This window comes from Streptomyces sp. NPDC058663 (genome assembly GCF_042716745.1).
Taxonomy (GTDB): domain Bacteria; phylum Actinomycetota; class Actinomycetes; order Streptomycetales; family Streptomycetaceae; genus Streptomyces.
In genome coordinates this window covers 1-53824 of sequence record NZ_JBHXRV010000021.1, presented here as the reverse complement: position 1 = coordinate 53824, position 53824 = coordinate 1, and the positions used below count along the sequence as shown (strand labels likewise).

Below are 53824 nucleotides of genomic sequence, written 5' to 3'. Positions count from 1 at the left end.
ACCCAGGCGGCAGGGATGTCCCAGGCGCCGACGGTCACCTCGATCGCGTCGTACGGAGCGTGCTTGGGATACCCGTCTTCGGCGTCAGCGACGACGACGTTCACGTTCGGGTATCCGGCCTCGGTCAGGAACTGCTCGGCGCGAGCCGCCGCCTTGGGGTCAATGTCGAGCGTTGTGACCTGACCCGTGGGGCCGACCAGTTCGGCGAGGTAGGCCGCGTTCGGCCCGTTGGTGCCGATCTCCAGCACGTTGTCGCCCGGCCGGATGCCGGCTTGCTCCATCTGCATCGCCTGGATCTGCGGGGCCGATACCGAGCTGGTGTCGTTGCCGTGCTCGTCCTTCTGAGTGACCACCGCGTTGAACGTGTTGTACGCGTCATCGAGCGACGCTTCCGGCACGGCCAGGTGCCGGGGCACCTTACGCATGGCGGCCTCGACTCCGGCCGACACGATTGTGCCGCGCTCCTTCAACGTGTCGACGACCTTGTTGCGCAGCTCGGCCGCGCGGTTCTCGTCGGGCAGTTTGGTCATGTGCTGGTCTCCTAGTGGTGCGTGTACGCGAAGCCGTGAAGATGGCGGCTCAGGGGATTCTGGGGGCACTGCGCTAGGTCTGTGCGTTCCCCCGCCCAACGGCATTCCCGAGCCGTCCGGTGCGGGGCGGGGGCGCGCGGGAGGGGGCCGCTTGCCTGGGGTGGAGGCAGGTCATGTGGCGGATTTGGCCTTCTCGTCGGCGGCGCCGTACTCGTCGTTGAAGATCGCGTTGAAGGAGCGGTCCTTGGTGTTCACCGCCTCCTCCTCACGGAGGGTGATTCCGTACCTCGCCCAGTAAGCGCGGACGCACGGGCGCCGCATCACCCAGTTCGCCTGGACCCGCAACGCCTTCTTGTCGAGCAGGCCGGCTTGATACTTCGCGGAGAGGAAAGCGAGGAGGCGGTTGGTGTGGATCGACTGCCTGAACTCCTCGCTGCCCAACTCCTCGCCGTCGGCAGCCCACTGGGCAAGCGTCTGCGAATCGGAAGCGGTGTCGGAGATCCACTGCTGGTGGATTCCCGCGGCATCGAGTGCGAGGCGCTGCCGGTGCTGCCTCTCACTGAGTAGGAGTTGAGCGGCTCCGAGCGCGGCGAGGACGAAAAGAGCGTGAGCGGGTTTCATTTCGAAGCGCCCTTCGTGGTGACGTGACGGTGCGCGTGCTGTGTGACGCGCGCGTGTTCGTCGTTGACCTGGTCGATGGAGCGGAGCAGAGCTTGGGTGAGGCGGGCGAGGTTCTGCGCACGGTGTGCGGCTGCCAGCGGGCCGGGGGGTGGAGGCGAGAGGTGGAGTCGCCGGCTGGCCTCGTTGAGGGTGGCCTGTGCGCCATTCCCGGCCTGAGAGCTGGCGCGGATGTTGAGACACAGGGTGCCCAGGTCGTCGGCCAGGACCTTGCCGTACGTGGTGAACTGTTCGACCAGAACCAAGGACGACGCAGGTTCCGGGAGCTCGGGGCCTTGCAGGTCCCATGCGAGTACTTCTTCAACGAGGGCCAGGACCTCAACCTTGTCCGGGACAACAGGAGTCAGCGCAGCCATGCCAGCACCTGCTCCGTGGTCAGGACCTGGTACGCCCACGCGCGGGTGATGACATGTGCACGGTTTCGGGCGCGCAGGTTCCGCAGGAGGTCGCGACCGTCGCGGCGGACGATCTCGACCGGCCGCTTCAGCGTGGTCGCCATCTGAGCCGCAGCCATCCCCTGTCCGATCAACGGCACGAGGTCGCGCTGTTCGCGTGGCAGGAAGAGACCTTCGGGGTCGAGCGGTTCCGGCCGCTCAATGGCTTCGCTGGCATAGGCCGCGGCGAGTGCTTCCGCGGTCTCGCTCGCGCCGTACAGCTTGCGCCGGGCGAGCTGCAGGTACCCCGAGGCGGTGCTCTCTCGCAGTTTCAGGTTGAGGGCAACCGCGGCGATCGTGCTGCCGTCGGCCAAGCCCTGGAGGACGTCCCGTTCTCTGGAGGTCAGCTCAATTCTCGCTACGGTCGTCGTCATCTTTTCTCCTTGACGGTGGGATTTGCTCGGGGTGAGCAGGACGAGGTCTAGGTCAGGTAGAGCGTGATTACGACGGCGACGGCCAACCACATCGCGCCGAGGTAGAGGCAGAGGTTGCGCACCAGCGCCGGGTTGTCTTGCCGGCGCATCGCCTGCAGTGCAGCGAATCCCGTCCGGCCTTCCGCCTGCGCCCGGAACCCCAGGAAGGAGACGGTCAGGATCGACAGACGGGCAGGTTGCTGCGATTCCCCGGCGAAGGTGAAGGTCCCCAAGGGGTGCTGCTCGGCGTCAGGGCGGGGGCCCGGGTATTCGAAGTCAGGCAAGGTCATCAACCTTCGGAGCGTCGTGGGGCGGCGTGCGGGGATTTGTCCGTCCGGCGGGCCAGGCTCGGGGCAACCGGCCGGCCGGACGGGGTCTAGGTCGCGGAGCGGGCAGCGAGGTCATGGAGACCAACGGGGGTGCATCCGTGGAGGGTGGATATATCGCGCGTTGCGAGAGTCCAGTGGATCGACGGGTTCTCGTAGGCCACCGAGGTGAGTCCGTCCTTGGCCTTGGAGTAGAGGGGGCGCAGAGACTTCGGATCATGGACGAACCCCGACACTCCCCAGGGCTGCACCCGCTTCACCAGCGCGGCGAGGTGGCCCGTGCGCAGATGCGGGCAGTCCCGGACGGACTCAAGAGCGCACGCCGCGTGGACGGGGGGAGTGGCGGTCAGCTCGCCTTCGCCGAGTTGGCGCCCCTGCCCGGCCCGGACGAGGAACAGAAACCGCTCGCCCCACCGCTCGAAGTCGACGTCGAAGGTCGACTCTCCGCAGACCTGGCACAGCAGATGCGACATCGCCTGCCGTTGGCGGAGCGGGTGCACAGCCGCCATGTCAGGCGTACCCGCGCCGCGCACTGCCGAGTGCCTGACCCACAAGGTGCCGTGGCGCCGGTCGACTGAGGACTCGTCGGCGTACCCGATACGCAGGCCGTGCCGCCACGACCTCTTGACGACCCGGCCCGGGTATACCTTCTCGGTGCTCCAGGGGGCGATGAAGGGGACGCGCAGGTTGTGCCAGTAGAACTGTCGACGGCTGCGGGATGCGGTGGTTCCTGCCGGGGGAGTGTGGGTCACGTGTCGTCCCCCATCAGGTCAAGGACCGCGAGCAGGGCGAGTGCGTACCGGCGCAGGTACGGCAGGAACTGGTCGGGAGCGGGGCGTTCATCGCGCAGGGCGCTGAGGAGACGTAATTCCTCGGTGGGGTACCAGGCGATGCGGTGTGGGGCAGCTTGGATGAACTGGGCCGTGGCCGCACGGAACCGGGCAGCAATCCGTGCTGCTTCGTCGCCGGTCAGGGGTGGGGGTGCCGTGTGCTGCGGCCGTCGCAAACGCGGGAAGCCGCAACGGGTCAGGAAGCCGTCGCCTCGGTGACGGCCCGAGGCTGCGGGCCCGGGGAAGGGCGGGTCCATGAGGACTGTGTCGAGGAGGTCGACCAGCTCCTCACTGACGGCTTCGCGCGCGAGAGCGCGAGAGAGGGAGAAGACGATTCTCCGCATGGCCGTCTCGTGGTCCGAGACCGGCTGACCCAACAACTCAGCCGCGGTGGCGTTGTCGACAGCGACCATCACGGCCTCCCGGCAGGCATGGTGAACTCGCACCACGTGGTCTTGCCGTCCTCGCTGACACCCCAGTCCTCCGCGAAGGCCGCGATGAGAAACACGCCCCGCCCCGAGTCCTCGTCGTCATCGGCGCAGCGCAGAACGGCCGGCGACGGGTTCTCATCCGTGACCTCCACACGTAGCTGCCCGCCGATGTACCCCACCCGGAGGCCGATGGCTCGGCCGTCTGCGCCGTGCTCGACTGCGTTGGTGATCAACTCGGATACGACGAGCACGATGTCGCCTGCCTGCGGTTCGGCCACCTTCCACATCCGCAGGTGTGCACGCGTGATCTTGCGCATCTGCCCGACGCGGACGGCGTCCGGAACCTTCGGGTTGCTCAGGGTGAAGGACGTTCCGAATGCGCGCGCGGTCTGGGGCGGCGTCCGGGCATCGGACGGAGCTACGGCTGTGGCGGGGGTCATCGGGAGCCTCCCGGGTCGGGGATGCGGCAGGGCGTTCGGCGCGTGTGGAAGGCTGCAGACGGGAGCGTGACCGTCTCGGGCCTCATGGATTCCGGTGTGACCAGGGCGACGAACCCACCGTGCTGCTCGACCATGCGGAGACTGTGCCGATACTCAGCCACGTGCTGGCTGATGGCTGTGTGGGCCAGCGCGACGACTCCGTCGGCGTGCCCGGCCCGGATCAGGTGCAGCACCCAGCGCCAGCCGGGGCGGTGCAGGGGGGACACCGTGCTGAGACGGTCCGTGATGCAGCGCTCGGGCCCTGTCCGCCACTCTTGGTCAGTGGCGTACGTACGGGACGCTGCGAAGGAAGGAGCCGGTCGGCCCTGGCTGACCGAGTACAGGCACACGCGCGGGGTACGGCCGCGGGCTTCGAGCTGTGCGAGACGCCGGCTCAGGACTTCGCGGCGCTCGATCCCGGTCCTTACGAGATGGTCAGGTGCGATACGGACCTTCTGCGGGTTCCACCGCTCGGCGGATCGCCGCTCGACGTCCATCCAGTCGAGCGTGGTGCTCTGCTGGGATGGGGCCGGGACGGGGGCCAGGGTCTGCGGCGGCGGGTACAGCGGGCACTGGAACAGAAATGCCGCTCTGTCCAGGAACTCCGTCAGTTCGTCGGCGAGGGGGAGCGGCATCGCCGCCTTCCCCGGCAGAACACAGGACCTCTGCTGCTGGTCGACGCTGGTCGGCCGCACGGTTCTCATGGAGCTTGTTGTGCCAGAGGAGGCGTTCATTGGGGGGCTCCCGCTCGTCGAGTGTCTGGCCTACAAGAGCGAACCGCCAATCCGCAGTGCCCGGAATGGGGTCAAGGACTCGGGGGTGGTCAAGGTGGTCAAAGATCGTGTGCGGGGATCGGTCAAGTCCTCCCGGACGGCGCCGCAGTGTAGGTATCCGACTGGCGTCGCCCTGCGGACACCGCACGCCATCCGGCGCCGCACGAACTAGGTAACTCCGCTTGCGGACGGGCTGGTTAGGGGTTGCCGTTCGTTGCCGCGATGGACCACCTAGGGGCTTTTGGCAATTCCTTTACCTCACCATGCGTGGTCATCGGTCTACTCTGCGGTCATGAACGCCGCGCGCAATATGGCCCTTGAAGCGTGGATGGACGAGCACCAGTACAGCGCCAACGGCCTTGCCAAAGAAGCAAATACAGCCCTGGAGCACCTCACCGGGAAGCCTGGCACCTACGACGGACGTCAGGTCAGGGAGTGGCGCTCCGGACGGGTCCGATGGCCCAACGCGGCAACGCGAACGGTCCTGGAGCACCTCTCAGGGCGGTCTGCCACCGACTTAGGGTTCGTGCCACGGGGCAGGACTTCGCCCACGGCAGCCTCACCGCAGGAGGACCCCATGCTTCGCCGCACCCTCGTCGCCGGCTCGATCTCGACGGTCGTGGCTGCCGCCGCCCCAGGCGCCTCGTCAACACGCAAGATCGGCATGGCCGACGTCGAGCGGTTGCACGAAAAGTTCGCCGCCGTGGTCGCCAGCGACCACAAGCGCGGCGGCCAGCCTGACATTGAGAACCGTGCGGCAGTCCTCGCCGACAAGGCCCTCAACCTCCAGAACGCCGGCAGCGCCTCTCAACGCGTACGCAGTCACCTCTACGCCACTGCAGCCAGCTTCAGATCCTCGGCCATGTGGGCTGCCATCGACGGCCGCCGCTTCCAGGACGCCATCGCACACATGCGTGAAGCCCAGACTCTGGCTGAACTCTCGGGTGACCAAGCAATCAAGTTCCGCATCTGGTCTCACGCGGGGAGCCTCTACCGGCACCTGGGTCGCCCGGCCGATGCCCGCGCCGCGAACGACGTCGCACGCAACCTGCACATCACCCGCCGTGACCCGATGTTCGCCTCTCTCGGCATGGCGCGCCAGATGGCCATCCAGGGCATCGCGCACGAGCGCAACGGCTTGCCTCGAACCTTCGACCAGGCGCGAGAGGCCATGGTCCGAGCTGACCCAGACGCCTTCCGCCCCGTCTGGCTTCTGGCCTTCTACGACGAAGCGGAACTGCATTCGCTCGCCCTCACGGCCCACCTCTCGGCTGGCGACTGGTCCACCGCCGAATACCACGCCCACCAGTGCCTCGCCGCGCTCAAGCCGCACATGCTCCGCTCACGCGCGATTGCTACCAGCCGACTCGCCCAAGCCCAACTCGCGCAGAGAGACGTCGACACCGCGACTCAGACCGCGATGGAAGTTTCGCCAGAGGCGGCTACCCAACATGCCCGCGTATCGCGCATGCTTCAGGAATTCGGCGCCGCCCTGCGTGCCACCGCACCGGGCAGCGTCAGCGCACGCACCTGGACCGAGCACACCGCCGCCTGGAGGACAAAAGCATGACCTCGGCACCCACCATCGAACTCCGATCGTTCACCGACCTGGATGCCGCCCGCGGCGACCTACTCGACGTCTACGCCGAAGTGCGCGCACCGCTACTGCACCTCGCGAACTACGCGATCACCTCATTCGGAGAGCGCCTGGACCGTCACGGCTGTGAACCAGGCTTCCAGGCGGTCCTCGCCTACGAAGGAAACCATCCCGTGGGCTACGCCTACGGAAACAAGATCGAAGACGGAGACCGCTACTGGCAGCGCACCAGCCCGACGCCCAGCGAGAAGTACACAGCGCAGCCGACGTTGGCGCTCAAGGAGATCGGGGTGCGCCCCAACTGGCGAGGCACGGGAATTGCGCGTCGCATTCACGACGGGCTCCTCGCCGGTCGCGATGAGCCGTACGTGACGCTCATGGTCAACGAGGCGGTCGGTGACGGGAAGGTGCATGCCTTGTACCGATCATGGGGGTACACGAATCTTGGACACAGCCAGCCCTCACCGGCTTCTCCGCGTCTCACGGTGATGATTCGCCCGACCAGCTGACCTAATCGACACCAGCGATCGGAGGAGGCATGGGCCCAAGCGTCACGAGGCAGATTGACCTACGCCACGGAAGGCCGGCGAACAGCAGCCCTTCGCCGACTCTCCGGTATACGCAGTGATGGTCAAAGACCTGCACCCATAAGCGTTGATGGCTGACCCGGCCAGGGTGAAAATCCGCCATCTCCTTTACGTCGGAGGGTGGTTGCGCCCTACGTTGGATCTGTGCCCGTCCCCGAGCTGCTTCCAGGGACGGGCCCGGTCAACGTGGTCAAAGATCATTTTCAATGGCGGGGGCGCAACATGGCGCGCGAGAGAAACGAGCAGTTAGCGGCGCTCCTCCTGGAAGCTGGCTGGTCACGGGCGCAAGCAGCCGCCGCGTACAACCGAGTCGCCGTCGAGACGCTGAACGGCGAGGTACGAGAGAACTCCAGGGTCGGCCGCTCCCACGTGAGCATGTGGGTCGGAGGAGTCCAGCCGTCGGGAATCGCGCCAGTTATCTTGTGTCAGGCGCTGTCCCGTCGTCTGAAGCGTGAGATCACGCCACAAGAAATCGGGTTCGCAGCTTCCACCTCACCGGCGCAGGGAGCGCTGGACTGGCGCGTCGACCCGTTGATCGCGCTGAACGATCTGGGGAGTGGCGTGGACACGGACCGACGTCGGCTGCTGGTGGGCGGGGTGTACTCGGCAGGGGCCTTGATTCTGCCGGACGAGTCCTGGTGGGAAAGGATGGCCCGGCCGCCGGCCGACGAGCCGCCCGCAGGTAAACGCGTTGGCCGTGGAGACGTCGAGACCGTACGGGAACTGACCCAGGCGTTCTCACGCATGGACCAGCGGCGCGGAGGCGGCCACGGCCGACGAGCCGTCGACGTGTATCTGAGACACGAAGCTCACGACTTCCTCCGCGGCCGGTTCACCAACGACAACATCCGGCGCGAGATGTTTTCCGCCACCGCCGAACTCGCCTACGTATCCGGCTGGATGGCTTTCGACTCCGGCGAGCACGCGGTCGCGCTCCAGCGCTTCAACACCGCGGTGAAGCTGGCCGCCCGATCCGGTGACGCTCCCCTGAGCGGACACATCCTGCGTGCCATGGCGCACCAAGCGCTCGATATGGGCTTCCGCCGCGAAGCCCTCCAGATCGCGAAGGCGTCGATTCACGGCGAACGGTACACAGCCGCCACCCCCCGGGAACAAGCGCTCCTCGGCGTGGTGCACGCACGCGCCCTCGCCGCGAACGACCATAAGCACGATGCCGCACGGGCCCTGGTCCGCGCCGAGGACGACCTGTCGAAGGCACACGACGGGATCAGGGAGCCGGACCGAACGTTCTTCTTCGGCGAGGCGTCCCTGGCACACGAGACCGCATGCACTTTGCGGGACCTCGGTGATCATCAGCGGGCGGTCAAGGAGTTCCGGCGTTCCGTACGAACGCGAGGGGCTGCCTTTCGCCGTACGCACGCGGTCACCCTCGGATATTGGGGTGCCACCCAGATCGCCCAAGGCGGCGTAGAGGAAGCGTGCGCGACGTGGGGCGACCTCCTGGACGCGATGGAGGGCGGAATCTACTCCGGTCGAGCCCGGCAGGCGGTCGTGGACATGAGGGGCCTGCTGTCGCCCTACCGCAGACGCGGCATTCCCGCCGTCGGTTCCCTCGACGCACGCGCAGCCTCCTACCTGTCACAAGTAGATTGATCACCCGCGCTGTTGAGGACAACTGGAAGGGTTCGGACATGGCTCTGGAGATCAAGCCGATCGGGGAAGTCATCCTGGGGCGAACCGAGGTCGCCGATGACTACTGGGGCGGCATCGAGTCAGTGATCAGCCTCGATGCGAAGGAGTTCCCCGCCGACTCCGTGCAGGGGCTGGAGGACTTCTCCCACCTGGTAGTCCTCTGGCACTTCAACCAGGCTTCACCCTCGGACGTCGAGTACCACGCCCGGAGCCCGCGGGGGAATTCTCAGTGGCCGGAGACGGGCACCTTCGCGCACCGAAACCACCGGCGGCCCAACCAGCTCGCGCAGAGCTTCCCGCGACTGCTCAAGGTTGACGGCCTCCAGCTGCACGTGCTCGACCTGGATGCCGTGGTCGGCACGAAAATCTACGACCTCTCGCCGTACTTCGAGGAGATGGGGCCACGCGGCGCCGTCCACGAGCCTGCGTGGCCCGGCGAGATGCTGATGGATTACTGGGCTGAGAAGAGCTAACCGCTCTTCGGCGCCGCGCGTATTCAGGGCTTAGTCGGCGATGCTTCCGGGAATCGTGCTGCCTCGTCCTTGGAGTCGCTGGAGGGCGACCTGTACTGATCAGGGCCAGGCGGCACGGACGAACCGTGCTTCTGACGGAGGACGACTTCCACGGCTTCGCTCTTCAACGGTGCGCCGGCCTTCCGGCGGGCGCTCCGGTACGTCAGCGCCCAGCCGCTTTCGTAGGCGAGTTCACCCTCTTCGTCGGTGTCCACCCGCCACCACAACCAGCCGATCGGTGACTCTCTTTCAGGGGTTCTCGGCGGCGCGAAGGCTCGCACCTGCACGCCTTCGAGAGATCGACCAAACGCCTCCACGGATATCTTGACGCCCGGGAGCGCCATCAAATCCCGACGTGTGGACTCCTGTTGCTCCTGACGGATTCCCCTAGCCACGTGCCACAACCAGCACGCCACGGCTGCTGTTCCCGACGCTATGACTACGTTCCAAACGTCCATCTCGCCCTCCCGCTGTGCCTCTCACTGAAGCGGTGAGTCTGCCACCGTACGAAGCTCACCGAGCGGAAAGTCGAGATCGTCGGCCGTAACCTCCCTGGCCGAGCGCGGGCCGCCGTGTGCTGCGGGCGGCGGCCTGGCGGCGGGGCACCGCAGGCAGGCCGCGCGAGGTGTAACAGATTTCGCGATCCGACGTAAGGGGTCGTGAGGGCTTGGCCCTCTGCCACCTACCAAGGAGATGCCCCTCCGTGAGTACCACCTTCGCCATGCCCGCGGCCGTGCTCCCAGCCGTCGCCGCATTCGCCCGCGGCGGCGATCACATCGACCCTGAAGTCTTGGACATCCACCTGGTCGAAGTCGCTGACAAGGCGTCCTGCTCCCTCTTGCGCGACCGCTTCCGTCAGGACTTCCCGCTCGCCGCGTACCACGAGCTGCTGTCCACCGTGGCGGCGCTACGCGCGGTCCTTGGGTTCACCCCCACGCCCACCGGGCGGGAGGTGATGGACTGGCAGGACCGGCAGCGCACCGTCTACGCGGACGCCGTACGGGGCCCAAAGGCGCAGTACCCCGTGTACTTCGCGGACGGCCCGTACCGGGGTGTGGAGATGACGTTCGACGGGCCCGCGGAGGCGTACCCGAGTGCAGACGATCCCCTTGGGCACCTCGCTGACGGATGGATCGCTGGGCCGCCCGCCTTCCTCCCGCTGCCCATCGCGTGGGGCGACAGCGCATCGGCTCTCGGCTCTGTCCGGTACAAGCGCGGCTACGCCCCGGACTCCGAGGGCCGGTGGCCGTTCCGTCTGAGAACTGACGACCAGGCTCCGCCGGAGGGCGCCCGCCCGTCCATCACCGTGCCGGCCGTGGAGGAAAGCTGATGTTCACCACGTTCGCCGACTGGGCAGCCGAAGCCGCCGTCGCCCCGTACGAGGAGCCGGTCTACATCCGCCTCCAGCCCAAGGCCGCCGAGGACCTGGCACTCGCGGCCGGGTTCCCGATCTACCCGCCGCCGCTGCCGGATACCGCGGTCAAGGTCCGCACCGAGGTGCCCTGCCCGGCCTGCGGCCAAGGGAGCATCGCGCGGACCTGGCGCGTGGAGAGGCGTGTGCTGCTCGCCGGGGCCGGATGCCGGAGAAGGCACGTCTTCGTGATGGCGCCGCCGCTGCCGATCTTGCGGAAGGAAAACGAGGCGTGACCGCGCTGGCGATCGAGACTACGGGCCCCGTGTGGGCCGGGCGGCTGATCGTGCGCGCCGCGGGCCGTCTGGCGCTGCACGTCGCAGTCGAGGACGTCGCCGCGCCTGCCGCGACGATGTTCACCATCCCGCTGGAGTGCCGGCCGGCCGTCGAGTCGGCGCCGGGCGTCCGGCCCTGGAACGGCCCGGTCGACGAGGAACGGCTGTGCACGGCTTGTCTGCGGGTGTTGCGCGGCGAGCCCGCCCCCCTCCGGCCGCTGCCCGGCAGTGCGGCCGGGGCGGCGCCGGAGCCGCCCGCAGAACAGGGCGGACGCCGCCTCTGGGCTGTCCCGGCCCCTCCCACGTACACCGTGCCGAATCTGCCGGCCGAGTACGGCGGGCGCCCGATTCGATGGTCGGAGTGGGTGGAAGCGCCGAAGCTCTCACACCACCCGTCAGCATGCGACTGGTGCGGGGACGCCGGGCCGTACGTGATGATGGGCGGTCGTCAGGGCAACCCGCTGGCGAAGGACAACCCGCTGCGCTGGTTCGTCGCCTACCGCTGCTCGTACTGCCAGGAGATGCGCGTGTACGAGCAGCGAGGATCGGCCGACCTGGCGCTGATCGCACACTTCAAGCCCAAATCCCCGCAGGGAGCCCGTACATGAGCACCAGCACCGAGCCGTCCGCGAAGCTGCTGAAGCAGATCGCACTGATCGCGTGCGGCCGACGCGAGAACAAGGCGCACTCGTGTGGGGCGTGCGCCAGCAAGGCTCCGGCCCTGCTGCGTATCGCCTCCACGGGCGCCTTGAACGCCCTCGCGGCAGCCATCTGCGGTGCTCAGCACAGCACGTGTCAGGACTGCCGTCACAAAGCCAGGACGATCATCGACGAGACGATGGAGACGCCGTGTACCGCATGAAGGGTGAGATCGGTCCGCAGTCGTTGCGAACCCGCTTCATGGGGGAGCTTCTGCCGCTGGAAGGCTGGCTCAGCATCGAACTCCACTGTCATCTTGACGGGGTCGGTCCCTCCGAGCGGCACCCCGACTTGGCGCAGGTCCTCGTGTCGATTCCCCCGCCCGAAGGGCTCGGATGTGCGGACGAGCGGGTGGAAGCGCTCGCCGACTACATCAGCCGCACCATGGAGCTGGGCGCCGGCATCGAGGAGACGGAGCGCGAGTACCCGGCGAAGGCCGCCGCGTACCAGCACCTCGCCGAGGTCTTGGTGCCGTGGCTGGTGGCCGCCCCGAAGCGGGAGCTGAAGGAAGCGTGGGACCGAGGGTACGAGGCGGCATCAGCACGGCTCAGCACCACATGAATCAGCCCCTCGCGCTACAGTGATCATCTAACTGAATACGGGCCCAGGGCCCACCTCCTTGGCGGAGAGCAACCGCCGAAGACCCGAACCGAAAGGCCACCGCGATGTTCTCGCGTACCCTCCTTGTCGCCTTCCGCAGGTGACGTGACGTGCCCCGACCAGGGGATTCGCTTCACCTCGTCACGTCACCTCCGCGGAAGGCCCCTCGATGAAAGACATGCGACTGCGTCGCGCCGCCGCCACGGTGGCGCACGCGTCCCTCGCCGTGTGCCGCTTCTGCGGGCGTCTCCGCTACGAACTGGCGCCGACCGCGGCGACGTTCAGCCTGACCGCGATGTCGTGGTGGCACCACGCCACCGGACTCGGGTGGACCGAACACACCGGCTACGGCATGGCGGCTGCGGCCACGGGCCTGCTGTGCGCCAAGGGCCTGGAACACAAGAACACGAAGGCCGCAGCCGTCGGGCTCGGCGGCGCCGTGATGTCCGCTGACGCCTGGATCGGCGCCGCGCTCGGCCCCTCCGTACCCTCCTTGATCGCGACCGGCGCCACGACCATCGGCGCCTACCTGATGTACGTGCCGTGGCTCGTGAAGGCTCGGCACGACCGCATGAACCTTCAGGTCAAGGCCGCGAAGAACGGCCTCCTGCCGGACTCCATGGGTATCAACATCGGCGCGCCCGGCGTCACCGGCGACACCGAGGAGGAGACCGGACTGCGGCGCGCCCTGGTCGCGCTCGGCGTGCCCGCCATGGACGTCTCCAAGATCGTGTTCACCGACACGGGATGGCACGCGATGGTGTCGCTCCCGGCGGGCAAGCAGACGTCCGCCGAGGCAGTCATAGCCAAGCGGCAGCAGCTTGAAGCGAACCTTGCCCTCCCCGGCAAGCTGCGCCTTGCTGTCGGCCCGCAGGCCAACCAGCTCATCGTCCGCATGCAGACGAACGACCCGCTGGAGCGGCCCGTCGTGTGGCCGGGCCCGGGGATCACGTCCATCGAGCAGCCGATGCCCCTCGGCGTCTACCCCGACGGGTCGGAGATCCTGCTCGACCTGGTGGCCGGGCACGTCCTCCTCGCGGGCGGTACCGACATGGGTAAGTCCGGTGCCGTCAACGTGATCATCGGCAACCTCGCCGCCTGCGCGGACGCCCAGATCCTCGGCATCGACATGAAGCCGGGCGCCCTCGAACTGGGGCCGTGGCGGCGGAACATGCTGGCACTCGCCGACGACCCGGACCTTGCCCGGCAGGTCCTGATGATGGTGAAGGCGGAGATGATCCGCCGCGGCAAGTTCTTGTCGACGCTCCGCGGCCCGAACGGTGAGCCCGTACGGAAGTGGACCAGCGAGCACGGCCCGTACTGGGTGCTCATCATCGACGAGCTGGCCGAACTGCTGCGGCAGGCCCCCGACGTCGCTGCGGAACTGGTGACCATCAACCAGGTCGCCCGCGCCATGGGCATCCGCGTCATCGCGGCAACGCAGTCCCCCTCGGAGAAAGCGTTCGGGGGACAGGGCACGGACGCCCGGCAGCAGTACAGCACCCGCATCGGCCTGCCGGTTTTCGAGTCGACTCCCATCAACATGATCTACGGGGCTGGGGCGTACGGTGCCGGCTGGCGGCTGGACTGGCTTGACCTGCCGGGCAAGGTCATGGTCGCGTCGAAGCGGTACAAGGAACCGAACGAGGGCCGGTGTTATTGGGTCAGCGACGCGCAGATCGTCGCGACGTCCATGCGGCACGCGACCGCCGACGAGCCGGTACCCGAGACGGCCGACGAACCCGAGCCCGAGCACGAACCGACCCCTCCCGACGGCGGTATTCCCGGCGGGGGACGGCCGCACCTCCGAGCCGTACCGACCTTCCCCGACGGCAGCCGTATCCCGGACAACCGTCTGGGGTTCTGGGAGGCCCTGCAGAAAGCCGGGCCGAAGGGCCTGACGCTCCCGGAAGCCGTCGCCCAGGGCCTGGCAGGGCACCGCACCTCTGTTCAGGGCCCGTTCTCGCAGTGGGTCACGAAGGGCTGGGTCGACGACTCCGGCACCCGGGACCGCGCGAAGGTCTACGTCCTCACCGCCTCCGAGCACACCCCCTCGGCCACCGTGCCGTCCATGACGAAGGAGAACGCCGTTGCCCGGTAAGCCCGTCTACCCGACGAACGTCTACCCGTATGAGCAGATGGCACAGCACCTGCCCGCCGAGCAGTACCACGGCGCTTTGTCGGCGAACTGCCAGTGCGGGCACAGCCCCAGCCAGCCCGTGCAGCAGATCGTCGTGAAGGAAGCGGACCGGTGGGGCCGCTACCTGGCGATCGGGTTCGCCGCGGCCACGACCGCGGTGATGCTCCTCGTCGGCCTGGTGGTGGCGCTGATTGCCGCAGGAGCGTGCGCCTTGTGTATAGCGGTCGCAGCGCGGGCCTTGAAGGGCTTGTTCGGCAACGGGGGAAAGAAGTAGACGGAGGGGCCCTGGGAGGGGCCCCTCCGTCGTTGCCGGTCTGATGAGGCGCGGCATCGGCGACGCCGCCCTCACGCAGTCGGCCTCTTGTACCCGGTGAGCAGCACGGACAGAGCTGACTCCTCGTCGGCTGCCGTGGCATGATCCACTCCCATGGGGAGAACCAGGTGGAGACGGGTTGCGGCAGGCATACTGCTCACGGCAGCGGTGATGGGGACGAGCGCTTGCGGAGGCGAGGCGGAGGCGCGGAAGACGGCGCCGACGACACCAGCCGCACCAAGCGTCACAGCGGCGACGAAGACGTTTCAGGATGCCGTCACCAACTTCGATGTCACTGACGGGTGTCCACGGGCAGCGGGCGAGTGCTGGGACAAGATGCAGGCCGTCGCCGACCCCGCGCGGACGCTCCGGAAAGCGATGAACGTCGACAAGGCAGTCGGTCCGGAGTTCTGGACGCAGGCGTACGTGCTCCTCGACAAGATGGAGAAGGGGATGGCCGTCGGATCGGACAAGATCACCAACCGGCCCGACGTTCTCGGATCGGCGCACGACCTGTCCGATTGGCTCAGTGAACACCCCATCCAGTAGGTGCCCTCACGCTGAGGGCACCCTCTCCTGAAGTCGCTGCCGCGCCGCTATGCAGCGGCTTCAGGATGCGCTCTGGCCGCTGGCGCAGGCGGCGCAACCCACTCCGCTGCTGGCCAAGTCGGCACAGACCACGCAGTCCTGCTCGCCTCCGCTGGCAGAACGGCGGCCCTTGAGATCAAGCCCGCACAGGGCCCAGTCCGGTGTGCAGCAGTAATCGTGGACGATCCCCTCGTTCACCCGGGGCGCCGTAGCGGAAGTTTCGGCAGCTGGGAGTTCGCCGCGGACGCGCGCGACGACGGTTCGGGTGGCCTGCTCAAGGGCTGCGAGGAACATGTCCGTCATGGACGGAGGGTAGCGCGACGGGCGCGACGGAGGACTCGAAATCAGCCCGATGCGCACGTCAGTAAGGCATGTGGTCCGGGATGTCCGACAGCGGGATCGCGTGACCGTGCGGGAACGGCGGTTCCGTGGAGAAGGGGGACGGGCCGCCTGCCGTCGGTGCGGCGTCGGTCAGGGGAGCACGTTCCTCACAGCCGCACACGTTGCTGTGGTGGTCCCAGCACAGCGGCTCGGAGTCCGGCTCCGAATACTCCTGTACACGCTCGGAGAATCCGTTGCAGTCCTCGCCCTGAATCGGCTCGATGCCCACGAGAGCAGTCCCTTCTTCGCCGACGCCGTTCGTAACCTCGCCGAATCTACGCCTCTGGGGCGTCAGTTGAGGAGACCACGGCGGCGCGGCTGGTGCAGGGGTTCCGGCTCGTACAGGGCGAGGAGCAGTGCCTCCGCCCGGTCGGGGCTTTTCATCCCGCGCGCCTTCATCGACTTCTTCGATTCGATCTGGGTGTAACCGCTGGTCGTTGAGAGGAGTTTGGGTGTCGAGAGCTGCGCGGCAGTCTTCTTGTCGACGTGGAAGCGCAGGCGCCCCCGTCCGGTGGAGGGGTCCGGCTGGAGGAGGCTACGGGTCGCCAGCCACATCTCGTCGCGCTTGCGCCACGGCCGCATGATCGCGCCGGGATCGTCCTGGCCCGGGGACTCCGACACCATGACGCCGACGATCTGGGCGCGGTGCCGGCCGGTCTCGGCCCAGCGCTGCAGCATGGACACCACACCGTGGCCGATGCCGTTCTGGTCGACCTTGACCCGTACCGGATGCGGGGAGTTGAGGGCGTCGGCGAGTCGTTGCGCGGCGTGGATCTCCTCCAGAACCGTCTCCGCGACCGTGACCTGGTTGTCGTTGGCGGAGCCAGAGGAGCCGTGCCGGAACTCGACCGCGTCACCGACGGAGCGGACGACCGTGAATTCGTCGCCACCGTCCGCGGCAACGTCCACGCCGAGTCGGACCCAGGCCCCTTCACGGACGGTGTGCTCCGCCGTCTCGCCGTCCAGGCCCAGATCGCACAACCGGTGCCAGCCGTCCCCCGTGGGGTCCTCGTACGCCATCGCGGCCTCGACCCAGCTCGGCGGTACGACCACGCCGCCGCCGCCCTTCGGGAACTTCGCGAACACCTTGGCCACGACGTACGGGTGATCCGGCCCGTACGACCTGATGGTGCGGTCCACCCAGTCCTGGTCCGGCATGTGACGGGCAAGGGTGTGGATATCGCCGGTGGTCTCGGGACAGTCCGTGCAGTACGGCACGCGCTCGCCCGTGATCGCCGGGGAGTCCAGCGAGGAGATCGGGATGGTGACGGTCGTCGGCTCGCTCGGGTCGTCGCCCTCGATGCACAACTCCTCGAACCACGAGGCCGGGTCGTCCATCGCCGGGTTGCCGATGGCGAGCATCGCCGCGTGGCCGCCGGTCAGCAGGTTGTTCGTGCCCGCGCCGATCGTCGGGGCGATACCGCCCGCTTCGTCGACGATGAGCAGGATGTGGGCCATGTGGATGCCCTGCATCGCGGCTTCGTCGTTGGCGGGCGCCGAGAAGCCGTACGCCGCGACGAACTCGTGCCCCTGCGGCGTGGGCATCTTGTACTGGACGGTGTCGCAGTACCCCGGCAGGCCGGCGCGCGGCACGACCTTGCGGATATGGGGCCAGAGCTGCCGCTGCACCTGCCGGAATCGCGTTGCGGTGGTGATGCACAGGGCGGTGCCGACCGGGTGCACGTTGGTGAACCACACCGCGGCGCGCGCCGCCAAGTGCGTCTTGCCGACACCGAATCCAGCGGGGACGACCGTTCTCGTGTGATCAACGATCGCGTCCAGGACGGCGCGCTGCTTGCTCCACAGCGACTCTCCCAGGACGTCTTCCACGAAGCCGCTGGGGCTGTCCCTCCACAGCCCGTACAGGGAGCCAGTGGCCCGTTCGACCTCCGTCATGATCACGGCTCGCTCGCGGGCCGCGAAGTGGTCCTTGAAGGCGTTGCGGCGCTCGGTGGGAGGAAGCCGCAACAGGAGGTCGGCGACGTTGGCCGCATCGCGGGAGATGACGCCCGGACGGGCGTGCTGCAGCGTGGATGCCGGTGGTGCCACGCGGGTGCGTGTCGGCTGGTCAGGCTGCGTGCGGGGCATGGGCGGGACGGTGCCGTGCTGACGTGCTTTGTGTCGCGGTCTGACCGGGGGCCCATGCCCAGACACCCGGCCAGACCGCGGGTTCCGGCGCAGCGCGGTCAGGCTTGACCTGCACGAGTACCGCGTGCGCCGGAAGACTTGCGCAAGGTCCCGCGGCTTGGGGGGAGGGGGACCGCAGGACCTTGGCACCTATAGGTACGTCAGGGCGCCGAATTTGTTACACCACGGCGGAGGGTGGCTTGGACTCGTGGAGGCGAAGGGCGGCAACCGTGAGGAGCGCCTTCTGCTCGTCGTTCGCGCGGCGTACCGCTTCGAGGACGATGTGCGCCTCGGCAACGGCGATGGCGCGCGAGTCCTCGGTGAGCCGGTACCAGGGCGTGGCTTCGGTACCGCCCTCGACCAGGATCTCGCGGCGGGTCTCGTAGAAGTGGCGGGCCAGGGCCACGACGGGGGGCATGGTCATCATGCTGGGAAGAACGCCGCCCGCCGGAATCTGTGACAGGACCATGCGCTGCGCCCTGGCCGTCAACAGCTACTTCCCGGCGGCGGCCTGCTCGTCTGCGGCCGTGACGGTGGCAGGCTTCCCGTCCTGGAGCTGCTGCAGACGCTTCAGCGTTGCGGACAGCATGGCCTGCGCTCCCGCCGGGTCGGCTCCGGTGACGCCATCGAGCTTGATCCGGATGTTGGCCCGGCCCGAGCGGCTGAACGCGTGGACGTAGTCCTCGCTGACCCCGGGATTGAGGACGATCGTGCCCTCGTCACCCACTGGCGGCTTCGTGGGCTGCTCCTTGCTCGTCTCGGTGCCCTTCCACTCCGTGTACGCGTTGTGGGCGTTCTCGACTGTGTCGAAGAGGCAGATGTGCACGGAAGCCATGTGCTTCGTGGACCCGTTGTATTCGTAATCGGCGTCACCGCCCCGAACCCACCCCTTCGGCGAGGAGTCGTTCTCGCTGGAGTTGCAGTAGGTGCCCTCCTTCACGATCGACTTGTCATCGTGGAGGGTCCACCCGGGAAGCACTTCGCCGTCGCCCAGGAGCGCCTTGGTGAGATCCGCCTGGGGAAGATCCTGCGTGATCGGCTTCGCGGCGGGGGCGGCAACCGGCTTGTCGCCGCCCGACTCTCCGGAGACGGGACTGGACTGGTTACTGCCGGAGGAGCAGGCGGCGAGCGAGAGCATCCCAACAAGGGCGGCGGCAATGGCGATGCGTACACGAGACATGGGCGCAGCCTAGCCATCCATGATCACGAACCGGCATCCCTCGATGCCACCAGGGGCCCTTGGCAAGGACCCCGACGGTGCCTGAGCGATAGCGAGGGCACCGTAACTACTTAATGATCTGACTTGATGTTCTTACTAAAGGGGCCTGATCTGCCGGGACCCGGTCCGCCGGAACCCGGCCTACCGGAAGCCGGATTCACCGGCACCGGATTCTCAGGCCCCGGACGGTCGCGTATACCGGCGCCTGAAAAACCGGCCCCGGTGAGCCGGGGCCGGCGGATGCGTGCGGTGGGTCAGTGGCCGCGGCGGCGCTTGGCTGCGTTCGCGACATCGCGCGCGTACTTCGCGGTGACGTCGCCCAGCTCACCGATGCGCTCGGTCGTCCACTCGTACGGCTCCTCCCTCAACGCGAGCGCGGAGGTCTGCAGGAACGGCATCGCGGCCTTCCTACGTTCCGTCGCCTCCGACACCGTGGCCGAGAGGGACGGCAGCCGGTCGGCGGCGTCGGCGAGCTGCGGGACACCGGCCTTCTCCGCAGCCTTGCGGCGCTCCTCCCCGGTCATGCGCTCGTCGTCCTCGGTGGTGAGGGAAGCCTTCTTCTTGTCCCCGTGCAGGGCCGCGCGCCGCATCTCGACGTACGCGTTGGCGGTGATGCCCAGGACGTTCGCCAGGCCGCGGACACCGTCGTAGAACCACAAGGACATGGCGGCCTGGTTGCGCTCCTCGGCGTGCGCAGCGATTTCGAGGTCGGCCTGCTGCACGATCTCGCAGGCCCGCTTGAACCGGTCGTCGGGCCGGGCGATGGCGCCGAGCTCATCCTTGACCTGGCGCCGCGCCTCCTTGCGGATCTGCTGGTGGTCGGGGGTGTCGAGGTGGTGATGCACAGCGGGCATGCTGGCCTCCGGCGGGTGGCGGCACACCGTACGGGTGCCGGGCGAAGGCTGGGGCAACCCCAGGCCGAGCGAACCCCGAAATAGTACAGCGCGGGGCGTGGCGTGTCATGGTGAACGCCGCGCACCCCTTCTGACCAGGGCAAACCCGAACCGTCCGAGCAGGACGACACGGCCCTCGACGTCGCCCTCGGCACCTGGATCGCGGCCCGGACAACCGGTCAGAGCAATCCGGCCGACCGCAGTGCCCGGGACCACGGTGCGGCGCAGCACGCCGAGCCCGACCAGCCGCGTCACCACGGCCACCAGCGGCGCCGCGGGAGCGGCTGAAAGTCCTCGCTCGCCTTCTCCCACGGGTCGACCTTGCGGGCCTTGTACTCGGCGCGGGAACACAGGCTGAACACCGCCCAGGTGCGACGACCGAGCGTGAGGGCGGGACCGCCGATGCGGTGCGGTCGCCCCACACTGCTGCTGTAGGTGTAGCCGATCGCGAACCAGATGCCGGGCGTCGCCGTGGTCCAGGTGCCGGCCGTCCACCGCCCGAAGTCGACGAACCCGTCAGCAGTGCGCTTCATCGGGCAGCCCCTGCCGACATGGTGCGCGCACCGTCCGCGGTGAGCCGGTACGAGCGCCCGTCGGCGTAGCGGACCTCGACCTCGTCGGGGAGCTGCGGGCGGCGCACCTTCCACCCGCTGCGGTAGCTCTCCCTGGGGTTGTCCTCGAACCAGCCGTTGCACACGGTGCAGACGAGCAGCAGGTTGTTCGCCTGGTTGATCCACGGCTCCCTGGCGCCCCCCATGCCACGGTTGATCCGGTGGTGGATCGTCAACCCGTGCACGGAGTCGCAGCGAGCGCAGCGCCCGCCGTCGCGCTGGTAGACGATCTCGCGGACCGTGTCCGTGGGGCCGGTGCGTCGTCGTCGGACCACGATCGCAACTCCGTCCTGCCCCGCCGCCCGGCCGCGAGTGCGGACGTGAAGGGGAGCGGCGGGGCGAGTGACGGGCAGAGTGAACGGCGGACGTGCTTAACGTCCTCTCCTGGATCTGTCCGCTGGCCCTGGTGGGGCACCGCCGGTCAGGCGGGAGTGCGTTCTTCGGCGAGCGCGCGTTCGATGCCGTCGAGGATGGCCACGAGGTCGTCGACCTTCAGGTACGCGAGGCTGAAGCTCGCGGTGTTGTCGGTGCCGATGTCGATCTCGTACTCCGCGTACGTCAGCTCGTCCTCGTAGTGGTAGGCGCCGGGTACCGCCGCTGCGAACCCTCCGTTGCCCTCGTCGAACCAGTCCGGCCCGAAGCACTCGTTCAGCGCCGCCCCCAGGGCAGCCTTGGGCACGCCGTCGAAGTCCGCCGTCGCACGCCCGTGGTCGTCCAGGCAGACCTTCCCCGATCCTTCTCCCGGGGTTTCCCAGCGGAGGGTGGGGCCGAAGCACTGGCACCGCGTGTTGGTGGGATCGAGCGCAGGGAACGCCGCAGTGAACGCCTCCTGGGCGGCACGCTCGTGGACGGACCAAGCGGTACGCCAGTCGTGGAGGGCCCGGGTGACAGGTGGCTGCATGGGTGCGGTGCTCCCTTCCGCCCGCGGCACGGGGCCGCCAGGGGAGGGGCCACGAAAAGGGGCGCGGCGCGGGCGAGCCAGCACAGTGCTGCACCCGGAAGGCTTGCGTCCGCTCCAAAGGCGGAGCGCAGGAGCATCACATCGGACCGCACCCGCGAACTGCTCACGAGGTCCTTGGGGCAGACGGCTAGCTCGGCGGGGGCCTGACACCGCGTTCACCGACACCCCACCCGTAATCGTGCGCCGCTGCGCCCCGCCACTCGATCCACGGTCCGTCCGCAGCGACGACGTCTTCGGCGTCCTCCACGCCGGCGAGACGGAGCAGCTCCGCTACGTCGCCGTCCGAATAGGCCACGCCGAGGATCACCCCGGCCGCGGTGACCCTTCGGCCACCGACGCCGCGGACCGCGTGCACGGTGATCGGTGATCCGGACATGTTCCCACCGTGCCCCCAGCCCGGCTCGGACGCATCCAGAGAGCGCTTCACCAGGGACCGTACCGGGCGCGAAAACCTCAGCAGGCACATCACGCTTCGATGCGGCGTTCGCTGCCCCGCGAGAGGTGGTCGTGCCGTGTGCCGGGCCCTGCCGCTGCGTGCTTGGGGACCTGCGACGTGCGGGTTTGGCCGCGGCGCGCTGACTGTCAGTGGCGGGGCCTAGGGTCAACGCCGTGACGAGCAGGCGGGGTTGGGTTCATGAGCCGGGAGAGTGCCGGGTATGCGAGAAGTTGGTCTACGAAGACGACCGGCCCCCTCGCCGGGACCTGTGCCTCAAATGTTGGCCGCCCTTCTTGCAGGCGCGGCGCTTCGGGCTGTCCGTAGCGCGCGTCAACGCGATTCTGAGAGTCCAGAACGACTACTGCCCCCTCTGCGATGACGGCCCCGGGGACAGTGCGGCGGACGGGCCCATCTGGTGGCAGGTCGACCATGATCATGCCTGCTGCACGGGGTGCCCGCGTTGCGTGCGCGGCCTTCTGTGCAGGCCCTGCAACACGGACCTGGGCCGCTACGAGAAGCGTCTCCGGCAAGGTCGTCTGCGCTGGCCCGTGCCGAAGGTCGACGCCTACCTCGCAACTCCCCCGGCGCGAAGCGCCCAGGCGCGTAAGCCCCACGCCGACGATCTCGGATGGGCCCGAGTCCGGTACACGGCCCTCTCGTTCAAAACCCTCACCTGGAAACCCCCGCAGGCGGACACCCACTAGGCGCGGCAGGTCGTGTCTCCGCTCGACGAAACGGGCAGTGCGTAGTCGGCGTGTACGCCCAGGCCACCGGCGGCTACAGGGGAAAGTGTCGGATGTGCTGACACCGCCGATCGAGCCCATGCTGGCTCGCTCCAGCCCAACCCTGCCCCCGGCGGGAAGCGTCCAGGACCCGATCTGGCAGCAGAAAGTGGACGGCTACCGCACCATCGCGTACATCCGCTCGGGCACCTTGCATCTCCAGTCCAGGCGCGGGGCGGACCTTACTCCCTCCTTCCCGGACCTTGTGACGGCTGCTGCTCAGGTGGAGGAGGACCTGGTCCTCGACGGGGAACTGGTGGTCTTCCAGAACGGGCGTCTCGACTTCTCCGCGCTGCAACAGCGCGCCCGACTCACCAGGGCCCGAGCGATCACGGCGGCACAGCGGGCGCCGGCCCACTTGATGGCGTTCGACTTGCTGGAGCACGCGGGCCGGGAAATGCTCACGCTCCCCTGCCGCGAACGTCTGGATGCGTTGGAGAACCTGTTCGCCCGTGGGGTCCTCTCTTCACCATGGGAGCTTGTCGCGTCGACGTCCGAGCGGACTGTGGCCCAAGGGTGGATGGACCCGGACTGGGGACGAGTCGGAATCGAAGGTGTCGTCCTGCGGTCCGGGAAACGCCCCTACCGGCCTGGAGAGCGCGAGCTGATCAAGGTCCGCACCTACGAGACTGCTGAAGCCGTCATCGGAGGCGTCACAGGGCCGCTGCACGCACCCACCACGCTTCTCCTCGGGCGCTACGCCTCAGACGGCCGCCTGCGCCTCATTGCCCGCACCACCCCTTTGACGGCCGCAGACCGGCGCGAGATCGCCGCGCAGATCACCCCCGCTGGCCCGGAGCATCCCTGGCGTGGAAGCCACTTCAGCTCAGGGTGGGGCACTCGCGGCGAACTCGCTTTCGAGCCCGTGCAGCCGGACACCATTGCCGAGTTCCGCACCGACACGGCAGTCGACGACGGCAGACATCGCCACCCCGTTCGGTTCCTGCGCCTCCGCATGGACCTCGCCCCCGCAGACCTGGCATGAGGCGAGCGAGGCGCACCCCCAGAACTCCCCTGATGCACGAACGCGTGTTTGAGGTCCGGGGCTGAAGCCCGCTCGGGGTGGCGCGGTGGGACTCGTCTGCGCCACGATGACGCGATGCACGAAGAACCGCTGGACGAGTGGGCGCGGCGGCGCGAGGAGCGCCTGAACGCACGGAATGGGGAGCTGCGGGCGGTGCCGCTCACGCAGGGCCCGAACCGAGCGCAGCACGTGGAGCCGACCGCACCCAGAGTGATCCAGGAGCGGATCGGAACGGAATGGGTGACGGTCGGCATGGTTGACGACCTGGCTGCCGCGAAGGCCCTTCTCTACCCGCCCCGGCCGGTGGCGGAGAGGCCCGCAGAGTGGGACCGCCCGGCCAAGGGCCGGGGGCGACACCGCAAGCCGTCCCCAGCTGATGAGCGGGACCGCTGAGACACTGTCAGACCGCAAGGTCGTATGCCTCTGCCCACAGATCGTCGTACCGGTACAGGCTGGTGAGGTAGTCCCGTACCAGGGGCTCCCAGTCGATTCCGTGGATCGCGGCCAGGACGAACGCGGCGACGACGGGGCAGACGACGTCTCCGGCCTGCTGGAACTGCGAAGAGCGGGAGCCCTGCCATGGGTAGCTGGCCCGGAAGGACACGAGGGTTCCGGCCTCTGCGGGGGTGAGGCGCAGCCCGTCACGTTCGCGGGCCCATGTGCGGGTCTTGCCAGTGAGGCACCACGACGGCTTGTCGGCGGAGAAGCAGTTGCCGCCCTTGGCGCGGCCGGTCGCCGGGTCGACGGGCCGGTTGCCCCTTGTGTTCATCCGCTCGCCCTCGTCCCAGCCAAGTGCGTCCGCCATCGTCGCCACCGGCATGGGTGCGGCGGGCGGTGCGATGTCGACCCACTTGTCCCGGGTCGCGATCATGAACGTCCGCTTCCGGCGCGAGGCGACGCCGAGGTCTGCGGCCTCCAGGACGGCCCAGGAAGTACGGAACCAATCGGCACACCCGAACTCGATCGAGAGGTCTTCCAGCACCCGCTCCGGCAGGTTGCTGGACTGCTCCATGGCCATCCACGCGATCGGTGCGCCCGCAGCCTGGAGACCGAGCGGCCAGATGACGACTTCGGCCATCAGGCCGATGCGCTCGTCAGTGAGTCCGTCGAGCGAGGTGCGCACATCCGCCCAACTCGCTCCGGAGCGAGGGGCGTAGCCGCTGTGGTAGCCGAACTCCTCGCACATCGGGCAGTCGTCGAGATCGGGGTACAGCTCGTCGCAGCAGACCTCATCGAGGCGGATGAATCCGGCGGCCTCACCGACGTAGGCGATCGTCTCGCACAGGATGTCCAGGTTGGCTTCCAGTAGACCGGCGAGCTTGCCCGACGGCGAGAAGGCGGGGCATGGGGGGCTGATGATGACGCCCCGCGTGCTGCGCAGTGCGGGGTTCTCGGGGTCGAGGGTGGTGATGTCGGCGCAGATGCGGACGTGACCGGCGGCGCGGGCGGTCTCGCATGCGTCCGGGTCGATGTCGACGCCGACGACGTCGAAGCGGGTGACGCCGAGGACAGTCTTGAACCCTTCGCCCCAGCCCCCCGGGCCTGCACAAAGCTCGATTACGCGCTCCGGCTCTCCTTCGACCCAGGGTAGGAGCCAGCGGCCCGGCCATGGCGCGGCGATCTCGTCGAGTTCGGCCATGACGTGGGCGGGGACCGGGGCGCCGATCGCCTTGTGGGCGAGGGCGGTGGTGACGACGCTCTGTTCAGCTGCGGTCAGCTCGGGCATCTGCTGTTCTCTTTCACTTCGGGCCTGGTCAGCGGTTGCTCTCCACCAACACCAAAAGAGTACAGCATGCGTTATGAGTGGTCTATTAGCGCAGCTCAGATGCTTGAACATGCTGTGAGCTGTTCTCAAGAGAGAACGGGCCCGGCGCTCCGGAGGGAAGCGACGGGCCCGGCAAACGGAGCAGTGACCGTCAGCGGCCGACGTCCTCCCCGTCCAGGGAGATCGCCATCGTCGACCCCTCGGTCGGATGCCGCAACGCCGACAAACCTTCCAGCGCACAGGTCAGCTCGGCGTCGTCCAAGTCGACGTGCTCACTGGGGTCCCCGAGCGCCACGGCCAGAGCTTCGGTGTACAGCTCCACACCCTTTGCGCTGTAGCTGTCGTACTCGTGGGGCCATACTTCCGCTGCGGTGAACACCGCGACCGCGTACGGGCCCGGCGCGACGGCGCGGATACGGCGGGCCGCCACGCGCCTCCACGCTGCCTCCTCCACGTCGGCAACGGCGTTCCGGATCACGGTCAGCATCTGCGGCTCCAGGGCGGCGAGCGGCGGGCGCAGCGCCTCCCGCATGGTGTCCGTGCCGAAGTCATTCTTCGTGAAGGTCATGGTCAGGTCTCCAGTTCATACGTACGAGATCGAGGGGGAGCGCCCGGCGCCGGGCGCGCCATGGTCAGTTGGTGAGGAGCGGGGCGAGGTGGACCAGGTGGTCGATGCCGACGCCGTGCAGCTCGGCGGCCACCGGCGCGGTGTCCCGGACACGGGCGACCGGATCGGCGGGCGCAGCGATGTAGCCGAACGGGCCGGTGCTCCCGCCGAAGCTGAGGCCGCCGTCGTCGAGCTGGTCGACAGCCGTGAACTGCGCGAGGTGCGCGGCCAGTCGACGGCCCAGGCGCGTCCGTACACCCCGCACGGGGAACCGGGGGGTCTGCTCGGCGGGCTCCCGCAGGAAGTACGGCAGCACCCGCTCCACAGTGGTCACGGGCCCGGTGACGGACAAGTTGCACGCCGGGTTCGAACCGACAAGGGCCGCCGCGTACCGCACGCCCCCGCTGCCCCACACCACGGCGTCGCTGTTCGGCTGGACGTCGTCGACGCGGTACGCCGTCACCCCGTGGGCGCGCACCGCAGCACCGATGACGTCGAGGTGCTGCGACCGCTGCCGGGCGGCTTCGGGACGCTGGTGGGCCTTCGCAGCGGCGGTCGCGTCGTCCAGACGCGGCAGGATCAGGCGCAGGATCTCGCGCACCACCGGCTCCGGAGCCAGCCGGTCAAGGGTGAGGTCCGGGGCGTACGGCTCCCGGTTGTCGAGCTGCCACGCGATCTCCGTACGCCAAGGGGCCCGTACGAGGATGAGCGCGCCGGGCCGTCCGGCCTGGGTGAGGCGGAAGGTGGGGCGGGTCGTCCACCACACCGTGCACGGGGCAGCCTCCCAGCCGTGTCCCTCGCGGGGCGGGAGCAGAGCCGCAACACGGTCGGCGAGTGCCGGCCCAGCGGAGGTCAGCGGGGCGGTGACAGTGGACATCAGCGGATTCCTTCGGGTCTTTCGGCGGTTGCTCTCCGCCGGTATGTGGTCATGCGGTGGGGGCTTACGTCGCGCTGCCTCGTAGGTCAGCGGGTGGGCTCGTAGCCTTGGGCCTCATCCACGAGGTCCCCCTCGATGCCGGGGCCGATCTCCTGGTCGTAGGCCATCTGGACGGCTTCGGGGTGCGTGTCGACGAGGAATTCGTACGCCCACAACGCGTCGAGGTCGGGCCGGTCAAGCTCTTCGTCGATCGCCTCCTGGTCGCCGTCCCTGAAGATGTGGGACTCCGTGACCATCAAGGTCTCGGCGTCCCAGTAGCCGATCAGCAGCACAGACATGAAGGTGCCTTTCTCAGAGTGGTGCGGGGCCGCGCGCCCGGCGCGGCCCCAGGGGCGCGGGTTACGGGATGCGGGTGACCGTGGCGGTGACGACGGCAGCTATCGCCCGTCCCCACTCGGCCATGTCCTCAGCGTCGGACGGCGGCCCCTCGGGTCGCTGCTCGGCCATGATGTAGATCGTCCGAGGCCCGCTGGCGTCGAATCCGTCCAGGTGCAAGTCGTCTTCGTGGTCGACCGCCAGGCGCAGCGACACCCGGGCGTCCCGAGTGAAGAGCAGGCCGGACGCTCCGTGCCATCCGCTTTCCGCACCCCAATCACTCCCCAGGAAGCGCCGTGCGGCGCGGGCGTAGTCGGAGAGGGGGTAGGCGTACTCGGTTCCGGGCGAGGGGTCGTACGGGTCGGGGGCGACTGTGGCGTTCACGGGGTGGGTCCGTTCATCGGGAGCCGGTATTCTCCGGCCAGTTGGGCGGGGCAGTCCTGGCGGGTGCGACCCGCCGGTACGAGGGAGTGGTGCGGGACCGCTGGGGAGGGGAACGGGTGAAGCGCTGTGCGGCGTCGCGCCGCCCCAGTGCCGGCCCGGGGCGGCGCGGCCCCGGGAACCGGCGGTCACTGGGCGTCGGCGAGCCACTTCCGGATCTCTTCGGGGTCTTCGCCGTAGCACTCGCTCGCCACGTCGTCGAAGCTGGCTTCGGGGGTGTCCAGGAGGGTGAGCACGGCGTTCACGGCAAGGCAGTCGATGTCATCGGCCATTCGTCCCCGGGTGTGCTCGGCGGCGTCGTCGACGGCCCTGTTCACGGCGGCCGATACCTCGTCGCGGGTGAACGTCCGGCCGTCCTCAACGAGGAACGGCGAGGCTTCCCCCTCCTCGTCGCTCTCCTGGTAGGCGGCGTGCTGGCAGGCCACGTCGGCCCAGACAGCGGACGGAGCGGTGAGGTAGGCCAGGGTCGCGACGCGCGGCCACGTGAACTCGTCGTCCGAGACGTCGAGTTCAGCCTCGTCGGCAGCCAGCTCGAAGCCCTCGGAGACGGCAGTCAGGACCTGGTCACGGGTGAACGTAGCTGTGCTCATGGTGCGCGGTTCCTTCGGTTCGGGTCTGTCCGGCGGTTGCTCTCCGCCGGGAGTGGACGGGCAGGGGACGGCTTGCGTCGCCCCCTGCCCGGATTGGGCTACAGGTCCGCGAAGACAGTGCGGACGCTGGCGAACAAGGCGCAGGAGAGCACCGGGGGCGGTGCAGTCCTGTGTGCACATCGGGCCGGGAAGGTCCTTCATCAGCTCCAAGGCAGCGTCAGCACCCTCCGCCGTCGGCTGCACCACACCGTTCTCCGTCAGGTACGTGACCGACCCGCGCAGCACCCGCCCGGATCGCGCCCCTACCTCCAGACGCCCCCGCGCACCGTGCGGTCCGGGCGCGGCCAGGTCGACGACATCAATGCGCTTGCCCGTCGTCCACGTGGCGTGCAGTCCCTTGGCCCGTGCTGCATCGAGGATGCGGCGCGTGTACCCAAGGACTGCGAACGGCTCTCCGTTCGCGGGGGGCACGTACTTGGTGCGCAGCTCCGCGACGCTGTCACGCCAGGTGAGGACCACGGTGTTGTGCCCCTCCATGAGGGACTTCAGCAGGGCGACGTACAAGTTCCTGTCGCCTCCCGTGGTGCGCAGCGGGATGACGTCGATCACGCGGCAGTCACCCCCCAGGAGGGTGCTCGGGTCCTCCTCGGCGGGCCCGTACCCGATGGCGTACGCAGGGCGGGGCGCGCCCGGGTGGGTCGAGTTGCCGGTCAGGTACGTGCCCAGGTCCTTCACCCACCACAGCGCCGGTACGACGTCCTCCCCGGTCTCCGCTTGGACGTAGTCGGGGCGGAGCGTGTCCACGGGGGCAGACAGGGTGTGGCGGGCGACGGCAAGAACGTCGGGCAATCGAAACATCAGGGTGGTCACGGTGGGGCTCTCTTATGGTCGCGTGAGGCCGGTTGCTCTCCGGCCCGGAGGGAAGCGGGGCGCACCCGACGGTGCGCCCCGGGGAGGGAAGGTCAGCCGTCGGTGGAGCCCTGGAAGGCGGGGCACTCGTAGCCCCAGCAGTCGCAGACCCTGGTGTCGCCCCAGGTCTGGCCCTTGCCGCACTCGCACACGGCCCACTCGCGGGCAAGGAAGCGGATGGCCGGGCTGCCGCACCTGGTGCACTTCACGTGCAGCTCGGCGGCACGCACCCGGTTGCAGGGGCGGGCGTTGTCGACCCTGACCACGCCTTCGAGCCGCTTCCACTTCGCGAGGATGGCGAGCACCGCTCGAAACCAACGCTCGGTGTCGGTGTCGGCTGCTGCTGTGTCGTTGTGGAGCCGGGCGAGTTCAGCGCGCAGGGCTGTCTCCTCGGTGGCGTGCCGCTCGCTCACGGGAAGGAGACGGGGGAGCTTCGGCAGGGGGGCGCCGGTGCCCGGCGCGGTGATGTAGTCGATCACCGTGACCGGGAGACGGCTGTCGGGGTGCAGGGTGATCAGCTCGCGGGCGTCGGACAGGCAACGCCACATCTCAAGGGCGGGGGCGTTCGAGGTGCCGTCGTAGGCGTCACACGCGGCGGCAGCGGCATCGAAGTGCGCAGCGATGAACTGGAGCGCACGCATGGTCTCCGGGGCGGCGAAGCGGTCGCGGGCGACGTTGGCGGCGGTGCGGGCGCGCGTGGATATGGCGGTCTGCATCGGGGGCGGGGTGGTGGTCATGGGGCTTTCCGTTCGGGTCTGGGCCGGTTGCTCTCCGGCCGGTGTGAGATCGCACAGGGGCGGAGAGCCCCGTGGGGTGGTTCAGGCGCGGCAGTCAGCCGTGGAAAAGGCGTCGCATCCGGGCTGGCAGGCGGAGACGGGAACCCCGTTGATCAGATGGCGGACGTTGTTGGTGCCCTTGGCCCCGTAGGGCCGTCCGTCGTTGCCCCTGATCAGTTCGGTGCGGAGCACCTTGCCGCTCTTCCGGCCGACGGTGATGGAGCCGAACGTGCCGTGCGGTCCTTCGGCGTTGAGGATGATGCGGCGGGCGTTGCCGTACGGCGGCGCCCAGGTGGGGCGCAGCCCCTTGGCCTCCGCGAGACGGATGATGCCCACGGTGTAGGGGGTGAGGCCGGTGAGGTCGATGGACTTCTCTGCCGCACCGGGGATGGGCTCAGGGGAGGGCGGGACGTTGCTCATGAGGGCGTGACTCCAGGGGTGTGGGGCCGGGGCGCGAAGGATGCGCCCCGGCGGGGGGTTGTGTCGTCAGGCGGCGGCGAGCGCGGCGCGGATGACCTTGTACTCCGGCTTGCGCGGCTTGTAGTTCGCGGCGATCTGCGCGACCTGCTCGGCGGTGTAGCGGTACACGGTGACGACGCGGCGGGCGCGGCCGTTGAGGGTGCGGCGGATGCGGGAGGCGCGGCCCCGGATGCCCGCCTTGCGGGCCTGAGTGCGCAGGGCGTCCGCCGCGCCCTTCACCACGTCGAGCGGTGCGCCGGTCGCGATGATGTGGGTGACCAGTGAGCGGGGGCCGGTGCGGACGCGGCGGGCGGCGGTGGCGGCGGCGCGACGTGTGCGAGCGGCTTCCCGGTTGGCGCGGGTCCGGTTGCGGAGGCGGACGGCGGCACGGCGGGAGTTGGCGGAAGCCATGGGATTCACCTTCGGTTCGGGTCTTGTCGGTGGTTGCTCTCCACCAACACTTCAAATAGTACAGCGCGCGTCGCCGTGGGTCCAGTTGGAAACCGGAGGAAGATCGAAAACCCCAACGGCAAGGCCCGGAAGCTAGGTGGGCCCCGGCTTCGCCCGGACTGATCACTCAAGAGCGACGCACGCTGTACTAGATGAGACCTAGAACAAGGCGTCAGGCTGGGGCGGCTCGGCCTGCACCCGACGGCGCACGGCAACCGGGCGGGAGGGCGGCTCCTCACCGAACAGCGCCGTCGTGCCGCACGCGTCCGGGACGGCCGGCACGGGGACCGCAGCCCTCGCAACGGCGACTTCAACAAGGGCGAGCGGCGCGGACTCGTCGAAGTCGCCGCGCCACATCCGCGACCAGTCCTGTTCGGTCACTGGCCCGCTCCCTCGGTGTAAAGGTCGAACGTGACGGTGTCCCCGCTTGCACCGGTGACCTCCAGCTCGGGGGGCCAGGCGTCTGTGCCGTACGTCTTGAGCTGTTCGTACGCGAGGAGCGCGGCTTCCTTCGGACTGGCCGCCTCGAAGCCTGCCCGCCACACCACGCTGTACGTCGTGAGCACCGGCGTCCTCTCGTCGGCGGCCTTAGCCGACGCCACGGTGGCGGCGGGGATCACGGCCACCGGGCGGTGCCGCAGGGTAAGCGCGCACGGCTCGTCGCCCTCGGACGGCGCCAGGCACACGTACCGCAACGCGAGGTCCGCAATGCGCCTGTGGTCGTCGGCAATCCACGCGTTCAGGGCGTCGCACTCCTCGCATCTCTCACACGGGCACTCCCGGGTGGAGACGGGGGCGGCGACGTACGGGTCAGGGACGTGCTCCACCGTGCGGACGCCGAACTCGGCGGGGAACTCGGCAACCACCAAGTCTCCGGCCCTCACCTCATGGGCGCGGACCGCAACGACCGCGCCCAGCGTGAGCCCGAACGGGAGCTGTACGAAGTCCTCGTCGTCGATCGGCCGATCGGTGAGGCCAAGGGACATGTCATCGAGCGCCAGGGAGTACATGGGGGCCTCTCAGGGGGTGGTCAGGGAGATGGGCGCGTGGGTCGGCGCCCATGCGGCGGGGATGATCGCCATGAGTTCGTCGGCGTTCACCAGCTCGCACACCGGGTCGAGTGCGCGGCGCTGCCACACGGTGAGCGCGATCGGCTGGGTGAGGCGGCCGTACGGATCGGTGCGGTAGAAGCACAGTTCGCACGGGCACGTCCGGTCCATGGGGCGCGGTGCGGCCCGGTAGGGGATGCAGCCGTACGGGAGGTACGACACCTGGGCCAGACGATTCCCGTCGACGCCGAACACGTCCCCCAGGACAACGTCCCCACGCTGCACCTGGTCGCCGCGCACGATGCGCACCGTGGCCGGATCGAAGTCGTACGGGTGGGCATCGTCGGGGCGCGCTTCCAGCAGCACCGGGCGAATGGTCGGGTCGAGATCGAAGAACACGGGACGGGGCATGGGGCAGTCCTTTCAAGGCGGGACCGGGGACGCGGTTTGTCGCCCCCGGCCCGGGGTCTCAGATGCCGTAGTACGCGAGCTCGCAGTCGAAGCAGGGGCGCGCCCTCGGGCCCCGGCAGTCGCAGCGGTAGTCGACGGGGACAAGACGGTTCGTGTCCTCGTCGAACACGGCGTCACGGATGTAGCCGTGGTCGTCGCACTGGGCGCAGCAGACCGGGCAGTTGGGCATAGGACGTCCTTCTCTGGCGGGGGAGCCGGGGGCGCGTCGGGGCGGTGCGCCCCCGGCGGAGGGGCGGTTAGTAGCGGGCGAGCTGCGTGTTCGGACCGCAAACGCGGTTGCCCATGCGGGTGCAGTCCCACCCGGACTCGTCCTCGTCGATCCGGCCGTCACCGTTGTCGTCCCCGGAGAGGGGGACGACCGTGACCTCCTGCCGCTCGTGCGGACGGTCGGCGGTAGTCAGCGGTCCGGCGGCCACGAGGACGGCGGTGGCCGCGAATCCGGCGGCGAAAGCAGCGAGGAAGGAACGGGTGCGGCGAGACGTGGACATGGGAGTCACCTTTCGATTCGGGTCTCTGGCCCGGTTGCTCTCCGGGCCGGTGGTGCGATTCGAACGCTACACACACTCGACAGATAAGTACAGCGTGAGTCGAGATCCCTTCGTTGTTTCCATGTTCTCCCTACGTAGGTAGGCGGCTGGGGGTCTCACTTTGCATTCGGTGACGCGTGCTGTACTGTTCGAGGTGTTGGCGGGGAACTCCCCGTAAACCGCCCGGAGAGCAACCGGGCAAGACCCAAACCGAAAGGGACACCCATGTCCGTCACGCTCGACAAGACCCCCCGCGCCTTCACCGTCCTCATATCCGACGAAGGCACCGTCACGGCCGTCCTCCCGACGCCCGCCACCAACACCCACTCCGAACTCGACGCATACGCCTACGGCAACTGCCTCGAAGTCCACGACGTAGAGGCCATCGACCGCTACGCCGCCCACATGACCGCCGTCGCCAGCAGGCAGCGCGAAAGGGCCATCGCGGACTGCGCGGAGAAGCTGGATTCCACTGAGGACATCGCACGCACCATCTACCGCGACTGCCGCATCTGGGCCCGCTCACTGACCCCCAACGGCCGTGCCCACTGGCACAGCTTCGACTTCGAATCCTGCGGCTACCTCCCCATCAAGCGCTTCGCCCTCGAAGAGGTCATGAGGGAAAACGGCGAACTCCTCCAGCCCTGACCGGTAGGTACCGCCCGCCCTGCACGGCGGGCGGTACGGCCCCCGGGCCACACCAGTCACACCAGCCCCAACAACGCGAAGTAACGCACAAGAGCGTCGTCTTACGCGTGCGCGCGCGTAGAGACCGCTCAAAACGCTCAAAAGTTCGTCTGCCTCACCCTCTGGAAGGTCCCGTTCTCATGACTGCTCCCACCTCCGCGCCCGACCTGACCACGGCACAGATCGCCCTCACGCTCGACTCCTGGGACCGGCCGATGGTGCTGCTCCCCGACGACATGGCCGCCCGCCTGTCCCTCTCCGCGAAGAAGGGGGTGAAGGACTACGGCTACTGCCACTTCGAATCGGTGCGCTTCGACGCCGACACGTTCGAGACCCGCGCGATTCGGACGATCATCGAAGCGGTTGTTGCTGCACACCCCGACGAAGCGGGCCTCACCCAGTACCACCGTTGGGGAACCGCCTACTTCTACGGGACGGTCGTCGGCGTCTCCGGCTGGAACGAGAGCACGCGTTCGTGGGCCGACTACCAGGCGACCAAGCACCTCCACGTGCACGGCCTGCACCTCAACCACGACGGGCGCAGCCACTTCGGCTCCTGAGCCCCGAACGCAACGGTCGGGTCCTGCCACACGAGCCCCCGTCGCCGGGTCGGTTTCCCAGTCTTCCCGCGCGCGGCCATCGGCCCTCCATAGGCTCCCGGTCCGCGCGCGGGATCTTCCCATCCCCTTCGGCCAGGTCCCGGACCAGGCCCGTTCCTCCGAGAGGCTCCCGTGAACCCATCTGACAGCACCCTCACCCACCGCTCCGTGTTCGCCATACCCGATGCGGAAGCACTGCTGGACACCGTCCGCTTGGTCTCCGGGGCGTGGCTGAAGGCGAAGTTCCCGCGCACACCCGTAGAGCTCGGCACCGGGCAGCACGCGCTCGACGAGTCGGCGCATCTCCTGTCGCAGGCCGCGTACGACAATGCCGGCACCGAGTACGCCGCCCGCCTTCAGCTCCGCGAGGACAGGCCGGAAGCAACCTGGCGCACCACCGTCACGGCCGTCCGCTCCACCACAGGAACCGGCACGGTGTGTGTCGACCTGGAATGCTTCCCCCACCCCGGGCACGTCCTACGCCCCAGCAAGCCCCGCCTTGTTCGCGACCTGGTGGGCGAACTGGAGCCGCGCGACGGCATGTCACGCCTGAGCGTCAACGCACTGCGCGTCACCCGGGAAGGCGTGAACCGCCTCGTCGACGTTCTGTGCGACCCCGAGCGGCAAATGCCCGCCGTCGTCGCGGCCCGGCCGCTCCAGGCCGATCCGCTGTGGTCGAAGCGCGTCTCCACCACCATGCAGCAGCTCGCAGGGGACGCGTCCGCGTACCTGCTGTGGGACCTAGTCACCGTCGACGCCTTCCGAGAGGCAATCGGCCACCGCCACCGCATCAGCCCGGGAGCCGTACGCACCTTCATGCCCCAGGTCGACCCCGCTTGGGCGCCGGACGCAGCACGGCACCGGGTACTCGGCCCCGCACGGTGGACCGACCCGTCGGACAGCGCATGGCACGGAGTCGGCCGCCGCGTACACATCCTCGCCCTGGAGCGCCCGTTGCCCGCCTCGCTCACCGCCGTGACATTCCCGGACCGGGTGGCCGAGCAGCACCGGCAGGAGCGCAGGGACTCCATGGACAAGGCGCGACTGCTGACGGCGCTGCCCCCGCAAACGGACCAGCCGGACGAGGGCTTGCGCACCGAAGTGGCGTTGCTGAACGGGCTGCTGGAGCAGGCAGACAAGGAACTCTCCGAACTCGGGCGGACCGTCGACCTCGCGGAGCGGGCGCACACCTCCGTACAGGAACAGCTCCGGGCGGTCCTCACCGAGCGGGACGGTGAGGTCGAGGACCACCTGACGACGCTGGACGCGTTGCAGCAGGCACGGGCCGAAGCTGACCGGCTCCGGCTTCTGCTGCTCCGGCAGGGGCGTTCCGAGGAAGTGGCCGAGGCCGCCGAGGGCCTGCCGGGCATCCCGTCGTCGTTCGAGGAACTGTGGGAGCGGCTGGGGGAACTGGAACACCTGACGGTGACGGCCGACCGGCGAGTTGCGTTCGGGCTCGACGAGCACTCGATGGCGCGTACGTGGGCGGCCAAGGGGTGGACGGCGTTGGCGTCGCTCGATTCGTATGCGGCGGCGGCAAAGGGCGGCTTCAACGGCGGCTTCTACCAGTTCTGCATGACGCCGCCGTTGGGTGCGAAGCCGTACCCCATCAAGCAGGTCGCCATGACGGAGAGCGGGCCGACCATGGAGAAGTACGGGCACGAGCGGCTGTTCCCGGTCCCCGGAGGCGGGCGCGCGGAGATGCAGGCACACCTGAAGCTCGCCGGAGGCGGCCGGATCGCACCGCGGGCGTACTTCCTGGACGACGTGAAGAACACGCGGGGCGAGAGTGCCGGCCGTCTGGTCGTGGGCTACGTCGGGCCGCACTTGACCAACATGCTGACCAACTAGGTCCGCCGGACGGTACAGGGAGCGGCGCCGGAGGAGGACCGGGTGTTGTTTTTCAAGGGGCCACTACCAGCAAGGCGACGCGTGCTGTACTATTTGAAGTGTTGGCGGAGAGCAACCGCCGACACGACCCGAACTGAAAGGGAACCGCCATGTCCTTGGCCTTCACCCTGCCCAGCGTGAACGACCTGACCGAACTATGCGGACCGCTGCGCACCGTCCTCGCCGACTCCGGCCCCGTCGACATCCCCGCCGAGCACAACGAGGTGTACTCCTTCGAAATCCTGGGCGGCAAGACGCTGCGCGAGTCCGTCATCAAGGGCGACGCCGGTCCGGTCCTGATCATCCGTCTCGTCGAATACAGCGACCCTGTCACCCACACCACGCGGTACGGCGTCGAGAAGTGGAGCGTCGTCGGGTACCGCACCGTCGACCACGGCGTGCGCCTGGTCTCCGACACCGAGTACGACCGGCAGGTCCGCGCCGAGTTCGCCGCGCCCTCCCTGCCCGTCGGCCGAATGCGGTTCACCGGCGGCATGGCCACCTTCTACGACACCACCGACGTCTTCTGACCATCCCTCTGCAACGGGGCGCAGGACGAGCACCGACCTGCGCCCCATCCCTCCCGCACAGAAGGACCACCACCATGGCCACCGCCCGCAAGACGCCGACCCCCGCTCACCGCCGCGCACTGCTCGCTGCACTCGCCGACGACAAGGGCCGCGTCCCCGCACACACCAACACCCGAGTCCTGGACGCCATCTCGCTCGCCCGCTGGGTGACCGAGGTGACCAACACCGGCCGCGCCGCCGCCAGCGCCCGCTGGGCCGGGTACGACGGCCCCACGTTCCTGTCCATCAGCAGCCGAGGGCGCAGCGCACTGCTCACCGACGCCGGGAACACCGCCCTCCGCAACGCCGGAACGGACGGACGCCTGCCGGAAGGCACCCCGTGGCCGACCGCGAAGGCCCTGCACCGTGACGGCCTGGCCGAGTTCCGCGACGCCAACGGCACCGTGCACCCCACCGACGGCGACGACGGCGTCCGAGGGCCGCTCTACGCCCCGTACATCACCGAACTCGGCCGCCGCCTGATCACGGGCTTCCCGCAGGCTCAGCGCGCCGCCTAATCCCACCAGGGGGCCGCGCCGACCCTCACCGGTAGCGCGGCCCCCTCACCGACTGGAGACCCACCATGCAGCAGAAGATCCCCACCGACATCAACGCGGTACACGCCCTGACCCGCGAGAAGGCTGACGCGTGGGAGGCGGACGCCGCCGAGTGCCGCGCCGCATTCGGCGTCAATCTCCACCAGTCCATAGGCTGGACGGTCGACCACATGGACAAGCGCGATGACGAGGCGGAAGTCCTGGTCCCGGCGTGGCAGGCGTTGGATGCCGAGATGACGGCCAGCCACGGATGGAACCGCCCCGATGCCTGGCGCTTCCCCGTCCTCACCGACGAGGAGTACGCCGCCTCGCTCGCGAAGTGGCCGGAGCTCGCGGTGTTCAGCGAGGAGCAGATCCGGGACCTGTACCGCCACGTCGGCATCCGGTACATCCGCAACCTGGCGCAGGACGTCCAGAGACGCGCCCTCGCCGTCCTCAACGGCTCCGGCACGGATGCCGAGTCGGAGCCCAACAACCAGTGAAACGACGGGCCGGGGCGCCCCCAGTGCGGCGCCCCGGCCGCTACCTCCGGCGGAGAGCGACCGCCGACAGACCCGAAACAGGAGCACCCATCATGTTCACGCTGCCCGCCTCCGTGCCCACGATCATGGCCGCCCTCGACATGCACGGAATTCCGGCCTTCTACGACCCTGCCGACGAGCTGCTGATTGCCCACCCGGCCGCCGTCTCCCGGGACAAGGCGATGGAGAGCGAGCACATCACCATCGACCTGTACGGGTTCGACGGGGCCGACTCCAAGCCGTCCGGGGGCCTCACCGCCAAGGGGTGGTCGGTGAACGCGGAACAGCACTTCGTAGAGGAAGCCACCGTGTTCGAGGCCCTTGCCGGGGACCCCATCGCCTACCTCGCTCCTTGGGGAGCGCTGGCCATCTCCCAGTGGCTCGCCCCGGCGCGACGCACCGCCGGTGACGTGCTCCGCACGGCGCTCGCGCAGTGGAACATCACCGCGCACACCGACGGGCTCGGCATGTCCTATGCCGTACCCATGGACCCCGCCACCCCGGCTGAGGACGTCCGCAACCACCTGCACCTGTCCGTGGGCGACCGCAACCCGTCGGTGGAGCACGTCCCGGCCGTGCACACCGGCTGGACGGTGTGGGCGCACGACGAGAACGGAGAGCCGGTCGGCGACCCGGTGTTCATCAGCGGCAACGGCGGTCTGGTGGACTGCGTCGCCGACTCCGCTGCTGCGGCCGAAGCCATAGCCAACTACTGCACCCGCCCCGCCCACTGACCGGCCTACCGGGGTGCGGGACCGCTGCCGCACCCCGGCCTTCCCCGGCGGAGAGCAACCGCCGGAAGACCCGAATGGAAAGCCCCCATGCATGCCCTCATCCAGACCACTCTGTTCACCCTGCCCGAACCGCCTGCACAGACGGCCGCCCCCGTGACGGCCGGCAAGCCGCGCACCGTCCTGTCGTACGGACTCGGTGCGGACAGTACGGCGATCATCCTCAAGTTCCTCGCCGACCCAGTGGCGCACGGACTTGAGCCGGACCTGTCTGACCTGATCGTCGTGCACGCGGTGACCGGCGACGAGTGGCCGGACTCCCTCTCGTACGTCGACCGCCTGGTGCTGCCGCTCCTCGCCGCCAGGAAGGTCCGCACGGTCCAGATCGCGCGGGGCGGACGACGGGACGCCGACGGCGTGGTCATCTTGGACGACACCCGCGCACCGAAGCACGTCCGGCCGGTAGGGCCGTGGCGGCTGTCGAGCGAGCTGCGCGCCGCCGGAACCGTCCCCCAGATGGCTTCCGGACGCCGAACGTGCTCCATCCGCTTCAAGGGCTGGTGCCTCGACGCCTGGGCAGCGCACGAGTTCGGCACCGACACCTTCAGGCGCGTCATCGGCTACCACGCTGGCGAACAGGGCCGGGCGGACAAGGACTCGGCGATCCAGCAGAAGCACAACCAGGACGCGGGCCGGGCGATCTGCGAGCCGTACTACCCGCTGATCGAAGCGGGCATGAACCGCGCCTCCGTAGAGGCGTACGTCCTGGCACGGCTCGGCGAGAAGATCCGCAAGAGCTACTGCGCACAGTGCCCGTTCAGTGGCGTCTGCGCCTCCAGAGAACGGCACGAGGAACGGCTGCGCGAGCACCCGGAGATCGGCTCCGCGGTCCTGATGATGGAGTACACCTCCCAGGCCCTGAACGAGAAGGTGGCCCTGTACGGAGAGCGGTCCCTGTACCAGCAGCTCGCCGAGGACGTCCCGGCCAACGACGCTGTTCTGTCGCGGTTCGAGCGCGACCTGGACCGCACGCCGTTCGCGCTGTACGAAGTACGGCGCCTGTACCTGCCCGGCCGTACGAAGGACTGCCGGACCTGGCACGGCAAGCGCTGCTCGTCGCCGCAGTGGTGGTGCCGGACGAAGCGCACGGCCAAGTGCCGGCGCGGACACCGGGCCGGTTTCGAACTCCGGTCGGGATGGTTGGACACCGCCCCGTGGTGCGAGGGCCACAACGAGATGTGCCGCGGAGAACAGGCCAAGGGCCAGGCGTGGCGGTCGGTGCGTGTGACGTTCGAGGGCACCCGCCTGGAGACGGAGATGGCGGTGCTCCGGTGGGGGCGCGAGGCGCAGGGCGTACGGGTGCGCTCGGGACGCAACTCCCTCATCAAGCGGGCGCACTACTTGGACGCCGGGGACGGTTACCCGTCGGCGGACGCGTACCTGGTGGCGGCCCCCGCTGGAGTCGAGTCGAAGCAGCGCGGTGGGTTCGAGGAGAAGTGGACCCAGGTGACCGGCCTTGTGGGTACCCGGTTGCCCGCCCGCGCCCTCCCGGTGGCGCAGCGACAGCGACGACTGAACGGGTACGTCCCTGTCCACCACATGCACAAGGAACAGTGCGCGTCGGGAGTAGGGCTGACGGCCTGACTTCATGGGGTAGGTGGACTACGCATGACGCGTGCTGTATTATTTGGGGTGTTGGTGGAGAGCAACCGCCGACACGACCCGAACCGAAAGGCCCGCGCGCCATGACTGCGCCCTATCTCTCTGTGTTCCTCCCCGACGTGAAGCGCAACAGGGACTCCGTTGCCGCGGCCTGGCCGCGCATGCTCGAACTCGGCTACACGACCCGCAGCACGCCGGTCGAAGAGCCCGAAGGCTGCACCCGCACCCGGTGCGCCGGAGTCCACGAGGGCTACCCCGGGAGCGAACACCGCTGGGCCCTGCACTGCCTGCTGGACGGCGTCGACATCGAGGTCTTCTACAGCCACATGCGCGAACGCAAGGGCGCCAACCCCGCCCCGCCGCGCCGCCACAAGGGCTGCGCGTTCTCCGGCCCGCACAAGGCCAAGGCCCGCGCCGCCCGGTACATCGAACTCGGCCTCACCATCCCCGCCTGGGACATCGACGCGCACGCCGTACTCGCGTCCTGAGTCCTTCGCCGGGGCGCGACGCAGCCCGCCGCGCCCCGGGCCCGTTCCGAACACCCCACCCCCGCACCCCGCCGAGGACCCAGTGAGCGCCCAACTCGCGCTATTCGCCGACGCTCCCGCCCCGAAGAGGGCCCGCGTCCGTCGCGTCCATTCGTCCGTCCCCGAGGCGCCGACCACAACCGTCCCGAGCGCACTGCTGCGCGCCGCTGACTGGATTCTCCTGAACTCCAGTGGCGGGAAGGATTCCCAAGCCATGGCCTCTCACGTGTGCGCCCTGGCCGCGAAGCTCGGCCTCCTGCACCGCGTCGTCATAGTTCATGCGGACCTCGGGGACATCGAGTGGGCCAACACGCGCAAGCTGGCCGAGGACCAGGCCCGCCGACTGGGCGTGCGGTTCGAAGCAGTCAAGGCCGAGGGCGGCGACCTCCTGGCGCGCACCGTCGCACGGTTCTTCAAGCTGAAGGCGAAGGCAGAGAAGGAAGCGAGTGAGCAGGGACTCGACCCGGCCACCGTGAAGGTTGCTCCCGCGTGGCCTTCGAGCTCAGCCAGATGGTGCACTTCGGATTTGAAGCGAGGCCCGATCCGCAAGCTGATGACCCGGCTCGTCAACGAACTCAGCGATCTGGGCCGACCTGTGCGCATCTTGAACTGCCTTGGTCAGAGGGCCGCCGAGTCCGCTCCGCGCGCCAAACTTGCCGCTGTCGAAATCGACCGCCCGGCAAGCAACGGCAAGAGACACGTCACGACCTGGAGGCCGGTACACGGCTGGTCGGACGCCGAGGTCTGGAAGGAGATCGCGCGCTCCGGCCTGCCCTACCACGAAGCGTACGACTGGGGCATGAGCCGCCTGAGCTGCAGCTTCTGCGTCCTCGGGTGCGAGGCGGACGTTGTCCTCGCCGCACGGCTGCGCCCGAACAAGGCCGCCGAATACGTCGCCGTGGAGACCAAGGTCGGCACCGACTTCAAACACGGCCTCTCGATGCGGCAGATCGTCGACCGCGCGAAGGCGCTGGACGACTCCGAGGGCGAACTGCAACGCCCGCCGCGCGGCACGGCACTTGCCAAGTACGTGGGCAAGAAGTCCGCCCGCGACTACCTCACCCGCCTCGACCTTACGGCCTGATCCACTCCGTGGCGGCCTAGCAGCTCCCTGCTGGGGCGCGACGTTGACCGTCCCGCCCCAGCACCCTCCCCCCCCCCTGCACACCATGAACACGAGGAATCCCATGAACATCGCACAGCCCACCGTCATCAAGGACAGCAGCGAACTCGTCCCGGGCGACATCGTGCTGACCTATGGAATGCGCGTCCGCCTCGACGAGGGCACCTCCCGGGAAAGCAACGGCGAACTCACCTACTCCTGGAGCGGGACCGTCCTGAACCTCGACGAGGTACGCGATGCGGACGTCGTCCCCATGTCCTACCTGCGGACCTGGAAGTGGGCAGGCGGCTGGGTGATCGACCGCGAGGACGCGCGGGTCATCCAGGGCAACAGGTTCGCGAACTGGCTCGTCGAAAACCCGGCCTGACCCCACCCAACACCGGAGGGGCGCGGCCAGGCCATACCGGGCCCCTCCGCCGCGCTTCCCGCAGAACGGAACTCCTGTGACCTCCGCCCTCCTTGCTGCACGTGCCCGTCTCGCCCGATCGCCCCGCTGGCTGGACCGCTGCCCGCGTACACCCGCCGGGCCCCGCGCCACGAGCTCCACCGTTCACTCCGCCCGCGCCCGTCTTCTTCGGGCCCAGATCCCCGAGCTCCGCCGCCAACAGCCTTCCCTGCGGATGTCCGTGATCCGTGGCGAGTGGCGACACCGGGTTCAGAACGCCGCGATTGCACGCGGAGGGATGATCACCGCGACCGCGTGGCGCTCCGGAGCCTACGGCCGACCGGTAGCCAAGCCCCGCGAAAAATGCCGGGCCCTACACCCGCGTTGGGAACGCCGCAGCACTCGTGTCTGCTGGGCGGCTCACACGTACGACGGTCACGCCGAGGGACTGAAGGGACTGGCACAGTGAGGGCCGATGAGATCCGCCTGAGCTACACCGACCCGATGACCGGGCAGGCCCCGCGCAGCACGCGGTGCCGCGAGACGCAGTACGCCGACCTCGACGGCGTCGTGCTCGTCATACACAGCGACCAGTCACGGAACCCGTTGTGGTCAGCGGCTCCGTACTTGGATCACCTGCACGGCAGCGCTTATGCAACCTGGGCGCAGTACCTGAGCGCCGAGACCGGCGGTGGGCTCGTCTTCGCGCACATCCGGCGACGGGACCTGCTTGTGCAGATCGCACAGGCGGTCGGGACCGAGGAGTGGGCCAGGGGCCGGGACGTCTGGATGAGCCTCCCCCGCAAGCGCTGGTGGTCCGGCAGACGATTCCGGGTCGTACGCCGCGCGCCGCGCCAGTGGTGGGCCGTGCCGACCGATCCCACCCGGGACGCGGAACGCGGGCCTTGGCCGAGCGAGCGGGCGGCGCTCGACGCGGTTGCTCCCTGACACCGGTAGAACGGTGAGAGGGCCCCGGTTCGTCCGGGGCCCTCTCACCGTACGGGCACGCCCCGCCTCACCCCCGTGGGGGCCGGGCACGCCCGGGTTCATCAGGCCGTCAGGGCGGGGGCCTTCGGCGGGGTGGGCAGCGCGTTCGCAAGGAGCTTGGCGACGGCGATGACGGTGCGGTCGGAGAGGTATGGGCCGATGATCTGGACGGCGAGCGGGAGACCTTCACTGGTCTGCCCGGCCGGCATCACCACGGCAGGCAGGCCGACCGGCGAGGCGAGGTTCAGCCAGCTCGTCTGCTCGTAGAAGGAACGCTTCTGGCCGTCCACCGTGATGTACCGCTCCTGGGCGGGCACGGACGTCTGGTCGAGGACGGCGGCGGTCGGCGTGGCCGGAGTGATCAGCACGTCGTGTGAGGTGAAGTAGTCGGCCCATTTCCCGCGGAGCTTGTGCCGGTCCTCGTCGGCCCGTGCCCAGTCGCGGTGGCGCATCGTGCGGGACTTCAGGAAGTGAGCGGACGGCGAGCCCTCAGCAGCGGCGTCGGCCGCCTTCACCTCGCTGGCGAACGCCTCATCGGTGGCCGTGGCCGAGGAGGTGGCGTACATCAAGCGCTCGAACAAGGTGTTGCTCGCAGCGAAGTCCACGGGGCGCGCCTCTTCGTCGACGCTTGCCCTGGACAGGCGAAGCGCATCGGCGACCTGGCTCATGAGGTGACGTGTCGGGGCGTCTACGCGGCAGAACGCATCGTCGGCCCACAGGCCCACCCGATACTGCGCGAGTCGGGTCTTCTTCGGTGCGGGCAGGTCGATCTTCCAGGCACCTGCGTCGGCCGGGGCTGGTGCGGCAAGGACGTCCAGGAGGAGGTCGAGGTCGTCGGCGTCCCGAGCGATCGGGCCGAGGGTGAGCATGTCGCTGGAGGTGAGCCAGCCGGGGGGCCGGGGGATGTGCCCGCGAGTGGAGACGATCGGGGCGGCGCCGCGCGACGTGCGCAGGGCGAACACGCCGCAGTACGCGGCGGGCAGGCGCAGCGATCCGGCGAGGTCCGAGCCGACTTCCAGGGAGCTGAGGCCGGTGGCTACGGCGACGGACGGGCCGCCGGAGGAACCGCCGGCGGTGTGGTCGGGCGAGTGAGGGCTGTTCGTCTTCCCGAAGATGGGGTTTGTCGTTTGGAGGTCCTGGCACATCGTCGGCACGTTCGTTTTGCCGATGATGATGGCTCCGGCCTGGCGGAGCAGCGCGACGACATCGGCGTCCGCCGTCGGAATGTGATCGCGCAGGTCGATGCTTCCGCACGTGGTACGCAGGCCCTTGGTCTCCAAGGAGTCCTTGAGGGTGATCGGCAGACCATGCAGGGGGCCGAGGACGCGGCCGGTCTCCGCGCGGTAGGCATCCGCCTTTTCCGCGGCGGTACGGGCCGCGTCGGCGTCGAGGGTCACGACAGCGTTCAAGCCCGGGTTGACCTTGGCGTGGTGCGCGAGGACCTGGTCCAGGAGTGCGCGTGCGCTGATGGTGCCGCGCCGCAAGGCGGCGAGCTGGGCGCGTGCGGTAGACCGGTAGGCGGCGGTGCTGTTCATGGAGTCCTTGGCTTCAACGGCGCTGCTGGCCGCGAGGGCGGTCTTCGGCAGGGATGCGACGGCCGCGGTGGTGGCTGCCGCAGCGAGGAGGGTCCTGCGGTTCACGTACGGGCTCCAAGTGCGGTTTCAATCTCGGACTCCACCGGGGGCGCCGTGAAATAGCGGGCCACGCGGACGAGGTGGCGGAGGTCCTTTTGCGGGGACGGGAAGTTCAGGACCGCGTCAGCGTAGGTAGCCGGATTGTCTACCGGCTCTTGCTGCCGCTGGATGAGAGCGGATCGAATCTGGTCGGCCGTAACGGCAGCCACATGGTGCTGCCGGGCAAGCCACGCCGGTGAGCGCCGGGTCTCGGCGGCGGCACGCGCGGAGGGGGCAAGGTAGGGGCGGAGCCTAATCTGGGCGTCCCGAATCTCGACGACCCGGCGGTACAGGTCGAAGCTCAGGTCCCGGGAGTCCGCGGCGGGCTTCACGAGGACGATGCTCGGTTCCGCGGCGGAAACGGCCTGCCAGAGCGTTTCGAGGCGCCGGTACTGACGGCGCTCACGCCGAGCACGAAGGGGGTCCACCAGGCGGGTGGCCACGATGGGGGTGAGGTATCCGAGCTGGGTCAAGGTCGCACCGATGTCTCCGCAGATCCACGCGAGCGGTTCGACGGGCCGCACACTGAACCCGAACTCGGCACCGAGGATGGCGCACAGCCGGATGCCGCTGTACCCGAGGGTGACGACGGCACCAACGGCGATCAGGCGCAGACCACGCCTGATCCAAGGGTCGGAAATCTCCTTCGCGGACTTCCAGCACACCCGGGCGAGATAGATCTCCGCGGCCGTATACGTGCACATGTAGAGCAACAGGTACGCCTGAAACACGGGGTCGTGTGCGTAGTACAGCGTGAAGTCAGTGGGCCGCTGGGAGACCGGTGTCAGCAAGGTGAACAGGATGGCCATCATCGCGATGACCGTGACTGCGCCTGTCATCAGCCACTGGGCCCGGCGGGCAGCGGCGGCTACCGGTTTCGTCCAAAACGCCAAGACGGTGGCCTGGAGCCCGAGGACGACCATCACGCAGCCCTGCGCCAGGGGGACGGCGATGTTGGGCACGTCGAACACCCCGTCGATGCGCACCCAGATCCACGTCATGGAGATCACGTAGCTCAGGGCCGAGAAGAGGAAGGTGAAGGCGAGCGCGATCAGCGCTGGGTCGAGCTGTTCGTGCTTGCGGCGCGCTGCCCAGAGGTCGCGCATGAGCAGCAGGAAGCCGCTACCCGCGATGACAAGGCACAGCGGGTGAAGTATGTCTTTCAAGGTGTCCGTGCTTCAGTACTCGCGTCGCGTGAGCGTGCGCGTGATGCGGTCCGCCGATGCGCTCTGTGGAGCGGGGCGGCTGTTGATGACGTGGGCCTGGAGGAAGGAAGCGATGGCCTCCGCCTCCCGCTCGTCGGTCTCGGTGTAGTCCGTACGGTTGAGGACGGTGCCAAAGAGATCGGCGTCGATGTCGCCGAGGATGATCCCCTCATCGGAGGCCGGCTCGATCACACGGCCCTTGTGGCGCCGGAGAAGGTGACCGAACTCATGGCCCACGATGAAATCTTGATGAGCGGGACTGGTGTCCGGGTCGTACCCGATGAAGTTCGCCCCGTCGCTCCGGATCACCATGCCGCACGGGGTTGTCCCGTCGGTGGGATCTCCTGGAGCAATCGTGATCGGCTCACCGATCACTTCTTCGATGTGGGCACGCAGCTCCCGGACACTTTCCACACGAGGTAGATCCAAGGAGCGAACGAAGTCACGACACTCATTGACAACCGGGTCCACCGAGGAGGGTTCCTCAGCTCGGATGGTGCGGCGTGAGCGGCGCCTCATGGATCGCTCCTCGTGCTGGTCGTCAGGTGGTCCCGGGGTCGGGGATATCCGGCAGAGTCTCCGAATCCGGAAGTCCTTCGATCCGGCGGAGCTGTTCCATCATGACTGCGGCGGCTTGCAGGCTTTTGTCTGATAGGCCGACCGCTCGCATGGCGATGCTGGACACACGTTGGTCTTGCAGGCGTTTCAGTGTGTTGGCGCTCACCCCCTTCTCGTTGAGCCGGGCCAGCTCGTCCAACTGGGCCATCAGCTTCTCCGGAGCGGCACCTTCCTCCATCCGCTTGGTGAAGCGAACGAGCTGCTTGTGCAACTGCTCGGGTGTTGCGCCGGCAGCCTTGAAGTCGTTGAGACGCATGATCAGGCGGTTCATGATCTGGGCCGTCTTGCGGTTGGACCAGTAGTCCTTGGGGACCCCGAAGAAGTCCGCCAAGGTGTCCATCTGGTGCATGCCCGGATTATCGGACTTTCCGGTGCGTAGCTGCCATACGTGGGAGTCCGAGATGGGTGTCAGCCCTTGTTCCTTCACCATCCTCGCGACGGCGGGATTGGAGAAGGGACCCCTCGGGTCGTACGTACAGAGAAAATCCAGCTGTTCCGCGAAGGTGGCCCCACCAAGGGGCGGTTCCTTTGGCGGGGGTTGATTTCTGCGGGCGTGGGGCATGGCACGCCCTCCCCTCAGACTCAGTCGAGCTTACGTAGTGGACGAAGCGTTCAATGTTCGACGTACGATAGCAACTCAAGTTGCTCGCTCTGTCATCGAGCGCAGCCCACTCGCATGCTGTAGGCGAGTCGACGCTGCCGGTAATCGCGGAGTGCCGAACGAGGGTTCGGTGTGGGCGCTTCTAGCGACGGGACGGACCGACGTGCACACCCCTACTGAGCGGCGCCTGCAAGTACCGCCATCTACCCCGTGGCAGATGCTGACGATGAACCGTGACATCACCTTCACCGTCGGCCCGGAAGTCAAGGCGGCCGACGCCATGACTCGCGCTGTGGCATTCGTGCGGCGCACCCTTCCCATGGTCCTCAAGGGCGCAGCGGACTCCGACGCCATCACCCGGAGCGTTCTGGAGGTCGTCACGGAACTCGTCGACATCACCGCCCGCCACCGGCACAGCGCCGACATCCTGGGACGCGTCGCGTTCGACGGCGCCCACGCCACCATTTCCGTAGGGGAGATGCGAGGGGCGCTGCCGGCCCCTGAGGAGGAGCCCGGCCTCTACCTTGTAGGCCGACTCGTCGACGACCTTGGACAGCACCAAGAGGACGGCGGTGGCTACATAACCTGGGCAGCAGTGCCGGTTTCACCGAGTTGCTGGTGAAGGCCACTAAGCGGCCGGAGAAGTAATTGCCTTCAGCCGGAAAGGAAACGACTTTCCGGTCGGACGCCGCGGCCGGAATCCGCGAGGCCGAGACGAGCTGGCTGCCTGTGGCGCGCTCTCGGGAAAGAACTTCGGTGCCCGGCCGCTGCGGGCGTGAGGGGTCACTCGCCGACTCAGGAGTGCGCTTCCGCGTTCAACTCCGGCTGCACGAGGGCCAATCCCAATATAAAGCAGTCGCGGGCCTGCCTTTGTGACCGGTCTGCCATCCCTGAAAAACCCGGCAGGGTAGAGGTAGATCAGAGTGGGGTGGCCTAGATCACAACCTCTGTCCACATCGTGGACGCTTTGCGGGTGTGGTCTGGAGACCTTCGGAATCAGGTGGACGCGCTGCGCAGCGCTGCGCCCAGGATGAGCGACCGCGGCATGGCATCCTCGGACCTTCCAAGGGAGGTGTTCATGGACAACGAGGCGATCAAGCTCTCTGTCACTGACCACGTGCTCGGACAAGCTCACACGGCGACCATGCCCTATGCCCGCACCCTCTGGGACGATGTCGACGACCATGACCGCGAACAACTCCGGCTCATCGCACGGTACCGATTCGCCCGATGGATTCATGAGGTAACTGGGGTGAGGTTGTCCGAGTCCCATACCGACCGGCTGCCGGTCGCTGTGATTAGGCCCGATCCGCCCCCGCCCCAAGAGGGAGCAGGGGCAGCGGCTTCTGCGGCGCGACGCCAGGCGGACCCGTAAGTAGCCACTTAAGTAGCCACCGAGGTGGCTGTTTTCCACGTTTCCGCAGGTGGCAGCGATGTGGTTACTCTCCCCGGCGTACAGGTCGGCTCATCTCCCGCCCCCGTCCCCGCAAGGGGGCGGGGGGCTGTTTCTTCTCCTGCGCTTCTTCTCCTGCGTTTCTTCTCCTCCGGTGCGTTCTCCGCTCTCCTCCCGCGGCGTGCCGCTCCCATAGGTGTGGCGTAGATCCCCGGGGCAGCGTGGCGTCAACTCCGCGTCGGCGCCGCGCTTTGAGTGCACCGACGCTCCGATGCGCTCACCCAGAGGAGAGTCATGCCCGGGCAGGAACGCGAGACGCGGTTTCCCCTTTCGGCGGCGCAGTCGGGAGTCTGGTTCGCCCAGCAGTTCGACACCAGCGGGTCGATGTACAACATCGCGGAGTACGTGGAGATCACCGGCCCGCTGGACCTCGGCCTCCTCACCGACGCCGTGCGGCGCACGCTCGCCGAGTCCGAGGCGGTACGGGTGCGGACGGGGGAGGACGACGACGGACCCCGGCAGACGCTCACCGAGGGCTGGGCCGACGGCCGGGACGCCCCGGCCCTGCTGGACCTGGCCCGCGAGAGCGACCCGATGGCGGCGGCCCGGGCGTGGATGGACGCCGACCTGGCCGTGCCGGTGGACCTGCACGGCAGCAAGCACCTGTTCACCCAGGCCGTCCTCACCCTGGGGCCCCAGCGGCACCTCCTGTACCAGCGTTTCCACCACCTGCTCCTCGACGGGTTCGGGGGCTGGCTGCTGACCCGGCGCACCGCCGAGATCTACACCGCGCTCCGGCAGGGCACGGACGTTCCCGCCTGCCGGTTCGGCACCCTGGCGGCCCTGCTCGCGGAGGACGCCGACTACCGTGCCTCGGCCGCTCACGCGGAGGACGGGGAGTTCTGGCGGCAGCAGATGTCCGGCCTGGGCGAGATCGCCGGGCTCTCCCGGCACCGGGCCCCGATGGCCCCGGGCGTCCGCCGCGACGGGGTCCTATTGCCCGAGGAGCGCTACGCGCGGCTCTGCCGCACCGCCCAGTCCTTCCGCACGTCCTGGAGCGTGCTGCTGATCGCCGCGCTCGCCGCGTACACGCACCGCGTCACCGGCAGCGAGGACATCGTGCTGGGCATGTCCGTGGCCGGCCGCGGCACCCCGCTCGCGAAGAACACCCCGGGCATGACCGCCAACGTCGTGCCCCTGCGGCTGAGCGTCCGCCCGGACACGACGGTCGCCCAACTGATCGAGCAGGTGAACATCCGGGCCAGGCGCGCCCTGCGGCACATGCGCTACCGGTGCGAGGAACTGCGCCGCGACCTCGGCCTGATCCAGGAGCAGAGCCGGCTCTTCGGACCGCAGATCAACGTCATGCCCTTCGACTACGCGCCCGCGTTCGGCGAGGCCCACGGCATCTCGCACAACACGGCGGTCGGCCCGGTCGACGACTTCATGGTGGCGGTGTCCGTCCGCGGCGGCGGCCTGCGGGTGGAGTGCCACGCCAACCCCAAGACGTACAGCACCGCCGAACTCGCCGTGCACCGCACCGGATACCTCGCCGCGCTCGCGGCGGTCATCGACGCGGACACCGACCCGGAGCGGTGCGTCGGCAGGATCGACACGCTCGGCGCCGACGGGCGGCGGACGGTGGACGCGTGGGCGCGCGCGGGCGGCGACGCGCAACCGCTGCCGTACGCCGACCTGGCGGCGGCCGTCGCCGAGCGGGCCCGCTCGGCACCGCACAGGCCCGCCGTCACCTCCGGGGACCTGACGATCGGATACGGCGAGCTCGACGCACGCGCCGACCGGCTCGCCAGGATCCTGGTCCGGCGCGGTGCCGGCCGCGGAACGTACGTGGCGGTGGCACTGCCCCGCTCGGCCGAGCTGATCGTGGCCCTGCTCGCCGTCCTCAAGTCGGGAGCCGCGTACGTACCGGTCGACCCGGACCTCCCGGCCGGGCGGATCGCCTACATCCTGGCCGACGCGCGGCCCGCGTTGGTCGTCACGACGGCGTCCGCCGCCTCCGGGCTGCCGGCCGAAGGCCCGCCCCTCGTTCTGGTCGACGAAGTCCTGGCCGACGACGTACGGGCGCATGAGGCACCGGACGAGGAACTTGGTGCGGCTGGGGCGCCCGGTGCGGGCGGGGTGCGCGGTGCGGACGAGTCGCTGGGGGCCCTGCCGGCGGACCCCGCCCCGCACCATCCGGCCTATGTGATCTACACGTCCGGCTCCACCGGCCGCCCCAAGGGGGTGGTCGTCACCCACGGGAACGTCACGCACCTGATGGGCGGCGCCCAGCGGCTGTTCCGCTTCGACGGCGACGACGTCTGGACCCTGTACCACTCCTACGCGTTCGACTTCTCCGTGTGGGAGCTGTGGGGCCCGCTGCTGCACGGCGGCCGGCTCGTGGTCGTCCCGTACGAGGTGAGCAGGTCCCCGCAGGACTTCCTGGCCCTGCTCGTCCGGGAGCGGGTGACCGTGCTGAACCAGACGCCCTCGGCGTTCCGGCAGCTGATGCGGGCCGAACGGGACGACCCGGCGACCGGCCGTGCCCTCGCCCTGCGTTACGTGGTGTTCGGCGGTGAGGCACTTGACCTGGCCGGGCTCGGTGAGTGGTACGACGCCCACGCGGACGACGCGCCCGTCCTGGTGAACATGTACGGCATCACCGAGACCACCGTCCACGTCACCCACGCGGCGCTCGACCGACGGCTGGCGGCGAGCGGGGCGGGCAGCGTCATCGGCTCCGGGCTGCCCGGCCTGGAGGTCCATGTGCTCGACAGCGGTCTCAGGCCGGTCCCGCCGGGGGTGGTGGGGGAGATGTACGTGGCAGGCGGCCAGCTCGCCCTCGGCTATCTGAACCGGCCGGCTCTGACCGCGGAGCGCTTCGTCGCCCACCCCTTCGACGCCCGCGGCGGCCGGCTGTACCGCTCCGGGGACCTGGCCCAGTGGACGCCGGACGGCCGGCTCCGCTACCTGGGGCGCAGCGACGACCAGGTCAAACTGCGCGGCTTCCGCATCGAACCGGGCGAGATCGAGACGGTGCTGTGCGAGCACGCGGCGGTGGCCGACGCGCGCGCCGTCGTCCGCCGGGACGCGGTCGGTGACGCGGTACTGGCCGCCTACGTGGTCCCGGCGGCGGGCGCCGCCGACCCGGTGCCCGCACTGCGCCGGTGGCTGCGGGACCGGCTCCCGTCCTACATGGTCCCCACCGCCCTCGTGCTGCTCGACGCGATACCGCTGACCGGCAACGGGAAGCTGGACGTCGCCGCGCTGCCGGCACCGGTGCCGGACGCCCGCCGGGCCGGACCCGGCACCCCGCCGCGCGACGCGCGGGAGTCCGCCCTGGTGGAGGTCTGGCGGGAACTGCTGAGCGTCCCCGACGCCGGCATCGACGACGACTTCTTCGACAGCGGCGGCGACTCCTTCAAGGCGGTCGAACTCGCCCGGCGGGCGGGCGACGGGCGGCTGTCCGTGGTCGATGTCTTCCAGCACCCCACGCCGCGGCTGCTCGCCGCCCGGCTGCGGACGGAGCCCGATGCGGCGGCCGCGAGCTGGCTGCACCGGCTCGGCGCGGACGACGGGCGGCCGGTGCGGCGGATCGTGATCGGCATTCCGTACGGGGGCGGCAGTGCCACCGCCTACCAGGCGCTGGCCACGCAGCTGGACCCCGGCACGGCCCTGTGGGCGGCCGCCCTGCCGGGACACGACCCGGTCAGGCCCGAAGAGCCCCTGGTCGGCTGGGCGCGAGCCCGCGACCAGCTGGTCGGGGAGATCGCCCGGCTGCGGACCGCCCACCCCGGAGTCCCGGTCACCGTCTACGGCCACTGCGTCGGCACCGGCCTGGCCCTGGCGGTCGCCCGCCGCCTGGAGGACCTCGCCGAGCCCGCCGACTCCGTCTGCCTGGGAGCCGCCCTGCCGCGGGCCCAGGAGGGCGGGGCCGACGACGCCGCACTGCACGCCTACCTCAGCGGACTCGGCGGCTTCGAGGGCGCACTCGACGCGGCGGACCTGCGGCGCGTGTTGGCCGTCGTACGCCACGACATGGCGCAGGGAGGCGCGCTGCTGCGCGAGGCGACCGGGTGGGACCGGCTGCGCACCCCGGTCCGGGTGATCATCGGCGGCGCGGACGAGGCCACCGCCGGCTACCGGAGCGGCTACCGCGACTGGGAGCGGTTCGCCCACGAGGTGACCCTGGACGTCGTCCCTGACGGCGGCCACTACTTCGTCAAGACCCGGGCGGAGCACCTGGCTCGCCTCCTCGGCTGACGGCACCCGCCGAGGTGCGGGACACCGGGGCCCGGGGCAGGGTGGTGGTGCTCGGGGCCCTGTCGAGAGAGGACCGGACCATGCCTGTTTCCGTCGATCAGCTGCGCGACCCCGTGGTGAGATCGTTCGTCACCGCGGTCAACGCGGGGGACCGCGCCGCCTTCGACGCCCTGCTCGGTCCCGGGGCCTCCATGTCGGACGACGGGACCGACCGGAACCTCGGGCAGTGGGTCGACAAGGAGATCTTCTCGGACGGCGGGCACATGGACGTCGAGTCCGAGAGCGGCGACGGGCGTGAGCTGGTCGTCAACTACCGCAACAACACGTGGGGTGCGATGCGGACGGCGTGGAAGTTCCTGGTGGAGGACGGAAAGGTGAGCCGCTTCGAAACGGGCCAGGCGTAGGGAACGGGTGAGGTGTGACGGGCGGGGGCGGGGGCGGGTCGAGGTCGTCGGCCCGGCGGGTGCGGCCGTGGGTGGGGGTGCGGTGGGGCGCGGCCGCAACGGCCCGCCCCGCTGCCCTTCCGGTACGGCGGCCTGACGCGGCGCGATGCCACATCTCTGTGCGGCTCGGCGGGGTCTCCAGGCGCCTCCGCCGCGCGAGCGGGCGCGGCCTGCCACACCGTGCCCCTTTAGGGGCGCGGGGCTGTGTCGTTGTGCGGCTCCGCCGCGTGGGCGCGCCCGTTAGGGGCGCGGGGAACTGCGCGGCCAGCCACGTGCGAGCCGCACACCCCCACTCGCCCTGGCCGGGCTGCCACCCCGGGGTCCGGGGCGGAGCCACCCGCGCGGCGGAGCCGCAAGGTGTCACAGTCGGGAAGGGGCGGGGTGGGGTGAA

Annotated in this window: 68 protein-coding genes (1 of these 68 cut by a window edge); 30 read left to right on the top strand and 38 right to left on the bottom strand. The window is 69.1% G+C overall.

Features of this window, described 5'->3' with window-relative positions; all coding sequences use genetic code 11:
• From fxlM to ACFWVV_RS17390, 9 genes are all read right to left on the bottom strand, one after another.
• Nucleotides 1-530: the 5' end (the start) of a methyltransferase, FxLD system gene (gene fxlM, locus ACFWVV_RS17430; protein ID WP_384351070.1), read on the bottom strand. 691 nt of this gene lie to the left of the window's left edge; the window shows 530 of its 1221 coding nt (coding positions 1-530); its start codon is at nt 528-530; its stop codon lies off the left edge, out of view.
• Between the two features lie 171 nt (nt 531-701).
• Nucleotides 702-1151 carry a DUF6082 family protein gene (locus tag ACFWVV_RS17425; protein ID WP_384351067.1) on the bottom strand — a complete coding sequence of 150 codons (450 nt, stop codon included), beginning with the start codon at nt 1149-1151 and terminating at the stop codon, nt 702-704.
• Nucleotides 1148-1564: a DUF6415 family natural product biosynthesis protein gene (locus ACFWVV_RS17420; protein ID WP_384351064.1), complete on the bottom strand. Its 417-nt coding sequence runs from the start codon at nt 1562-1564 to the stop codon at nt 1148-1150. The genes ACFWVV_RS17425 and ACFWVV_RS17420 overlap by 4 nt, the downstream gene beginning before the upstream one ends.
• Entirely contained in the window at nt 1552-2016 is a 465-nt protein-coding gene (locus ACFWVV_RS17415; protein ID WP_384351061.1) for a LuxR C-terminal-related transcriptional regulator, read from the bottom strand. Before ACFWVV_RS17415 ends, ACFWVV_RS17420 begins: the two co-directional genes overlap by 13 nt.
• Before the next feature lie 47 nt (nt 2017-2063).
• Complete coding sequence (locus ACFWVV_RS17410) at nt 2064-2339, bottom strand: hypothetical protein (protein WP_384351059.1); 276 nt, start codon at nt 2337-2339, stop codon at nt 2064-2066.
• 92 nt (nt 2340-2431) lie between these two features.
• On the bottom strand, nt 2432-3133 hold the full coding sequence (locus tag ACFWVV_RS17405; RefSeq protein ID WP_384351057.1) for a hypothetical protein: 702 nt from the start codon (nt 3131-3133) through the stop codon (nt 2432-2434).
• Nucleotides 3130-3624, bottom strand: a complete 495-nt coding sequence (locus tag ACFWVV_RS17400; RefSeq protein ID WP_384351054.1) for a hypothetical protein — start codon at nt 3622-3624, stop codon at nt 3130-3132. Before ACFWVV_RS17400 ends, ACFWVV_RS17405 begins: the two co-directional genes overlap by 4 nt.
• The gene (locus tag ACFWVV_RS17395; RefSeq protein WP_384351051.1) at nt 3624-4082 is read right to left on the bottom strand and encodes an ATP-binding protein; all 459 of its coding nucleotides are present in this window, start codon (nt 4080-4082) and stop codon (nt 3624-3626) included. Before ACFWVV_RS17395 ends, ACFWVV_RS17400 begins: the two co-directional genes overlap by 1 nt.
• Entirely contained in the window at nt 4079-4825 is a 747-nt protein-coding gene (locus ACFWVV_RS17390; RefSeq protein WP_384351049.1) for a hypothetical protein, read from the bottom strand. The genes ACFWVV_RS17395 and ACFWVV_RS17390 overlap by 4 nt, the downstream gene beginning before the upstream one ends.
• A gap of 361 nt (nt 4826-5186) precedes the next feature.
• Here ACFWVV_RS17390 and ACFWVV_RS17385 point away from each other — a divergent pair, with 361 nt between their 5' ends.
• From ACFWVV_RS17385 to ACFWVV_RS17370, 4 genes are all read left to right on the top strand, one after another.
• Nucleotides 5187-6464 (top strand): XRE family transcriptional regulator, encoded by a 1278-nt coding sequence (locus tag ACFWVV_RS17385; protein WP_384351046.1) that lies wholly within the window; start codon nt 5187-5189, stop codon nt 6462-6464.
• Nucleotides 6461-7000, top strand: coding sequence for a GNAT family N-acetyltransferase (locus ACFWVV_RS17380; protein ID WP_384351043.1), 540 nt, complete (start codon nt 6461-6463; stop codon nt 6998-7000). Before ACFWVV_RS17385 ends, ACFWVV_RS17380 begins: the two co-directional genes overlap by 4 nt.
• Nucleotides 7001-7300: 300 nt before the next feature.
• Nucleotides 7301-8692 carry a Tat pathway signal protein gene (locus ACFWVV_RS17375; RefSeq protein WP_384351239.1) on the top strand — a complete coding sequence of 464 codons (1392 nt, stop codon included), beginning with the start codon at nt 7301-7303 and terminating at the stop codon, nt 8690-8692.
• A 38-nt stretch (nt 8693-8730) separates the two neighbouring features.
• Nucleotides 8731-9204, top strand: coding sequence for a TrmO family methyltransferase (locus ACFWVV_RS17370; protein WP_384351040.1), 474 nt, complete (start codon nt 8731-8733; stop codon nt 9202-9204).
• A gap of 23 nt (nt 9205-9227) precedes the next feature.
• Here the strand turns inward: ACFWVV_RS17370 and ACFWVV_RS17365 are convergent, their stop codons facing one another.
• The gene (locus ACFWVV_RS17365; protein ID WP_384351038.1) at nt 9228-9701 is read right to left on the bottom strand and encodes a hypothetical protein; all 474 of its coding nucleotides are present in this window, start codon (nt 9699-9701) and stop codon (nt 9228-9230) included.
• Nucleotides 9702-9946: 245 nt separating this feature from the next.
• Here ACFWVV_RS17365 and ACFWVV_RS17360 point away from each other — a divergent pair, with 245 nt between their 5' ends.
• The 8 genes from ACFWVV_RS17360 to ACFWVV_RS17325 all read left to right on the top strand — a co-directional run bounded on the left by ACFWVV_RS17360 (nt 9947) and on the right by ACFWVV_RS17325 (nt 15230).
• A complete protein-coding gene (locus tag ACFWVV_RS17360; protein WP_384351034.1) occupies nt 9947-10573 on the top strand; it encodes a hypothetical protein in 627 nt (208 codons plus the stop codon).
• Nucleotides 10573-10890 carry a hypothetical protein gene (locus ACFWVV_RS17355; RefSeq protein ID WP_384351031.1) on the top strand — a complete coding sequence of 106 codons (318 nt, stop codon included), beginning with the start codon at nt 10573-10575 and terminating at the stop codon, nt 10888-10890. The genes ACFWVV_RS17360 and ACFWVV_RS17355 overlap by 1 nt, the downstream gene beginning before the upstream one ends.
• Nucleotides 10887-11537, top strand: a complete 651-nt coding sequence (locus tag ACFWVV_RS17350; protein WP_384351028.1) for a hypothetical protein — start codon at nt 10887-10889, stop codon at nt 11535-11537. The genes ACFWVV_RS17355 and ACFWVV_RS17350 overlap by 4 nt, the downstream gene beginning before the upstream one ends.
• Nucleotides 11534-11791, top strand: coding sequence for a hypothetical protein (locus ACFWVV_RS17345; protein ID WP_384351025.1), 258 nt, complete (start codon nt 11534-11536; stop codon nt 11789-11791). Before ACFWVV_RS17350 ends, ACFWVV_RS17345 begins: the two co-directional genes overlap by 4 nt.
• Nucleotides 11779-12189, top strand: a complete 411-nt coding sequence (locus tag ACFWVV_RS17340) for a hypothetical protein (RefSeq protein WP_384351022.1) — start codon at nt 11779-11781, stop codon at nt 12187-12189. The genes ACFWVV_RS17345 and ACFWVV_RS17340 overlap by 13 nt, the downstream gene beginning before the upstream one ends.
• Before the next feature lie 217 nt (nt 12190-12406).
• A complete protein-coding gene (locus ACFWVV_RS17335; RefSeq protein WP_384351019.1) occupies nt 12407-14329 on the top strand; it encodes an FtsK/SpoIIIE domain-containing protein in 1923 nt (640 codons plus the stop codon).
• Nucleotides 14319-14642, top strand: coding sequence for a hypothetical protein (locus ACFWVV_RS17330; RefSeq protein ID WP_384351016.1), 324 nt, complete (start codon nt 14319-14321; stop codon nt 14640-14642). The genes ACFWVV_RS17335 and ACFWVV_RS17330 overlap by 11 nt, the downstream gene beginning before the upstream one ends.
• A 153-nt stretch (nt 14643-14795) precedes the next feature.
• Nucleotides 14796-15230: a hypothetical protein gene (locus ACFWVV_RS17325; protein WP_384351013.1), complete on the top strand. Its 435-nt coding sequence runs from the start codon at nt 14796-14798 to the stop codon at nt 15228-15230.
• Between the two features lie 60 nt (nt 15231-15290).
• On the opposite strand, the gene ACFWVV_RS17320 is transcribed toward ACFWVV_RS17325, so the two are convergent.
• The 10 genes from ACFWVV_RS17320 to ACFWVV_RS17275 form a co-directional block, all read right to left on the bottom strand.
• On the bottom strand, nt 15291-15572 hold the full coding sequence (locus ACFWVV_RS17320) for a hypothetical protein (protein WP_384351010.1): 282 nt from the start codon (nt 15570-15572) through the stop codon (nt 15291-15293).
• A 58-nt stretch (nt 15573-15630) separates the two neighbouring features.
• The gene (locus ACFWVV_RS17315; protein WP_384351007.1) at nt 15631-15879 is read right to left on the bottom strand and encodes a hypothetical protein; all 249 of its coding nucleotides are present in this window, start codon (nt 15877-15879) and stop codon (nt 15631-15633) included.
• Nucleotides 15880-15941: 62 nt separating this feature from the next.
• The gene (locus ACFWVV_RS17310) at nt 15942-17738 is read right to left on the bottom strand and encodes a hypothetical protein (RefSeq protein WP_384351004.1); all 1797 of its coding nucleotides are present in this window, start codon (nt 17736-17738) and stop codon (nt 15942-15944) included.
• Between the two features lie 217 nt (nt 17739-17955).
• Complete coding sequence (locus tag ACFWVV_RS17305; RefSeq protein WP_384351001.1) at nt 17956-18195, bottom strand: hypothetical protein; 240 nt, start codon at nt 18193-18195, stop codon at nt 17956-17958.
• Between the two features lie 75 nt (nt 18196-18270).
• Entirely contained in the window at nt 18271-18957 is a 687-nt protein-coding gene (locus tag ACFWVV_RS17300) for a hypothetical protein (RefSeq protein WP_384350998.1), read from the bottom strand.
• A 293-nt stretch (nt 18958-19250) separates the two neighbouring features.
• Nucleotides 19251-19850: a hypothetical protein gene (locus tag ACFWVV_RS17295; RefSeq protein WP_384350995.1), complete on the bottom strand. Its 600-nt coding sequence runs from the start codon at nt 19848-19850 to the stop codon at nt 19251-19253.
• Between the two features lie 290 nt (nt 19851-20140).
• The gene (locus ACFWVV_RS17290) at nt 20141-20422 is read right to left on the bottom strand and encodes a hypothetical protein (RefSeq protein ID WP_384350992.1); all 282 of its coding nucleotides are present in this window, start codon (nt 20420-20422) and stop codon (nt 20141-20143) included.
• The gene (locus ACFWVV_RS17285) at nt 20419-20775 is read right to left on the bottom strand and encodes an HNH endonuclease (RefSeq protein WP_384350989.1); all 357 of its coding nucleotides are present in this window, start codon (nt 20773-20775) and stop codon (nt 20419-20421) included. Before ACFWVV_RS17285 ends, ACFWVV_RS17290 begins: the two co-directional genes overlap by 4 nt.
• Before the next feature lie 146 nt (nt 20776-20921).
• Nucleotides 20922-21401, bottom strand: a complete 480-nt coding sequence (locus tag ACFWVV_RS17280) for a hypothetical protein (protein ID WP_384350986.1) — start codon at nt 21399-21401, stop codon at nt 20922-20924.
• A gap of 187 nt (nt 21402-21588) precedes the next feature.
• Nucleotides 21589-21837 carry a hypothetical protein gene (locus ACFWVV_RS17275; RefSeq protein WP_384350983.1) on the bottom strand — a complete coding sequence of 83 codons (249 nt, stop codon included), beginning with the start codon at nt 21835-21837 and terminating at the stop codon, nt 21589-21591.
• A gap of 209 nt (nt 21838-22046) precedes the next feature.
• Here ACFWVV_RS17275 and ACFWVV_RS17270 point away from each other — a divergent pair, with 209 nt between their 5' ends.
• The 3 genes from ACFWVV_RS17270 (at nt 22047) to ACFWVV_RS17260 (ending at nt 24096) form a co-directional block, all read left to right on the top strand.
• Nucleotides 22047-22601, top strand: a complete 555-nt coding sequence (locus ACFWVV_RS17270) for an endonuclease domain-containing protein (protein WP_384350980.1) — start codon at nt 22047-22049, stop codon at nt 22599-22601.
• An 85-nt stretch (nt 22602-22686) separates the two neighbouring features.
• Nucleotides 22687-23664, top strand: coding sequence for an ATP-dependent DNA ligase (locus tag ACFWVV_RS17265; RefSeq protein ID WP_384350978.1), 978 nt, complete (start codon nt 22687-22689; stop codon nt 23662-23664).
• Between the two features lie 114 nt (nt 23665-23778).
• Nucleotides 23779-24096 carry a DUF6087 family protein gene (locus ACFWVV_RS17260; protein WP_384350975.1) on the top strand — a complete coding sequence of 106 codons (318 nt, stop codon included), beginning with the start codon at nt 23779-23781 and terminating at the stop codon, nt 24094-24096.
• Between the two features lie 7 nt (nt 24097-24103).
• Here ACFWVV_RS17260 and ACFWVV_RS17255 read toward each other — a convergent pair whose 3' ends face one another.
• From ACFWVV_RS17255 to ACFWVV_RS17190, 14 genes are all read right to left on the bottom strand, one after another.
• On the bottom strand, nt 24104-25429 hold the full coding sequence (locus ACFWVV_RS17255; protein ID WP_384350972.1) for a DNA cytosine methyltransferase: 1326 nt from the start codon (nt 25427-25429) through the stop codon (nt 24104-24106).
• A gap of 190 nt (nt 25430-25619) precedes the next feature.
• Nucleotides 25620-26036 carry a hypothetical protein gene (locus tag ACFWVV_RS17250; protein WP_384350969.1) on the bottom strand — a complete coding sequence of 139 codons (417 nt, stop codon included), beginning with the start codon at nt 26034-26036 and terminating at the stop codon, nt 25620-25622.
• Between the two features lie 64 nt (nt 26037-26100).
• A complete protein-coding gene (locus tag ACFWVV_RS17245) occupies nt 26101-26952 on the bottom strand; it encodes a hypothetical protein (RefSeq protein ID WP_384350966.1) in 852 nt (283 codons plus the stop codon).
• Between the two features lie 86 nt (nt 26953-27038).
• Nucleotides 27039-27290, bottom strand: coding sequence for a hypothetical protein (locus tag ACFWVV_RS17240; protein WP_384350963.1), 252 nt, complete (start codon nt 27288-27290; stop codon nt 27039-27041).
• 61 nt (nt 27291-27351) lie between these two features.
• Complete coding sequence (locus ACFWVV_RS17235) at nt 27352-27711, bottom strand: hypothetical protein (RefSeq protein ID WP_384350960.1); 360 nt, start codon at nt 27709-27711, stop codon at nt 27352-27354.
• 185 nt (nt 27712-27896) lie between these two features.
• A complete protein-coding gene (locus tag ACFWVV_RS17230) occupies nt 27897-29228 on the bottom strand; it encodes a hypothetical protein (protein ID WP_384350957.1) in 1332 nt (443 codons plus the stop codon).
• Nucleotides 29229-29320: 92 nt separating this feature from the next.
• Nucleotides 29321-30004, bottom strand: coding sequence for a hypothetical protein (locus tag ACFWVV_RS17225; protein ID WP_384350954.1), 684 nt, complete (start codon nt 30002-30004; stop codon nt 29321-29323).
• Between the two features lie 81 nt (nt 30005-30085).
• Nucleotides 30086-30463 carry a hypothetical protein gene (locus ACFWVV_RS17220; protein WP_384350951.1) on the bottom strand — a complete coding sequence of 126 codons (378 nt, stop codon included), beginning with the start codon at nt 30461-30463 and terminating at the stop codon, nt 30086-30088.
• A gap of 66 nt (nt 30464-30529) precedes the next feature.
• Complete coding sequence (locus ACFWVV_RS17215; RefSeq protein ID WP_384350948.1) at nt 30530-30913, bottom strand: hypothetical protein; 384 nt, start codon at nt 30911-30913, stop codon at nt 30530-30532.
• Between the two features lie 198 nt (nt 30914-31111).
• The gene (locus tag ACFWVV_RS17210; protein WP_384350945.1) at nt 31112-31333 is read right to left on the bottom strand and encodes a hypothetical protein; all 222 of its coding nucleotides are present in this window, start codon (nt 31331-31333) and stop codon (nt 31112-31114) included.
• On the bottom strand, nt 31330-31962 hold the full coding sequence (locus ACFWVV_RS17205; protein WP_384350942.1) for a hypothetical protein: 633 nt from the start codon (nt 31960-31962) through the stop codon (nt 31330-31332). Before ACFWVV_RS17205 ends, ACFWVV_RS17210 begins: the two co-directional genes overlap by 4 nt.
• 9 nt (nt 31963-31971) lie before the next feature.
• On the bottom strand, nt 31972-32412 hold the full coding sequence (locus ACFWVV_RS17200) for a hypothetical protein (protein WP_384350939.1): 441 nt from the start codon (nt 32410-32412) through the stop codon (nt 31972-31974).
• 58 nt (nt 32413-32470) lie between these two features.
• Nucleotides 32471-32641 (bottom strand): hypothetical protein, encoded by a 171-nt coding sequence (locus tag ACFWVV_RS17195; protein ID WP_384350936.1) that lies wholly within the window; start codon nt 32639-32641, stop codon nt 32471-32473.
• A 67-nt stretch (nt 32642-32708) separates the two neighbouring features.
• A complete protein-coding gene (locus ACFWVV_RS17190; RefSeq protein WP_384350933.1) occupies nt 32709-32960 on the bottom strand; it encodes a hypothetical protein in 252 nt (83 codons plus the stop codon).
• 264 nt (nt 32961-33224) lie between these two features.
• Between ACFWVV_RS17190 and ACFWVV_RS17185 the strand changes: the two genes are divergently transcribed.
• From ACFWVV_RS17185 to ACFWVV_RS17130, 12 genes are all read left to right on the top strand, one after another.
• Entirely contained in the window at nt 33225-33647 is a 423-nt protein-coding gene (locus tag ACFWVV_RS17185) for a hypothetical protein (RefSeq protein WP_384350931.1), read from the top strand.
• Between the two features lie 179 nt (nt 33648-33826).
• Nucleotides 33827-34246 (top strand): hypothetical protein, encoded by a 420-nt coding sequence (locus ACFWVV_RS17180; RefSeq protein WP_384350928.1) that lies wholly within the window; start codon nt 33827-33829, stop codon nt 34244-34246.
• 171 nt (nt 34247-34417) lie between these two features.
• Nucleotides 34418-36136 (top strand): hypothetical protein, encoded by a 1719-nt coding sequence (locus tag ACFWVV_RS17175; protein ID WP_384350925.1) that lies wholly within the window; start codon nt 34418-34420, stop codon nt 36134-36136.
• Nucleotides 36137-36285: 149 nt separating this feature from the next.
• Nucleotides 36286-36705: a hypothetical protein gene (locus tag ACFWVV_RS17170; protein WP_384350923.1), complete on the top strand. Its 420-nt coding sequence runs from the start codon at nt 36286-36288 to the stop codon at nt 36703-36705.
• 74 nt (nt 36706-36779) lie between these two features.
• Nucleotides 36780-37262 carry a hypothetical protein gene (locus tag ACFWVV_RS17165; protein ID WP_384350921.1) on the top strand — a complete coding sequence of 161 codons (483 nt, stop codon included), beginning with the start codon at nt 36780-36782 and terminating at the stop codon, nt 37260-37262.
• Between the two features lie 65 nt (nt 37263-37327).
• Entirely contained in the window at nt 37328-37783 is a 456-nt protein-coding gene (locus tag ACFWVV_RS17160) for a hypothetical protein (RefSeq protein WP_384350918.1), read from the top strand.
• Nucleotides 37784-37875: 92 nt separating this feature from the next.
• A complete protein-coding gene (locus tag ACFWVV_RS17155) occupies nt 37876-38556 on the top strand; it encodes a hypothetical protein (protein ID WP_384350915.1) in 681 nt (226 codons plus the stop codon).
• Nucleotides 38557-38643: 87 nt separating this feature from the next.
• The gene (locus tag ACFWVV_RS17150) at nt 38644-40197 is read left to right on the top strand and encodes a hypothetical protein (protein ID WP_384350912.1); all 1554 of its coding nucleotides are present in this window, start codon (nt 38644-38646) and stop codon (nt 40195-40197) included.
• A gap of 101 nt (nt 40198-40298) precedes the next feature.
• On the top strand, nt 40299-40703 hold the full coding sequence (locus ACFWVV_RS17145; protein ID WP_384350909.1) for a hypothetical protein: 405 nt from the start codon (nt 40299-40301) through the stop codon (nt 40701-40703).
• Between the two features lie 82 nt (nt 40704-40785).
• On the top strand, nt 40786-41826 hold the full coding sequence (locus ACFWVV_RS17140; protein WP_384350906.1) for a phosphoadenosine phosphosulfate reductase family protein: 1041 nt from the start codon (nt 40786-40788) through the stop codon (nt 41824-41826).
• Between the two features lie 103 nt (nt 41827-41929).
• Nucleotides 41930-42232: a hypothetical protein gene (locus tag ACFWVV_RS17135; RefSeq protein WP_384350903.1), complete on the top strand. Its 303-nt coding sequence runs from the start codon at nt 41930-41932 to the stop codon at nt 42230-42232.
• A gap of 483 nt (nt 42233-42715) precedes the next feature.
• A complete protein-coding gene (locus tag ACFWVV_RS17130) occupies nt 42716-43198 on the top strand; it encodes a hypothetical protein (protein WP_384350900.1) in 483 nt (160 codons plus the stop codon).
• Nucleotides 43199-43299: 101 nt separating this feature from the next.
• On the opposite strand, the gene ACFWVV_RS17125 is transcribed toward ACFWVV_RS17130, so the two are convergent.
• The 4 genes from ACFWVV_RS17125 to ACFWVV_RS17110 all read right to left on the bottom strand — a co-directional run bounded on the left by ACFWVV_RS17125 (nt 43300) and on the right by ACFWVV_RS17110 (nt 47082).
• Nucleotides 43300-44877, bottom strand: a complete 1578-nt coding sequence (locus tag ACFWVV_RS17125; RefSeq protein ID WP_384350897.1) for an amidase family protein — start codon at nt 44875-44877, stop codon at nt 43300-43302.
• Nucleotides 44874-46016: an MAB_1171c family putative transporter gene (locus ACFWVV_RS17120; protein WP_384350894.1), complete on the bottom strand. Its 1143-nt coding sequence runs from the start codon at nt 46014-46016 to the stop codon at nt 44874-44876. Before ACFWVV_RS17120 ends, ACFWVV_RS17125 begins: the two co-directional genes overlap by 4 nt.
• 72 nt (nt 46017-46088) lie before the next feature.
• The gene (locus tag ACFWVV_RS17115; RefSeq protein WP_384350892.1) at nt 46089-46529 is read right to left on the bottom strand and encodes a hypothetical protein; all 441 of its coding nucleotides are present in this window, start codon (nt 46527-46529) and stop codon (nt 46089-46091) included.
• A 127-nt stretch (nt 46530-46656) separates the two neighbouring features.
• Entirely contained in the window at nt 46657-47082 is a 426-nt protein-coding gene (locus ACFWVV_RS17110) for a hypothetical protein (RefSeq protein WP_384350889.1), read from the bottom strand.
• A gap of 469 nt (nt 47083-47551) precedes the next feature.
• On the opposite strand from ACFWVV_RS17110, the gene ACFWVV_RS17105 reads away from it, so the two are divergent.
• From ACFWVV_RS17105 to ACFWVV_RS17095, 3 genes are all read left to right on the top strand, one after another.
• Complete coding sequence (locus ACFWVV_RS17105) at nt 47552-47956, top strand: hypothetical protein (RefSeq protein ID WP_384350887.1); 405 nt, start codon at nt 47552-47554, stop codon at nt 47954-47956.
• Between the two features lie 1065 nt (nt 47957-49021).
• The gene (locus tag ACFWVV_RS17100) at nt 49022-52990 is read left to right on the top strand and encodes an amino acid adenylation domain-containing protein (RefSeq protein ID WP_384350884.1); all 3969 of its coding nucleotides are present in this window, start codon (nt 49022-49024) and stop codon (nt 52988-52990) included.
• A gap of 80 nt (nt 52991-53070) precedes the next feature.
• Nucleotides 53071-53394, top strand: a complete 324-nt coding sequence (locus ACFWVV_RS17095) for a nuclear transport factor 2 family protein (RefSeq protein WP_384350881.1) — start codon at nt 53071-53073, stop codon at nt 53392-53394.
• The last annotated feature ends 430 nt before the right edge of the window (nt 53395-53824 follow it).

Coding starts and splice junctions, on each gene's coding strand:
- ACFWVV_RS17425 (WP_384351067.1), bottom strand. CDS start 1,151: ATGAAACCCGCTCACGCTCTTTTCGTCCTCGCCGCGCTCGGAGCCGCT.
- ACFWVV_RS17420 (WP_384351064.1), bottom strand. CDS start 1,564: ATGGCTGCGCTGACTCCTGTTGTCCCGGACAAGGTTGAGGTCCTGGCC.
- ACFWVV_RS17415 (WP_384351061.1), bottom strand. CDS start 2,016: ATGACGACGACCGTAGCGAGAATTGAGCTGACCTCCAGAGAACGGGAC.
- ACFWVV_RS17400 (WP_384351054.1), bottom strand. CDS start 3,624: ATGGTCGCTGTCGACAACGCCACCGCGGCTGAGTTGTTGGGTCAGCCG.
- ACFWVV_RS17395 (WP_384351051.1), bottom strand. CDS start 4,082: ATGACCCCCGCCACAGCCGTAGCTCCGTCCGATGCCCGGACGCCGCCC.
- ACFWVV_RS17390 (WP_384351049.1), bottom strand. CDS start 4,825: ATGAGAACCGTGCGGCCGACCAGCGTCGACCAGCAGCAGAGGTCCTGT.
- ACFWVV_RS17385 (WP_384351046.1), top strand. CDS start 5,187: ATGAACGCCGCGCGCAATATGGCCCTTGAAGCGTGGATGGACGAGCAC.
- ACFWVV_RS17380 (WP_384351043.1), top strand. CDS start 6,461: ATGACCTCGGCACCCACCATCGAACTCCGATCGTTCACCGACCTGGAT.
- ACFWVV_RS17375 (WP_384351239.1), top strand. CDS start 7,301: ATGGCGCGCGAGAGAAACGAGCAGTTAGCGGCGCTCCTCCTGGAAGCT.
- ACFWVV_RS17370 (WP_384351040.1), top strand. CDS start 8,731: ATGGCTCTGGAGATCAAGCCGATCGGGGAAGTCATCCTGGGGCGAACC.
- ACFWVV_RS17365 (WP_384351038.1), bottom strand. CDS start 9,701: ATGGACGTTTGGAACGTAGTCATAGCGTCGGGAACAGCAGCCGTGGCG.
- ACFWVV_RS17355 (WP_384351031.1), top strand. CDS start 10,573: ATGTTCACCACGTTCGCCGACTGGGCAGCCGAAGCCGCCGTCGCCCCG.
- ACFWVV_RS17345 (WP_384351025.1), top strand. CDS start 11,534: ATGAGCACCAGCACCGAGCCGTCCGCGAAGCTGCTGAAGCAGATCGCA.
- ACFWVV_RS17335 (WP_384351019.1), top strand. CDS start 12,407: ATGCGACTGCGTCGCGCCGCCGCCACGGTGGCGCACGCGTCCCTCGCC.
- ACFWVV_RS17325 (WP_384351013.1), top strand. CDS start 14,796: ATGGGGAGAACCAGGTGGAGACGGGTTGCGGCAGGCATACTGCTCACG.
- ACFWVV_RS17320 (WP_384351010.1), bottom strand. CDS start 15,572: ATGACGGACATGTTCCTCGCAGCCCTTGAGCAGGCCACCCGAACCGTC.
- ACFWVV_RS17310 (WP_384351004.1), bottom strand. CDS start 17,738: ATGCCCCGCACGCAGCCTGACCAGCCGACACGCACCCGCGTGGCACCA.
- ACFWVV_RS17305 (WP_384351001.1), bottom strand. CDS start 18,195: ATGCCCCCCGTCGTGGCCCTGGCCCGCCACTTCTACGAGACCCGCCGC.
- ACFWVV_RS17300 (WP_384350998.1), bottom strand. CDS start 18,957: ATGTCTCGTGTACGCATCGCCATTGCCGCCGCCCTTGTTGGGATGCTC.
- ACFWVV_RS17295 (WP_384350995.1), bottom strand. CDS start 19,850: ATGCCCGCTGTGCATCACCACCTCGACACCCCCGACCACCAGCAGATC.
- ACFWVV_RS17290 (WP_384350992.1), bottom strand. CDS start 20,422: ATGAAGCGCACTGCTGACGGGTTCGTCGACTTCGGGCGGTGGACGGCC.
- ACFWVV_RS17280 (WP_384350986.1), bottom strand. CDS start 21,401: ATGCAGCCACCTGTCACCCGGGCCCTCCACGACTGGCGTACCGCTTGG.
- ACFWVV_RS17275 (WP_384350983.1), bottom strand. CDS start 21,837: ATGTCCGGATCACCGATCACCGTGCACGCGGTCCGCGGCGTCGGTGGC.
- ACFWVV_RS17260 (WP_384350975.1), top strand. CDS start 23,779: ATGCACGAAGAACCGCTGGACGAGTGGGCGCGGCGGCGCGAGGAGCGC.
- ACFWVV_RS17255 (WP_384350972.1), bottom strand. CDS start 25,429: ATGCCCGAGCTGACCGCAGCTGAACAGAGCGTCGTCACCACCGCCCTC.
- ACFWVV_RS17250 (WP_384350969.1), bottom strand. CDS start 26,036: ATGACCTTCACGAAGAATGACTTCGGCACGGACACCATGCGGGAGGCG.
- ACFWVV_RS17245 (WP_384350966.1), bottom strand. CDS start 26,952: ATGTCCACTGTCACCGCCCCGCTGACCTCCGCTGGGCCGGCACTCGCC.
- ACFWVV_RS17240 (WP_384350963.1), bottom strand. CDS start 27,290: ATGTCTGTGCTGCTGATCGGCTACTGGGACGCCGAGACCTTGATGGTC.
- ACFWVV_RS17225 (WP_384350954.1), bottom strand. CDS start 30,004: ATGACCACCACCCCGCCCCCGATGCAGACCGCCATATCCACGCGCGCC.
- ACFWVV_RS17220 (WP_384350951.1), bottom strand. CDS start 30,463: ATGAGCAACGTCCCGCCCTCCCCTGAGCCCATCCCCGGTGCGGCAGAG.
- ACFWVV_RS17215 (WP_384350948.1), bottom strand. CDS start 30,913: ATGGCTTCCGCCAACTCCCGCCGTGCCGCCGTCCGCCTCCGCAACCGG.
- ACFWVV_RS17205 (WP_384350942.1), bottom strand. CDS start 31,962: ATGTACTCCCTGGCGCTCGATGACATGTCCCTTGGCCTCACCGATCGG.
- ACFWVV_RS17200 (WP_384350939.1), bottom strand. CDS start 32,412: ATGCCCCGTCCCGTGTTCTTCGATCTCGACCCGACCATTCGCCCGGTG.
- ACFWVV_RS17195 (WP_384350936.1), bottom strand. CDS start 32,641: ATGCCCAACTGCCCGGTCTGCTGCGCCCAGTGCGACGACCACGGCTAC.
- ACFWVV_RS17190 (WP_384350933.1), bottom strand. CDS start 32,960: ATGTCCACGTCTCGCCGCACCCGTTCCTTCCTCGCTGCTTTCGCCGCC.
- ACFWVV_RS17185 (WP_384350931.1), top strand. CDS start 33,225: ATGTCCGTCACGCTCGACAAGACCCCCCGCGCCTTCACCGTCCTCATA.
- ACFWVV_RS17180 (WP_384350928.1), top strand. CDS start 33,827: ATGACTGCTCCCACCTCCGCGCCCGACCTGACCACGGCACAGATCGCC.
- ACFWVV_RS17170 (WP_384350923.1), top strand. CDS start 36,286: ATGTCCTTGGCCTTCACCCTGCCCAGCGTGAACGACCTGACCGAACTA.
- ACFWVV_RS17165 (WP_384350921.1), top strand. CDS start 36,780: ATGGCCACCGCCCGCAAGACGCCGACCCCCGCTCACCGCCGCGCACTG.
- ACFWVV_RS17160 (WP_384350918.1), top strand. CDS start 37,328: ATGCAGCAGAAGATCCCCACCGACATCAACGCGGTACACGCCCTGACC.
- ACFWVV_RS17155 (WP_384350915.1), top strand. CDS start 37,876: ATGTTCACGCTGCCCGCCTCCGTGCCCACGATCATGGCCGCCCTCGAC.
- ACFWVV_RS17150 (WP_384350912.1), top strand. CDS start 38,644: ATGCATGCCCTCATCCAGACCACTCTGTTCACCCTGCCCGAACCGCCT.
- ACFWVV_RS17145 (WP_384350909.1), top strand. CDS start 40,299: ATGACTGCGCCCTATCTCTCTGTGTTCCTCCCCGACGTGAAGCGCAAC.
- ACFWVV_RS17135 (WP_384350903.1), top strand. CDS start 41,930: ATGAACATCGCACAGCCCACCGTCATCAAGGACAGCAGCGAACTCGTC.
- ACFWVV_RS17120 (WP_384350894.1), bottom strand. CDS start 46,016: ATGCGCGACCTCTGGGCAGCGCGCCGCAAGCACGAACAGCTCGACCCA.
- ACFWVV_RS17110 (WP_384350889.1), bottom strand. CDS start 47,082: ATGCACCAGATGGACACCTTGGCGGACTTCTTCGGGGTCCCCAAGGAC.
- ACFWVV_RS17105 (WP_384350887.1), top strand. CDS start 47,552: ATGCTGACGATGAACCGTGACATCACCTTCACCGTCGGCCCGGAAGTC.
- ACFWVV_RS17100 (WP_384350884.1), top strand. CDS start 49,022: ATGCCCGGGCAGGAACGCGAGACGCGGTTTCCCCTTTCGGCGGCGCAG.
- ACFWVV_RS17095 (WP_384350881.1), top strand. CDS start 53,071: ATGCCTGTTTCCGTCGATCAGCTGCGCGACCCCGTGGTGAGATCGTTC.